This is a genomic window from Nocardia sp. NPDC058176 (assembly GCF_042883805.1).
Classification (GTDB): Bacteria; Actinomycetota; Actinomycetes; order Mycobacteriales; family Mycobacteriaceae; genus Nocardia.
In genome coordinates this window covers 2,158,667-2,214,918 of the sequence record NZ_JBHVVA010000001.1, presented here as the reverse complement: position 1 = coordinate 2,214,918, position 56,252 = coordinate 2,158,667, and the positions used below count along the sequence as shown (strand labels likewise).

Annotated in this window: 55 protein-coding genes (2 of these 55 running past the window's edge); 23 read left to right on the top strand and 32 right to left on the bottom strand. The window is 68.6% G+C overall.

The window, feature by feature from the left end:
- Positions 1-648 carry the 3' portion of an alpha/beta fold hydrolase gene (locus ACFVVM_RS10345; RefSeq protein ID WP_387615744.1) on the top strand. The gene continues 240 nt to the left of window position 1, outside the view, so 648 of the gene's 888 nt are visible here — the last part of the coding sequence; the start codon falls outside the window, past its left edge; it ends in the stop codon at positions 646-648.
- Positions 649-918: 270 nt separating this feature from the next.
- Entirely contained in the window at positions 919-2,343 is a 1,425-nt protein-coding gene (gene rox / locus ACFVVM_RS10340) for a rifampin monooxygenase (protein WP_387615741.1), read from the top strand.
- On the opposite strand, the gene ACFVVM_RS10335 is transcribed toward rox, so the two are convergent.
- Positions 2,289-3,101: a metal-dependent hydrolase gene (locus ACFVVM_RS10335; RefSeq protein ID WP_387615738.1), complete on the bottom strand. Its 813-nt coding sequence runs from the start codon at positions 3,099-3,101 to the stop codon at positions 2,289-2,291. The two genes, rox and ACFVVM_RS10335, sit on opposite strands and share 55 nt — an antisense overlap.
- 123 nt (positions 3,102-3,224) lie before the next feature.
- Between ACFVVM_RS10335 and ACFVVM_RS10330 the strand changes: the two genes are divergently transcribed.
- Together ACFVVM_RS10330 and ACFVVM_RS10325 are read left to right on the top strand one after the other, a co-directional pair.
- Entirely contained in the window at positions 3,225-3,635 is a 411-nt protein-coding gene (locus tag ACFVVM_RS10330) for a nitroreductase family deazaflavin-dependent oxidoreductase (RefSeq protein WP_387615735.1), read from the top strand.
- A gap of 57 nt (positions 3,636-3,692) precedes the next feature.
- Positions 3,693-4,157 (top strand): SRPBCC family protein, encoded by a 465-nt coding sequence (locus ACFVVM_RS10325; protein ID WP_387615732.1) that lies wholly within the window; start codon positions 3,693-3,695, stop codon positions 4,155-4,157.
- 79 nt (positions 4,158-4,236) lie between these two features.
- Here the strand turns inward: ACFVVM_RS10325 and katG are convergent, their stop codons facing one another.
- Positions 4,237-6,465: a catalase/peroxidase HPI gene (gene katG / locus ACFVVM_RS10320; protein WP_387615729.1), complete on the bottom strand. Its 2,229-nt coding sequence runs from the start codon at positions 6,463-6,465 to the stop codon at positions 4,237-4,239.
- Between the two features lie 11 nt (positions 6,466-6,476).
- Positions 6,477-6,911 carry a Fur family transcriptional regulator gene (locus ACFVVM_RS10315; protein ID WP_387615726.1) on the bottom strand — a complete coding sequence of 145 codons (435 nt, stop codon included), beginning with the start codon at positions 6,909-6,911 and terminating at the stop codon, positions 6,477-6,479.
- A 124-nt stretch (positions 6,912-7,035) separates the two neighbouring features.
- On the opposite strand from ACFVVM_RS10315, the gene ACFVVM_RS10310 reads away from it, so the two are divergent.
- Entirely contained in the window at positions 7,036-8,082 is a 1,047-nt protein-coding gene (locus ACFVVM_RS10310; protein WP_387615723.1) for a fused (3R)-hydroxyacyl-ACP dehydratase subunits HadA/HadB, read from the top strand.
- A gap of 6 nt (positions 8,083-8,088) precedes the next feature.
- Here the strand turns inward: ACFVVM_RS10310 and ACFVVM_RS10305 are convergent, their stop codons facing one another.
- Entirely contained in the window at positions 8,089-9,090 is a 1,002-nt protein-coding gene (locus ACFVVM_RS10305; protein WP_387615720.1) for a saccharopine dehydrogenase, read from the bottom strand.
- A gap of 64 nt (positions 9,091-9,154) precedes the next feature.
- On the opposite strand from ACFVVM_RS10305, the gene ACFVVM_RS10300 reads away from it, so the two are divergent.
- Positions 9,155-9,757, top strand: a complete 603-nt coding sequence (locus tag ACFVVM_RS10300; RefSeq protein ID WP_387615717.1) for a TetR/AcrR family transcriptional regulator — start codon at positions 9,155-9,157, stop codon at positions 9,755-9,757.
- Positions 9,754-10,131 (top strand): hypothetical protein, encoded by a 378-nt coding sequence (locus ACFVVM_RS10295; RefSeq protein WP_387615714.1) that lies wholly within the window; start codon positions 9,754-9,756, stop codon positions 10,129-10,131. The genes ACFVVM_RS10300 and ACFVVM_RS10295 overlap by 4 nt, the downstream gene beginning before the upstream one ends.
- Here the strand turns inward: ACFVVM_RS10295 and ACFVVM_RS10290 are convergent.
- Complete coding sequence (locus ACFVVM_RS10290; RefSeq protein ID WP_387615711.1) at positions 10,104-13,391, bottom strand: hypothetical protein; 3,288 nt, start codon at positions 13,389-13,391, stop codon at positions 10,104-10,106. The genes ACFVVM_RS10295 and ACFVVM_RS10290 overlap by 28 nt on opposite strands.
- Positions 13,392-13,441: 50 nt before the next feature.
- Here ACFVVM_RS10290 and ACFVVM_RS10285 point away from each other — a divergent pair, with 50 nt between their 5' ends.
- Positions 13,442-13,843 carry a PaaI family thioesterase gene (locus tag ACFVVM_RS10285; RefSeq protein WP_387615709.1) on the top strand — a complete coding sequence of 134 codons (402 nt, stop codon included), beginning with the start codon at positions 13,442-13,444 and terminating at the stop codon, positions 13,841-13,843.
- 4 nt (positions 13,844-13,847) lie between these two features.
- Here ACFVVM_RS10285 and ACFVVM_RS10280 read toward each other — a convergent pair whose 3' ends face one another.
- The 17 genes from ACFVVM_RS10280 to ACFVVM_RS10200 all read right to left on the bottom strand — a co-directional run bounded on the left by ACFVVM_RS10280 (position 13,848) and on the right by ACFVVM_RS10200 (position 35,046).
- Positions 13,848-16,043, bottom strand: a complete 2,196-nt coding sequence (locus tag ACFVVM_RS10280) for a molybdopterin oxidoreductase family protein (protein WP_387615706.1) — start codon at positions 16,041-16,043, stop codon at positions 13,848-13,850.
- Positions 16,044-16,156: 113 nt separating this feature from the next.
- Positions 16,157-17,779 carry an NADH-quinone oxidoreductase subunit NuoN gene (nuoN, locus tag ACFVVM_RS10275; RefSeq protein ID WP_387615703.1) on the bottom strand — a complete coding sequence of 541 codons (1,623 nt, stop codon included), beginning with the start codon at positions 17,777-17,779 and terminating at the stop codon, positions 16,157-16,159.
- The gene (locus ACFVVM_RS10270; protein WP_387615700.1) at positions 17,776-19,398 is read right to left on the bottom strand and encodes an NADH-quinone oxidoreductase subunit M; all 1,623 of its coding nucleotides are present in this window, start codon (positions 19,396-19,398) and stop codon (positions 17,776-17,778) included. Before ACFVVM_RS10270 ends, nuoN begins: the two co-directional genes overlap by 4 nt.
- Positions 19,395-21,281: an NADH-quinone oxidoreductase subunit L gene (nuoL, locus tag ACFVVM_RS10265; protein WP_387615697.1), complete on the bottom strand. Its 1,887-nt coding sequence runs from the start codon at positions 21,279-21,281 to the stop codon at positions 19,395-19,397. Before nuoL ends, ACFVVM_RS10270 begins: the two co-directional genes overlap by 4 nt.
- Position 21,282: 1 nt before the next feature.
- Complete coding sequence (nuoK, locus tag ACFVVM_RS10260; protein WP_387615694.1) at positions 21,283-21,582, bottom strand: NADH-quinone oxidoreductase subunit NuoK; 300 nt, start codon at positions 21,580-21,582, stop codon at positions 21,283-21,285.
- Positions 21,579-22,394, bottom strand: a complete 816-nt coding sequence (locus tag ACFVVM_RS10255) for an NADH-quinone oxidoreductase subunit J (RefSeq protein ID WP_387615691.1) — start codon at positions 22,392-22,394, stop codon at positions 21,579-21,581. Before ACFVVM_RS10255 ends, nuoK begins: the two co-directional genes overlap by 4 nt.
- Positions 22,391-24,175, bottom strand: a complete 1,785-nt coding sequence (nuoH, locus tag ACFVVM_RS10250; RefSeq protein WP_387615688.1) for an NADH-quinone oxidoreductase subunit NuoH — start codon at positions 24,173-24,175, stop codon at positions 22,391-22,393. The genes ACFVVM_RS10255 and nuoH overlap by 4 nt, the downstream gene beginning before the upstream one ends.
- A complete protein-coding gene (locus tag ACFVVM_RS10245; RefSeq protein WP_387615685.1) occupies positions 24,168-26,627 on the bottom strand; it encodes an NADH-quinone oxidoreductase subunit G in 2,460 nt (819 codons plus the stop codon). The genes nuoH and ACFVVM_RS10245 overlap by 8 nt, the downstream gene beginning before the upstream one ends.
- On the bottom strand, positions 26,624-27,949 hold the full coding sequence (gene nuoF / locus ACFVVM_RS10240; protein ID WP_387615682.1) for an NADH-quinone oxidoreductase subunit NuoF: 1,326 nt from the start codon (positions 27,947-27,949) through the stop codon (positions 26,624-26,626). Before nuoF ends, ACFVVM_RS10245 begins: the two co-directional genes overlap by 4 nt.
- The gene (nuoE, locus tag ACFVVM_RS10235; RefSeq protein WP_387615679.1) at positions 27,949-28,674 is read right to left on the bottom strand and encodes an NADH-quinone oxidoreductase subunit NuoE; all 726 of its coding nucleotides are present in this window, start codon (positions 28,672-28,674) and stop codon (positions 27,949-27,951) included. Before nuoE ends, nuoF begins: the two co-directional genes overlap by 1 nt.
- A complete protein-coding gene (nuoD, locus tag ACFVVM_RS10230) occupies positions 28,671-29,984 on the bottom strand; it encodes an NADH dehydrogenase (quinone) subunit D (protein WP_387615677.1) in 1,314 nt (437 codons plus the stop codon). The genes nuoE and nuoD overlap by 4 nt, the downstream gene beginning before the upstream one ends.
- Positions 29,984-30,739, bottom strand: coding sequence for an NADH-quinone oxidoreductase subunit C (locus ACFVVM_RS10225; protein ID WP_387615674.1), 756 nt, complete (start codon positions 30,737-30,739; stop codon positions 29,984-29,986). Before ACFVVM_RS10225 ends, nuoD begins: the two co-directional genes overlap by 1 nt.
- Positions 30,736-31,290 carry a NuoB/complex I 20 kDa subunit family protein gene (locus ACFVVM_RS10220; protein ID WP_387615671.1) on the bottom strand — a complete coding sequence of 185 codons (555 nt, stop codon included), beginning with the start codon at positions 31,288-31,290 and terminating at the stop codon, positions 30,736-30,738. Before ACFVVM_RS10220 ends, ACFVVM_RS10225 begins: the two co-directional genes overlap by 4 nt.
- 10 nt (positions 31,291-31,300) lie before the next feature.
- Positions 31,301-31,681 carry an NADH-quinone oxidoreductase subunit A gene (locus ACFVVM_RS10215; protein WP_387615668.1) on the bottom strand — a complete coding sequence of 127 codons (381 nt, stop codon included), beginning with the start codon at positions 31,679-31,681 and terminating at the stop codon, positions 31,301-31,303.
- A gap of 371 nt (positions 31,682-32,052) precedes the next feature.
- Positions 32,053-32,454 (bottom strand): hypothetical protein, encoded by a 402-nt coding sequence (locus ACFVVM_RS10210; RefSeq protein WP_379229424.1) that lies wholly within the window; start codon positions 32,452-32,454, stop codon positions 32,053-32,055.
- Positions 32,455-32,676: 222 nt separating this feature from the next.
- The gene (locus tag ACFVVM_RS10205; RefSeq protein WP_387615665.1) at positions 32,677-33,795 is read right to left on the bottom strand and encodes a hypothetical protein; all 1,119 of its coding nucleotides are present in this window, start codon (positions 33,793-33,795) and stop codon (positions 32,677-32,679) included.
- A gap of 108 nt (positions 33,796-33,903) precedes the next feature.
- A complete protein-coding gene (locus tag ACFVVM_RS10200; RefSeq protein ID WP_387615662.1) occupies positions 33,904-35,046 on the bottom strand; it encodes an acyl-CoA dehydrogenase family protein in 1,143 nt (380 codons plus the stop codon).
- 523 nt (positions 35,047-35,569) lie between these two features.
- On the opposite strand from ACFVVM_RS10200, the gene ACFVVM_RS10195 reads away from it, so the two are divergent.
- Positions 35,570-36,244: a hypothetical protein gene (locus tag ACFVVM_RS10195; RefSeq protein WP_387615659.1), complete on the top strand. Its 675-nt coding sequence runs from the start codon at positions 35,570-35,572 to the stop codon at positions 36,242-36,244.
- A 106-nt stretch (positions 36,245-36,350) separates the two neighbouring features.
- Positions 36,351-37,145, top strand: coding sequence for a TIGR02452 family protein (locus ACFVVM_RS10190; RefSeq protein WP_387615656.1), 795 nt, complete (start codon positions 36,351-36,353; stop codon positions 37,143-37,145).
- A 27-nt stretch (positions 37,146-37,172) separates the two neighbouring features.
- On the opposite strand, the gene ACFVVM_RS10185 is transcribed toward ACFVVM_RS10190, so the two are convergent.
- The gene (locus tag ACFVVM_RS10185; protein WP_387615653.1) at positions 37,173-38,051 is read right to left on the bottom strand and encodes a LysR family transcriptional regulator; all 879 of its coding nucleotides are present in this window, start codon (positions 38,049-38,051) and stop codon (positions 37,173-37,175) included.
- A gap of 124 nt (positions 38,052-38,175) precedes the next feature.
- On the opposite strand from ACFVVM_RS10185, the gene ACFVVM_RS10180 reads away from it, so the two are divergent.
- The 5 genes from ACFVVM_RS10180 to ACFVVM_RS10160 are packed head-to-tail and all read left to right on the top strand — an operon-like array spanning position 38,176 to position 43,013.
- Entirely contained in the window at positions 38,176-39,618 is a 1,443-nt protein-coding gene (locus tag ACFVVM_RS10180; protein ID WP_387615650.1) for a form I ribulose bisphosphate carboxylase large subunit, read from the top strand.
- A gap of 9 nt (positions 39,619-39,627) precedes the next feature.
- Positions 39,628-40,050: a ribulose bisphosphate carboxylase small subunit gene (locus tag ACFVVM_RS10175; RefSeq protein ID WP_387615647.1), complete on the top strand. Its 423-nt coding sequence runs from the start codon at positions 39,628-39,630 to the stop codon at positions 40,048-40,050.
- A complete protein-coding gene (locus ACFVVM_RS10170; RefSeq protein ID WP_387615644.1) occupies positions 40,040-41,053 on the top strand; it encodes an AAA family ATPase in 1,014 nt (337 codons plus the stop codon). Before ACFVVM_RS10175 ends, ACFVVM_RS10170 begins: the two co-directional genes overlap by 11 nt.
- The gene (locus ACFVVM_RS10165; RefSeq protein ID WP_387615641.1) at positions 41,038-42,126 is read left to right on the top strand and encodes a class 1 fructose-bisphosphatase; all 1,089 of its coding nucleotides are present in this window, start codon (positions 41,038-41,040) and stop codon (positions 42,124-42,126) included. The genes ACFVVM_RS10170 and ACFVVM_RS10165 overlap by 16 nt, the downstream gene beginning before the upstream one ends.
- An 8-nt stretch (positions 42,127-42,134) precedes the next feature.
- Positions 42,135-43,013 (top strand): phosphoribulokinase, encoded by an 879-nt coding sequence (locus ACFVVM_RS10160; RefSeq protein WP_387615638.1) that lies wholly within the window; start codon positions 42,135-42,137, stop codon positions 43,011-43,013.
- On the opposite strand, the gene ACFVVM_RS10155 is transcribed toward ACFVVM_RS10160, so the two are convergent.
- Complete coding sequence (locus ACFVVM_RS10155; RefSeq protein WP_387615635.1) at positions 43,014-43,367, bottom strand: PLD nuclease N-terminal domain-containing protein; 354 nt, start codon at positions 43,365-43,367, stop codon at positions 43,014-43,016.
- A 32-nt stretch (positions 43,368-43,399) separates the two neighbouring features.
- The gene (locus ACFVVM_RS10150) at positions 43,400-44,437 is read right to left on the bottom strand and encodes a hypothetical protein (RefSeq protein ID WP_387615632.1); all 1,038 of its coding nucleotides are present in this window, start codon (positions 44,435-44,437) and stop codon (positions 43,400-43,402) included.
- A 124-nt stretch (positions 44,438-44,561) separates the two neighbouring features.
- On the opposite strand from ACFVVM_RS10150, the gene ACFVVM_RS10145 reads away from it, so the two are divergent.
- Positions 44,562-45,197, top strand: coding sequence for a TetR/AcrR family transcriptional regulator (locus tag ACFVVM_RS10145; RefSeq protein ID WP_387615629.1), 636 nt, complete (start codon positions 44,562-44,564; stop codon positions 45,195-45,197).
- Here the strand turns inward: ACFVVM_RS10145 and dinB are convergent.
- The 3 genes from dinB to ACFVVM_RS10130 form a co-directional block, all read right to left on the bottom strand.
- The gene (dinB, locus tag ACFVVM_RS10140; protein WP_387615626.1) at positions 45,154-46,389 is read right to left on the bottom strand and encodes a DNA polymerase IV; all 1,236 of its coding nucleotides are present in this window, start codon (positions 46,387-46,389) and stop codon (positions 45,154-45,156) included. The genes ACFVVM_RS10145 and dinB overlap by 44 nt on opposite strands.
- A gap of 33 nt (positions 46,390-46,422) precedes the next feature.
- Positions 46,423-46,896 (bottom strand): flavodoxin family protein, encoded by a 474-nt coding sequence (locus tag ACFVVM_RS10135; RefSeq protein ID WP_387615623.1) that lies wholly within the window; start codon positions 46,894-46,896, stop codon positions 46,423-46,425.
- Positions 46,897-46,987: 91 nt separating this feature from the next.
- Positions 46,988-47,896: an RNA polymerase sigma-70 factor gene (locus ACFVVM_RS10130; RefSeq protein WP_387615620.1), complete on the bottom strand. Its 909-nt coding sequence runs from the start codon at positions 47,894-47,896 to the stop codon at positions 46,988-46,990.
- A gap of 119 nt (positions 47,897-48,015) precedes the next feature.
- On the opposite strand from ACFVVM_RS10130, the gene ACFVVM_RS10125 reads away from it, so the two are divergent.
- Genes ACFVVM_RS10125 through ACFVVM_RS10100 form a run of 6 tightly spaced genes read left to right on the top strand, consistent with a single transcriptional unit; the run spans position 48,016 to position 52,078 of the window.
- Complete coding sequence (locus ACFVVM_RS10125) at positions 48,016-48,411, top strand: BlaI/MecI/CopY family transcriptional regulator (RefSeq protein ID WP_071931423.1); 396 nt, start codon at positions 48,016-48,018, stop codon at positions 48,409-48,411.
- Positions 48,412-48,420: 9 nt separating this feature from the next.
- The gene (locus ACFVVM_RS10120) at positions 48,421-49,533 is read left to right on the top strand and encodes a winged helix DNA-binding domain-containing protein (RefSeq protein WP_387615617.1); all 1,113 of its coding nucleotides are present in this window, start codon (positions 48,421-48,423) and stop codon (positions 49,531-49,533) included.
- A gap of 60 nt (positions 49,534-49,593) precedes the next feature.
- A complete protein-coding gene (locus ACFVVM_RS10115) occupies positions 49,594-50,673 on the top strand; it encodes a dihydrodipicolinate reductase (protein ID WP_387615614.1) in 1,080 nt (359 codons plus the stop codon).
- A complete protein-coding gene (locus ACFVVM_RS10110; protein WP_387615611.1) occupies positions 50,670-51,149 on the top strand; it encodes a carboxymuconolactone decarboxylase family protein in 480 nt (159 codons plus the stop codon). Before ACFVVM_RS10115 ends, ACFVVM_RS10110 begins: the two co-directional genes overlap by 4 nt.
- A 21-nt stretch (positions 51,150-51,170) precedes the next feature.
- Positions 51,171-51,584 (top strand): NUDIX domain-containing protein, encoded by a 414-nt coding sequence (locus ACFVVM_RS10105; protein WP_387615608.1) that lies wholly within the window; start codon positions 51,171-51,173, stop codon positions 51,582-51,584.
- Positions 51,581-52,078 (top strand): hypothetical protein, encoded by a 498-nt coding sequence (locus tag ACFVVM_RS10100; RefSeq protein ID WP_387615605.1) that lies wholly within the window; start codon positions 51,581-51,583, stop codon positions 52,076-52,078. Before ACFVVM_RS10105 ends, ACFVVM_RS10100 begins: the two co-directional genes overlap by 4 nt.
- A gap of 528 nt (positions 52,079-52,606) precedes the next feature.
- Here ACFVVM_RS10100 and ACFVVM_RS10095 read toward each other — a convergent pair.
- Genes ACFVVM_RS10095 through ACFVVM_RS10085 form a run of 3 tightly spaced genes read right to left on the bottom strand, consistent with a single transcriptional unit; the run spans position 52,607 to position 54,718 of the window.
- Positions 52,607-54,094, bottom strand: a complete 1,488-nt coding sequence (locus tag ACFVVM_RS10095; protein ID WP_387615602.1) for a hypothetical protein — start codon at positions 54,092-54,094, stop codon at positions 52,607-52,609.
- Positions 54,095-54,122: 28 nt separating this feature from the next.
- A complete protein-coding gene (locus tag ACFVVM_RS10090; protein WP_387615599.1) occupies positions 54,123-54,422 on the bottom strand; it encodes a WXG100 family type VII secretion target in 300 nt (99 codons plus the stop codon).
- Positions 54,419-54,718: a WXG100 family type VII secretion target gene (locus ACFVVM_RS10085; protein ID WP_387615596.1), complete on the bottom strand. Its 300-nt coding sequence runs from the start codon at positions 54,716-54,718 to the stop codon at positions 54,419-54,421. Before ACFVVM_RS10085 ends, ACFVVM_RS10090 begins: the two co-directional genes overlap by 4 nt.
- A gap of 296 nt (positions 54,719-55,014) precedes the next feature.
- Here ACFVVM_RS10085 and ACFVVM_RS10080 point away from each other — a divergent pair, with 296 nt between their 5' ends.
- Positions 55,015-55,521, top strand: a complete 507-nt coding sequence (locus tag ACFVVM_RS10080) for a hypothetical protein (RefSeq protein ID WP_387615594.1) — start codon at positions 55,015-55,017, stop codon at positions 55,519-55,521.
- A 32-nt stretch (positions 55,522-55,553) separates the two neighbouring features.
- On the opposite strand, the gene ACFVVM_RS10075 is transcribed toward ACFVVM_RS10080, so the two are convergent.
- A protein-coding gene (locus tag ACFVVM_RS10075; protein WP_387615591.1) for an aminoglycoside adenylyltransferase domain-containing protein crosses the window boundary here: on the bottom strand, positions 55,554-56,252 show its 3' portion. 84 nt of this gene lie beyond the right edge of the window; 699 of the gene's 783 nt are visible here — the last part of the coding sequence; its start codon lies beyond the right edge, outside the window — the gene reads right to left on this strand; the stop codon is at positions 55,554-55,556.

The following is a 56,252-nucleotide window of genomic DNA, read 5'->3' as shown; positions in this document are numbered from 1 at the left end:
ACGCCGAAACCCGGCTACCGGTACCTGCCCGAGGAACACGCGGACGTCGTCACCGGGTTCGTCGACGCCCTCGGCCTCGACGGCGTGACGCTGGTCGGGCAGGACTGGGGCGGCATGATCGGGATCGCGGTCACGCAGCGGCGGCCGGATGTCTTCGATCGGCTGGTCCTCGCCAACACCTGGGCATGGCCGGTGAATGGCGTCTTCCACTTCGAGTGGTTCGGGCGCGTCATCGGCGGGCCGCCGTTCCGGTTCCTGGTCCGGCGGTTCAACGTCCTCGTCAACTGGTTCCTGCCCGCGTGCCACCGCAGGCGGAAGGTGACCGCGGCCGAGATGGCCCACTACCGCCGGGCGCTGGACACCCCGGAGCGGCGCCAGGCCTCCGCCGTGTTTCCCGGCCGGGTCCTCGCCAGCCGGGACTTCTTCGCCGAGGTCGAGGCCGGACTGGCCGACATCGCCCACCTGCCGACGCTGATCATCTGGGGCGACGCCGACATCGCCTTCCGTCCCGAGGAGCGCGAGCGCCTGGAAGCGACTTTCCCCGACCACACGACCGTGGTCGTCGAGGGAGCGGGCACCTACGTCGAATCCGACGCCCCTGAGGAGTTCGTTGCCGCGCTCCGTGAGTGGGCGGCGGTGCAGCGCTGAGTCGTGCGGTCCGGTCGCACTATGCAGAATTCCATCCAGATACCGCGATATGCGCATCAACACATGTTGGTGCGATGCTAAGACCCGGAAGTGGTCGGCTACGCCGACCGAAGCTGGGGAAGGAAGGGCGGTAACAACAAAGGCAAGGAGTTCGCGAACTCCTTGCCTCTTTCAACATATAGCGCACCCCGGGGCTTGCGGCAAGGCCCGGGTGATGGCGCACAATCATCGGCCGAACCCTGGTACCTGCGGAAACAGTGGAGTCTGCTCATGATTGATGTGATCGTCGCCGGTGCCGGACCCACCGGCCTGATGCTCGCCGCCGAATTGCGGTTGCACGGTGTGCGGGTGGTGGTGCTGGAGAAGGAGGCCGAGCCGACCGAGGTCGTGCGCGCACTGGGATTGCACGCGCGCAGCATCGAGATCATGGACCAGCGCGGTCTGCTCGAACAGTTCCTCGCGCTGGGCACGCAGCACCCGGTCGGCGGGTTCTTCGCCGCCATTCCGAAATCCGCGCCCACCCTCGACACCGCGCACGGCTACGTGCTCGGCATCCCGCAGCCCGTCACCGATCGGCTGCTGACCGAGCACGCCCTCGAACTCGGCGCCGAGATCCGGCGCGGCACCGCGGTGGCCGGGCTGAGCCAGGACGACGACGAGGTGCGTGTCGACCTGGCCGACGGCACCCGGTTGCGTGCGCGCTACCTCGTCGGCGCCGACGGCGGCCGCAGCACCGTGCGCAAGCTGCTCGGCGTCGACTTCCCCGGCGAGCCGGCCACCGTGGAGACGCTGCTGGGCGAGGTGGAACTGACCGCGTCCCCGGAGACGCTGGCCGCCGTGACGGCCGAGGTCCGCAAGACGCACCTGCGCTTCGGCGCGATGCCCCTCGCGAGCGGTGCCTACCGCGTCATCGTGCCGGCCGCCGGGGTGGCCGAGGACCGCGCGGTCGCGCCGACCCTGGACGAGCTGAAGCGGCAACTGATCGCGGTCGGCGGCACGGACTTCGGCGTGCACTCCCCGCGCTGGCTGTCGCGGTTCGGTGACGCGACCCGCCAGGCCGAGCGGTACCGGGTCGGGCGGGTGTTCCTGGCGGGCGATGCCGCCCACATCCACCCGCCGACCGGCGGTCAGGGCCTGAACCTCGGCATCCAGGACGCCTTCAACCTGGGTTGGAAGCTGGCCGCCGCGATCGACGGCTGGGCCCCGGCGGCGCTGCTCGACAGCTACCAGGCCGAGCGGCACCCGGTGGCGGCCGATGTCCTGGTCAACACCCGCGCCCAGATGTCGCTCATGGTACTGGATCCGGGAGCTCGGGCCGTGCGCGCGCTGCTCGCCGAACTCATGGACTTCGACGAGGTGAACCGCCATCTCACCGAGAAGATCACCGCGACGGCGATCCGCTACGACTTCGGTGTCGGACACGAACTGGTCGGCACCCGGTTGCGCGACGTAATGCTGAAGCGGGGCCGCCTCTATGAGCTGACGCGCAAGGGCCGCGGACTCCTGCTCGATGAGACCGGTCTGCTCGCGGCGACCGGCTGGGCCGATCGGGTCGACCACGTCGTCGACGTGAGCGAGGACCTGGACGTGCCCGCCGTCCTGCTGCGACCGGACGGGCACATCGCCTGGGCCGGTGACGATCAGCGGGAGCTGTCGGCCGCGCTGTCGAGGTGGTTCGGTGCGCCGGTGAGTTGAGCCGAGGCCACTCCCGCCATCGGGGCGGGCGGGTTCGCGCCCACCTGCTGCTGGGTGATCGCGTACCAGAGCGCGGCCATCGCGCCGAGCACGAACAGCGGCGCGATCACCCAGGTCTCCACCTTGTTCCCGGTTCGCTCGATCACCGGCAGCCTGGTCCGGAACGGGAGCGGCCAGAACAGGCGGCAGCCGCGGTCGGTGAGGCAGTCGCCGAGCAGATGCGCCAGGCAGCCGAGTCCCACGCAGATCGGCAGCCAGGCAGGCCGGTCGACGATCCACTGGTGCACGGCGAAGGTGCCCGCCGAGGCCAGCACGATCACGGTGCCGTAGCTGCGGGCGTTCTTGCCGGGCGGGCACAGGTGCAGTGCGCGGATCGCGAGGGCCAGCAGGAAGAACACCACCGCGAGGGTGAAGGGCCGGCCGAGATAGTGCTCCCCGGCCCAGGTCGCCGCGACCGCGACGACGACGAACAGCAGCGAGTGGGTGCCCTTGCGGTGCCCGCCCGACAGGTGCGAGATCAAGCGGCACAGGTGATGACTGACCGGGCCGAGCACGTGCGAGATGGTCCCGTTGGGGTGATCCGCGTCCGGCAGCAGCGCGGCGCCCGCGGTGAGCAGGGTGCCCATGATGAGCTCGGCGACGCCGAATCGCGTTGTCTCGCTGTCGAACAGGGGAAAGGCGGCGACCGTGAGCGGCATGGCCGCGGCGGTGGCCGCCCAGGCCAGCGCGCCACTGGCCGCATGTGAATGTCCTAGCACCCCTGGACGTTAGCGGACGTCACCATCGCGACGCATATGCCGAGGAAGGGCTGCCTACCGGATGGAATGTTCGGTGCGCGGTGATCGTTGGCGAAGGAAGACCGCCACTGCGAAAGGACGACGATGAGCGCATTCAACGACCAGGTGATCGCCGAGTTCCGGGCCAACGGTGGCCGGGTCGGCGGCATGTTCGAGGGCCGCGACAACATGGTGATCATCACCACGACCGGCGCGAAGTCGGGGCGCGCGATCACCAACCCGCTGGTTTTCCTGCCCGACGGCGACCGGATCGTGCTGATCGCCTCCAACGGCGGCGCCGACAAGCATCCGGCCTGGTACCACAATCTGGTCGCGAATCCGGCGCTCACCGTGGAGGTTCCGGGCGAAACCTATACCGCGAAGGCCGAACTCGTCGACGATCCCGAGCGCACCGCGCTGTTCGACCGGATGGCGGAACTGCTGCCCGGCTTCGCCGAGTACCGCGAGAAGACCAGCCGCGAGATCCCCGTCTTCGCGGTGTACCGCGCGAGTTAGTCGCGGGCTCGAGCGGAATGGTTGCCGGGGTGGGTGAGCTGCTGGTTTCATCGCCCGGTGACCGAAACCATCGACGCGCCCCGCATCGTCCACGCTTCCCGCGACATCGCGGCGAGTGCCGCCGCGATCTTCGAACTGATCGCCGATCCCGCGCAGCAGCCGCGCTGGGACGGCAACGACAATCTCGCGCAGGCGATTCCGGGCCAGCGGGTCAAGGCCGTCGGTGACGTGTTCACCACCACCCTGACCAACGGCGCCGACCGCGACAACCACATCGTCGAGTTCGAAGAGGGCCGCCGCATCGCGTGGAACCCCTCCGAGCGCGACAAGACCCCGCCCGGACACCTGTGGCGCTGGGAGCTCGAGCCGATCGACGACACCCACACCCGGGTGACCCACACCTACGACTGGACCGAACTGCACGACGAGCTGCGCCAGGTGCGCGCCAAGGCCACCACCGCCGACAAGCTGCAGGCTTCGGTGGACCGGCTGGCCGTGCTCGCGGAGTCCGGCCAGGACTGAGCTGTCCCTGAGGGGGGTCAGCGAAACACCCTGCGACTCATGACGAGTCGCAGGGTGTTTCGTTTCACGGCAGGGGAGATCAGGACAGGTCGAACCGGTCCAGGTTGCTCACCTTGGTCCACGCGGCGACGAAGTCGTGCACGAACTTCTCCTTCGCGTCGTCGGTCGCGTAGGCCTCGGCGACCGCCCGCAGCTGGGAGTTCGACCCGAACACCAGGTCGACCCGGCTACCGGTCCACTTGACCGCCCCGGTGGCGCGATCCTTGCCCTCGTAGGTGTTGTCGTCGGCGGCCGAGGGCGCCCACTCGGTGCCCATGTCGAGCAGGTTGACGAAGTAGTCGTTCGTCAGCGCGCCCGGCGTCTCGGTGAACACCCCCAGCGGGGACTGCTGGTAGTTCGCGCCGAGCACCCGCAGACCGCCGACCAGCACGGTCATCTCCGGCGCGCTCAGGGTGAGCAGGTTCGCCTTGTCGACGAGCAGGTACTCCGCCGGGACCTGGGCGTCCTTGGCGAGGTAGTTGCGGAACCCGTCGGCGGGGGTCTCGAGCGCCGAGAAGGACTCGATGTCGGTCTGTTCCTGGGTGGCATCGGTGCGACCCGGGGTGAACGGGACCGTCACCGGGACACCGGCGGCCTGCGCGGCCTGTTCGACACCGACCGCGCCGGCCAGGACGACCAGATCGGCGAAGGACACCGTGGCGCCGCCCGCCGCGTTGAAGGTGTCCTGGATGCCCTCGAGCACCCGCACGACCTGTGCGAGCTCATCGGGCTGGTTGACCTCCCAGCCCGCCTGCGGCTGCAGGCGGATGCGGCCGCCGTTGGCGCCGCCGCGCTTGTCGCTGCCGCGGAACGACGAGGTCGCCGCCCACGTCGTCGTCACCAGCTGGGCGACGGTCAGGCCCGCGGCCTGGATCTGGCCCTTGAGCGCCGCGATGTCGTTGTCGTCGATCAGCTTTCCGGTGCGCGCGGGGACCGGGTCCTGCCACAGCAGTTCCTCGGACGGGACGAGCGGACCGAGATAGCGCGAGACGGGCCCCATGTCGCGGTGGGTGAGCTTGTACCAGGCGCGGGCGAACGCGTCGGCGAGCTCGGCCGGGTTCTCCAGCCAGCGGCGGGTGATCGGCTCGTAGATCGGGTCGAAGCGCAGCGACAGGTCGGTGGTGAGCATGACCGGGGTGCGCTTCTTGTTCGGATCGAACGGGTCGGGCACGGTGTCGGCACCCGCGCCGTCCTTCGGGATCCACTGGTGGGCGCCCGCGGGGCTCTTGCTGAGCTCCCACTCGTAGCCGTAGAGGGTCTCGAGGAAGTTGTTGTCCCAGGTGATCGGGGTGCTGTTCCAGATACCCTCCAGGCCGCTGGTGATCGCGTCCGCGCCCACGCCGGTACCGAAGGAGCTCTTCCAGCCCAGGCCCTGCTCCTCGAGCGGGGCGGCCTCGGGCTCGGGGCCGACCATGTCGGCCGGACCGGCACCGTGGGTCTTGCCGAAGGTGTGCCCGCCCACGATCAGCGCGGCGGTCTCCTCGTCGTTCATCGCCATCCGGGCGAAGGTCTCGCGGATGTCGATGGCGGCGGCGATCGGATCCGGATTGCCGTTGGGGCCTTCGGGATTCACATAGATCAGGCCCATCTGGACCGCGGCCAGCGGGCGCTCGAGGTTGCGCTCACCGGTGTAGCGCTCGTCGCCGAGCCAGGTGCGCTCGGGACCCCAGTACACGTCGTCCTCGGGCTCCCAGCCGTCCACGCGGCCGCCGCCGAAGCCGAAGGTCTCGAAGCCCATCGACTCGAGCGCGACATTGCCGGTGTAGACCAGCAGGTCGGCCCACGACAGCTTGCGGCCGTACTTCTTCTTCACCGGCCACAGCAGGCGGCGCGCCTTGTCCAGGCTGGCATTGTCGGGCCAGCTGTTGAGCGGTGCGAACCGCTGCAGACCGGCGCCCGCGCCGCCACGACCGTCACCGACGCGGTAGGTGCCCGCCGAGTGCCAGGCCATCCGGATGAACAGCGGGCCGTAGTGCCCGAAATCGGCAGGCCACCAGGGCTGGGAGGTGGTCATGATCTGCTCGATGTCGCGCTTGACCTCGGCGAGATCGAGGGTGGCGAACTCGGCCGCGTAGTCGAAGTCCGCGCCGTAGGGATTGGCGACGGGCTGGTTCTTCTGCAGGATGTTCAGATTGATCTGGTTCGGCCACCAGTCGCGGTTGCTGCCCCTGGCGTCCGCGGACGCGTAGGGACGATGCGAGATGACGGGGCAACCATTCTCACCGGGTTCCGTGTTGGCTTCCGCGATAGGTGGGTGTTCCTCGGGCACGGTGAATCCTTTCAGGAGGGAGGTGGTGTCATCGAGCAGTCCGGGCAGTGGCCCCAGTAGATGACCTCGGCTTCGTCGACGACGAAACCGTGGTCGTCCATGGCGGTCAGACAGGGCGCCTCGCCGACAGCGCAGTCGACATCGACGATCAGCCCACAGGATCGGCACACCAGGTGATGATGGTTGTCACCGACACGGCTCTCGTATCGAGCGACGGTGCCCATCGGCTGGATCCGCCGGAGCAGTCCGGCGGCGGTGAGCGCACGCAGGACGTCGTAGACGGCCTGATGACTCACCGCGCCGAGGGTTCCCCTGACTCGGCTCAGAATGGTGTCGGTATCGGCGTGCGGATGCTCGTGCACGGCGGTCAGCACCGCGAGACGCGGTGCGGTGACGCGCAGTGAGGCTTCACGGAGCATCCGTTCGAAATCCGCCGAAGTTGACACATTCAAGATTATGACTCATTCAAGTTAAGAGTGGAAGCGTTTTCGCGAAGAAGATCTGGCGCGTCGCCTCGGGGAGTCGACTACCCTGCCGGGTGTCCGTTCCCCGAACCGAAGGTGATCAAAAGTGACTTCCGTTGTCGATGCCCCCGATGTCGCGTCGAAGGTAGGGCACTACTACCGGGTCGAGGACGTCTACGAGGTCGGCCGCGAGAAGGTTCGTGAGTACGCGCGCGCGGTGCAGGACTTCCACCCCGCGCACTGGGACACCGATGCCGCGGCCGCGCTCGGCTACTCGGGCCTGGTCGCCCCGCTGACCTTCGTTTCCATCCCGGCCATGGCGGCCAATCGCACGCTGTTCGAATCGGTCGTGGTCGGCTACGACATGTTCGTGCAGACCGAGCAGGTCTTCGAGCAGCACAAGCCGATCGTGGCGGGTGACCGGCTCGTGGTCGACGTCGAGCTGTCCTCGGTGCGCCGGATCGCGGGCAAGGACCTGATCACCGTCACCAACACCTTCGCCGACCAGACGGGGGAGACGGTGCACATCATGCACACCACCGTGGTCGGCATCACCGGGGACGACGGGATCGACCCGGAGATCACCCGCGCGGTGGAGAACGTGATGGTGCACGGGGTGAAGGTGTTCGGTGGTCGCGATGCCGACGAGGCTCCGGCCGAGGCCGGCGAGCTGCCGCGTCGCCCGGAAGGCGAGATCCAGCTCTCCGCCGAAGGCGCGGCGCGCGTCCCCGGCACGACGCTGTCGTTCGACGAGCTGACCGTCGGTGACGAGCTCCCGCTGCGTGACGCGCGACTGTCGCGCGGCGATCTGGTCAACTACGCGGGCGTCTCCGGTGACGGCAATCCGATCCACTGGGACGAGAGCATCGCGAAGCTGGCCGACCTGCCCGACATCATCGCCCACGGCATGCTCACCATGGGCCTCGGCGCCGGTTTCCTGTCCGCGTGGTCGGGCGACCCCGGCGCGGTCACCCGCTACGGCGTGCGCCTGTCGGCCCCCACCGTGGTCGGGCGCACCGGCGGGCAGGTCGAGTACACCGGGCGCGTGAAGTCCCTCGACCCGGAGACCCGCACCGCGGTGATCGCCATCGTGGCCAAGTCCGGCGGCCGCAAGATCTACGGCCTCGCCACCGCGAACCTGCGCTTCCGCTGATCCCGGTCAGGCCGGGACGATGAGCGTCCCGGCCTCGGCCATCCGTTCGGCCGCGTATGCGGGATCGACCAGGGACTCCGGGGTGTGGATGCCCGGCGCGGGCCGATTCCCGCGCAGACCGAGCAGGCGTTCGGCACCCAGTGCGATGCCGAGGGCGGTCAGGGGCCGCTGTCCGGCGGGGTGGACTAGGTAGCGGCTCGTGCTGAGGGGCTCGCCCGCCGAGTCCGTTCCGGTGAGATCGATCCTGATCTCGATCGAGGCGGGTTCGCCGCGCCGCCTGCTCGGGGTCTCGCCGACCGCGAAGTCGAAGCGCACATTCGGCGCGCCGGTGGCCAGGGCCACGCTGGGCACGTCCGGAATCGGAATGCTCTGACCGGGGAAGACGGTTCCGTCGATCGCGGATATCGGTGCCTGGGCGTCGGCTTCGGCGAGCCAGGTGAACACGCCGTCGCGGCGGATCAGGCCCGCGGCGGTGACCGTCGACCACCGTTCGAGATCGGCGATCCCCGCGGGTCCGCCGGTATCGGTCTCGTCCAGAAGTGCCCCGACGCCGATGGTGTCGATGTGTTCGAACTCCCGCGCCGCGTCCAGAATCGCCAGCACGGCAAGTCCGGCCACGAAGTGACTGGCTACCAGAACTGGTGCGGCACTTGACCGTTGGGCTGCGGCGACCACCTCTGGGCCGATGTCGAGCAGTCCGCTGGAGATGCTGAGATACGGCACGCCGTGATCCTGTGCGTAGTGCAGCCCGTTGAGGCGATTGTCCCAGAGGGTGGTGATCACGGCCGAGTGGGCTGCGTCGGCGGGGAGTCCCAGGTCGCGTCGGGTCAGGTCGATCGACACGGCCGTCGCGTTGCCGAGGTCGTCGGCGACCCGCTGCGCGCGGTCGAGATCGCGGCCCGCGATCGTCAACGGCAGTGTCGGATGCCATCGGCGCAGCAGGGCCGCCGTGTCCGTCCCCGCCTGCCCTGAGCCGCCCAACATCAGTACGGATGTCTCGTTCGCCATGGGATTTCCCTTCACGCCACTAAGCTACATTTTGTAACCTACTCTTTGTAGCTAAACTGGGACCATGACGCAAGGGAGGACGATGCCGCCCCGATCGAGGATGTCGAAGGCCGCGCGCCGCGAACAGCTGCTCGACACCGCGCTGGCGATGGTGCGCGAAAACGGCACCGACGGACTGACTCTGGTCACCCTCGCCGAGGCCGCGGGCGTGAGCAGACCGATCGTCTACGACCACTTCGGCACCCGCCCCGACCTCCTGCTGGCCCTGTACCGCCGCCTCGACGAACGCCACCGCCTTGCCACCCGCCAGGCGGTCCACGACGCCGCGCCCACCATCGACGACATCGCCCGCGTCATGAGCGCCGCCTACTTCGCCTGCGCCACCGACATCCCCGAATTCGACGAGATCTCAGCCGCACTCAAAGGCAACCCGCAGGTCCAGCGCATCCAACAGGACATGCTCGACACCTACCGCGACTGGATGGCCGACGCCCTCCAGCCCTACTCGACCCTGCCCACCGCCGCCTTGCGGTTGCGCTGCGTCGGCATCCTCGGCGCCGCCGAGACCTTGGCCGCAGAACTCCATCGCGGAGCGAGCTCGGCCGGGGAAGCGACCGCGGCCCTGACCGACCTGATCGTCGGCAGCGTCGGCGTGGTGAGCCGTTGACCCTGGCCGCCGGGTGCTGGTCCGCGGCAGGTGAGCACACTGTGCGCGCCGCCGAGGCACGTGCCGCCGCGTTCGATCGCGGAGCGAGCTCGGTCAGGGATGCGACCGCAACCCTGACCGACATGATCGTCGGCGTGTGGTGGCCATTGACCCCAGCCGCCGGGCACTACTGCGCGGTGAACACCGGCGCTGACGGGGTACTCGCTGCCGAGGTCCATCGCGGAGCTGGGATCAGGGCGCGGGGCGCGACCCCGTTCCTGGACGCGGTGAGCGCGTTCGCGGCACCGACGGACCTGATCGTCGGCAGCGTCGGCACTGACGACAGCGGCTCCAGGTCTTCGACGTACTACTCCGCAGTGGTGAACACCGTGTAGGCGCTGCGACGGACATCGACATCCGGGTGGGTGCGCAGGCTGATCAGGAGATCGGTCCAGGGCGGTGTCCAGCCGAACGTTCGCCCGCCGTGGGTGACGAGGGTCAGTGCGGCCAGGGCGGTCGACGCCGTGGGTCGGGCCGTGAGTTCCGTGGCGGTGGCGTGCAACGGGTCGGGCGCTGCGGTGTCGAGATCGCGCGTCAGCCGCTGGGTGAGCTGCTGTGCGGGCCGGGTGACCAGCGCCCCGGTCGCGTACCGCGCCGCCCGGTCGATCGCCGCGACCGCCTCGGCGGAGTCGTGCCAGCGCACGGTGGCGAGGGTGAGGTCGATGACCTGCTCGTGGCGAAGGGGATCGTCGGCGAGCAGTGCGGCGACGGGCACGGCGACAGACAGGGCCTCGTCGTGATCGCGAACAGTGGCGGTCAGCTGCGCCAGCAGAGTGGAAAGACGTTGCTGCGCAGGAAGATCGCGGCCCACCGTGCCGAACTCGTCACCGCGCAATCGGTCCACGGCGCTGAGCAGTCCCGCGGGGTCGGCGCCCGCCTCGACCCCGGACAACAGGGCGCGCACGGCACTGCGCCACAGTCCGACGACGGTGAGGTCGGTCAGCCGGTCGACAATCACTTCATCGGTACCCGGGGCGGCCCAACGCCGCCACCTGGCCAGTGCGTCGAGCGCCGGTCCCGCCAGGCGCGGGTCGGGCTGTGCGGCCAGATCACGCACCAGGGCCGCGAATCGCCGCCGCTGTGGAATCGGCAGCAGGGCCGGGCCGATGTCGAGGATCGCGCTCGCGACTTCGGGGTCGGCGGCGGCCTCGGCGAGCAGGCTCCACGCCTCGTCGTGCTCGAGCAGATACCGGGTCGCGAAGACGGCCGCTCGCCGGACGTCGCGATGCGCGTCCGTTCGGGTGGCCAGCTCGCCGATGATCGGCACCGCGTCGGGTGCGTGGAGCGCGGCGAGCACCCGGATGCCCTCCTTGACCGCGGTGACCTTGCGCGAATTCAGCAGTGGCGCAAGGACGGTCGACAACCGCTCCGGCGGGATGGACCGGGCGCACCGGGCGATGCCGTCGACCGCCACGCGCGCCCGGTCGTCATCGACCCGGCGGCTGAGGACGGTGATCGCCCGCTCGGGCTCGTCGCTGCCGCCGAGCGCGGTGAGCGCGGCTTCGCGGACGACGAACTCACCGTTGTCGGCGAACCACGTCAGCCGGGCGAGACTGCCCGGCAACCTGCCGAGCTGGCGGACCGCGGTCAGCTGCTCGTACCCCGGTGTCTCCCGGCCACGGGCATGGTCGTCGAGCAGTCGGGCGTACCGGTCGAGGTGGTGTGCTGACCAGCGCGCGAACCCGCTGAGGAACATCGGCACGAACACCACGTCCGGCGACTGGAACCGGCCCGGCGTTCTGGTGTCCAGCAGGCCGTCGAGCAGGTCGGTCCGGCGGAGGCTGATCAGCTCCTGCACCAACGGCAGGGTGCTGAGCGAGCGGTCCTCGGCGAGGAGTTCGTCGAGGTGGGCGTCGCGGGTCGCCGGCGCGGCCAGTGCCAGCTCCACCGCGTGCCGGACGGTCGAGTCCGAGGACGCGGCGCAGGCGCGCACGAGCAGCCGTTGCAACTCGGGGATGTCGTAGGCGCGGTGTTCGAGGCCGGTGGCCAGACTCAGGCACAGGTCCCACCGATCACGAGCGGCATCCGCGGCGAGCCGGGGAGCGAGCGCCGCGAACAGGCGGTGTTCGGCGCCGGGCGGCAGGTCACGGTGCAGCCCGTACAGCGACGGTGCGCGCGACAGGTCGGTGAGGTGGGTGAAGATCCGCAGGGCGGTCTCGGTGAAGGCGGGTTCGACCGACCGGCCCGCGCACACGAACAGCGTGTGGGCGAGGGTGACGACGGCGCTGCTGGTCGTCCACGAGCGGTCCCGGGCCTGCAAGGCGTCGCTCGTCAGCTGCTCGAGCCCGGGCAGGTGCTCCGTGCGCCACAGTGACATCGGGATCGCGGCGACCGCGCGCAGGACCGGATTGCGCACCGGATCCCGTTCGTTGCGCACGCCGGCCAGCAGACCGAGCAGCTCGGTGACGACTCGCGGATCGCGGCTGCCGACAGCCGCGGTGACCAGCAGCGGATAGGCGACGGCACGCTCGTCGGCGGTGGGACGCCGGATCGACACGGCGAGTGCCGGTTTCGCTTCCGGCCACGGCAGCCGCGCGGTCAGCCGATCGGCCACTTCGGGTACCTCGGCACCCGGGCGGGCGAGCAGCTCGCGGGCCAGCGCGTATCGCGCGGGGCCCGGCAGTTCGTCGAGCACGCCGACATCGACGGCGGCCGGGGAGATCCCGGGGCGCACCAGGTCGGCGGCGGCGAGCGCGGCCCGGCGCGACGGCGGGAAGACGCGCAGGAACCGGCGTCTGTCCTGTCCTCGGCAGGCGAGATAGAGCTCGCGCAGTTCCTCGTCGGGCAGCGCGCGCAGTGCCTGCCACAACGCCTTGCCCGCCAGGTTCCGTCCGTGACCGCTGGGGTGCAGGATCAAGCGGGCCACCGCGCGTGGATCGTGTCGAGCCAGCGCGCCGACCACCGGGTTCAAGGACTCGATCGAGACCTGTTCGACCGCGGCCGCGGCCAGGGCGAGCAGCCGGTCCGCGTCGAATTCGGCCGCCGCGTGCGGCTGGGCGGTCAGCCACGACCACAGTTCCCGCCACTCGGCGCGGCTCGCGGTCGGCGCGCGACTCGTCACGAACTCGAAGACGACACCGATCTGCCTGCGGCACAGGGTTGTCCAGCTCGGCACCGCGTAGGCGAGGTCGGGCAGCCACGCGGCGATCACCGCCGCCGAACACGAGGGCAGCACCCGCGCTGCCTCGCCGTCCCCGAATCGCGCTCGCACCACCGGGAGCAGCGCGTCGGCGAGCTGAGCGTGTCCACCGGCACCGAGCGCTCGGTAGACGCTCTGTCGCGTGCTGCGCGCGGCGACCGGTATGCGGTCGAGGACCGCCGCGGGTTCGATGCCGAGCCGAATGGATGCCGTCAGCGCCCAGCCCGCGGTCGCCGGATCCGGCGAATCCAGGTGCGAGCGCGGATAGTCGGGCGCGCCGCTGATCATGGCCAGGTAGATGGCGGTCCGGCGGCCGTATCGCCCGTCCTCGGCGATCTGGGCGAGCAGCCGGTCCAGTTCCGGTGTCCCGGCCAGTTGTCGGGCCGTCAGCGCCAGCTTCCGCATCCGCTGCGGTATCGACAGCGTCGCGACGTCCTCGAGCAATGTTCTCCCCACGCCGCCCACCGTAGTCGCCCCGTGTCACAGGGGGCTGGCATGCTCGATTCATGACCGATACCGAGGGCACGCAACTGTTTCACACGACCATGCCGTTCACCGCGAAACTCGGTGTCGAGGTGCTCGAACACGGCCCGGAACTGGTCCGTAGCAGACTGGCGTGGGACGAGAGCCTGTGCACACTGGGCGGAGCCCTGCACGGCGGCGTGCTGATGTCGCTGGCCGACGCGACCGGCGCGGTCTGCGCGTTCCTGAACCTGCCCGAGGGCAAACAGGGCACCACCACGGTCGAATCCAAGACGAACTTCCTGCGGGCCGTGCGCTCGGGCTACGCGGTGGCCACTGCCCGCCCGCTGCACGCGGGCCGCAGCTTCATCGTGGTGGAGACCGAGATCCGCGACGACGCCGACAAACTCGTCGCCAAGGTCACCCAGACGCAGGCGGTGCTGTAGGCGGTCACCGTGGCGCGGTGACGGCCTCGGATCGTGTTGTCGTGTCCGAGGTTTCGGTCGGCGCGGGGCTCACCCGCACCCACGTGTTGTTCACCGCGGACGCGCCCGAGAGCGGGTCGGTGAGGGCGGGGTCGTGCAGCAGGTTCACGTTGACGCCCGGCTGCGCGGCCGCCACGGTCCAGCCGACGCCGGGTTCGGCGTGTCCCCAGCCGTGCGGGATCGCGACGACGCCGGGGCGGATGTCGTCGCTGATCTCCACGGGCACCACGATCGACCCGACCGCGGAACCGACCGTTGCCCGGTCGCCGTCGGTGAGGCCGCGGGTGGCCGCGTCGTCGGGGTGCATGAGGACGGTGCAGCGGTCGCGGCCCTTCACCATCGACGGGATGTTGTGCAGCCAGGAGTTGTTGCTGCGCAGGTGACGTCGGCCGATGAGCTGGAGATCATAGCCGGGGGTGGGTCCGGCGGTCGGGTCGTCGATGACGGCGCGGATCGCGTCGAGGAAGTCGGTGGGCGCCAGGTGCGCTTTGCGGTCGGCGGTGCCGATCAATTCGGGGAGTCGCGGCCGCAGCGGCCCGAGGTCGATGCCGCCCACGGCCTCGCGAATCTTGCCCAGCGTCAACCCTTTCCGGCCGCGGCGCAGCACGCCGTACGGGCCGGTGGCGACCGCGGCCGCCGTCAATCGCATCGGACTGAACTGCTCGAACACGCCGGTGAGTGCGCGTCCGGTGAACCGGCGGGCGGGCAGCGGCACCAGTTCGGTGATCAGGCGCGCCAGGATCTGCCAGTCCTCGAGCCCGTCGGCGGGCGGCTCGAAGACCCTGGCGTCGTAGCGGGCGTTGTTGCGGACACTGAAGATCGGGAACAGCAGGCTCAGTTCCTCCCGTTCCAGCGAGGAGATCGGCGGCAGGATGATGTCGGCGTGCCGGGTGGTCTCGGTGACGTACATGTCCACGGCCACATAGAAATCCAGCGAGGCCAGCGCGTCGTCGAGCCGCCCGGCCTGCGGAGTGGAGAGCACCGGATTGCCCGCGTAGGTGATCATCGCCCTGATCTGGCCGGGGCCGGGGGTGAGGATGTCCTCGGCCAGCACCGCGACCGGCAGTTCGGTGCGGAAGGACTTGTGCTCCCCGGATCGGTCGGTCCACGCCCCGTGCCCCATCGGCAGATACTTCGCGTACCGGGCGGCATCGACGACCGGGCTGGCGAACATCTGCCCGCCCGCGCGATCGAGATTGCCGGTGACCGCGTTGATCGTGTTCACCAGCCAGTGCGTGAGCGTGCCGGTCACCTGCTGGCACACACCGATGCGCGCGTAGAGCACCGCCGACGGCGCGGCCGCGTGGTCCCTGGCCAGGCGCGCGATGGTCTCGGCGTCGACCCCGGCCAGCGGCGCCATGCGCTGCGGCGTCGTGGTGAGGACCAGCTCGCGCAATTCGTCGAGACCCGCGCACTGCGCGCGGACTGCCCGCTCGTCGGACAGGCCCTCGGTGAGCAGCACGTGCAACATGCCCAGCAGCAGATACACGTCCCCGCCGGGCCGCACCGCCACGTGCTCGTCGGCCAGCCGGGCGGTTTCGGTGCGGCGCGGATCGATCACCACGACCGTGCCACCCCGCTTGCGCACCTCCCGAATGCGCTGCTTCGCACCGGGCATGGTGGTGATCGAGCCGTTGGACACCGCGGGATTGGCGCCGAGCACCACCAGCCGGTCGGTGCGGTCGATATCGGTCACCGGCATGAGCACGTTGGAACCGAACATCCGCCAGGCGACGAATTCCTGCGGGAACTGATCGATCGAGGATGCGGTGAAGAAGTTGCGGGTCAGCAGCGCCGCGCGCAACAGCGCCCCGTACATCACCGAGGAACTGTGCGCGGCCGGGTTCCCCATGTACATCCCGATGGCGCTGGGACCGTGCGCGGCGCGTACCGCCCGCAAGCGCTGTCCGATCTCGCGGAACGCCTCGTCCCAGCCGATCGGCTCGAAGCTGTCGCCGACGCGTCGCACCGGCGTCCGCAGCCGGTCCGGGTCGTGGTGCAGGCCGCCCATCGCGGTCGCCTTCGGACAGATGTAACCCTTCGACAGCACGTCGTCGGGATTGCCCTCGATCCGGGTGACCCGCAGGTCCTCCACTGTCACCAGGATCCCGCAATGCGCTTCACACAGCGAGCACTGCCGCGCGATCGTCGTACCGTCCACCGTCTTCTCCCCACCTCAGGCAACGCTGCCGTTCTCACGCTAGCCCGCCGAGCCCACCCCGCAGATCCGCCTACGGTCGGATCTTTTCCGCCCAGGACCGGCGGCGCGAGCGGTCAGCGGGTGAACAGGGCCGCGCGTTCGGCCAGATCGAGTACCGGCTGGGGGAACAGGCCGAGCAGGAGTGTGGCGCCCGCGGTGAACGCGACCACCAGCGTGGTGGCGAAAGGTGCGGTGACGATGGGCGCGTCGGTTGGGGGATCGGTGAAGAACATCAGCACGATCACCCGGACGTAGAAGAACGCGGCGATCGCGCTGCAGATCACGCCGATGATCACCAGCGAGGTGTAGCCCGCACCCGACGCCGCCGCGAAAACCGCGAACTTGCTGACGAAACCACTGGTGAGTGGCAGGCCGGCGAAGGACAGCAGCAGCAGCGCGAACACCGAGGCCAGCCAGGGTGACGTGCGCCCGAGGCCCGCCCACTGGGACAGGGCGGTCGCCTCGTCGCCGGAGGCGTCGCGCACCAGGCTCACCACCGCGAACGCGCCGACCGTGCCGAGCCCGTAGGCGAGCAGATAGAACAGGACCGCCGCGACCCCGGCACTGTCGGCCGCGACCACACCGACGAGCAGGAAGCCCGCGTGCGCGATCGAGGAGTACGCCAGCATGCGCTTGACGTCGGTCTGCGTGATCGCCAGAACCGCGCCCACCACCATCGTCGCGACGGCCACCGCGGCCAGTACCGGACGCCAATCATTCTGCAGCGGACCGACACCCACCATCAGCACGCGCATGGTCGCGCCGACCGCCGCGATCTTGGTCGCGGCCGCCATGAACGCGGTGATCGGGGTCGGCGCACCCTGGTACACATCGGGAACCCACGCCTGGAACGGCACCGCGCCGATCTTGAACAGCAGGCCGACGGCGAGCATGCCGATCCCGAGCAGGGCCAGCGTCGCGTTCTCGGACTGTTCCGCGAGCGCCGCGCCGATGCCGGGCAGCGAGACGGTGCCGGTCTGTCCGTAGAGCAGGGCGACGCCGTAGAGGAAGAACGCCGAGGAGAACGCACCGAGCAGGAAGTACTTGAGCGCCGCCTCCTGGGAGAGCAACCGCCTGCGCCGGGCCAGCCCGCACAGCAGATACAGCGGCAGCGAGAGCACCTCGAGCGCGACGAACATCGTCAGCAGGTCGTTCGACGCGGGGAACAGCAGCAGACCGCCCACCGCGATCATGGTCAGCGGGAACACCTCGGTGGTCGAGCCGCCCGCCCGCACCGCGGCCAGTTCGTGCGCGCTGCCCGGCACCGCGGAGGCCTGCGGGGTGAACGCGTCGACCCCGCGGTCGAGAACCGCCGCGGCCCTGCTCCACGTACCGGGACCGCTACGCGCCCGGGGCACCGCGCCACGCTCGGCGATCAACAACAGTCCGAGCAGCGCGACCACCAGAATCGTGCCCTGCAGGAACAGCGTGACCCCGTCGACGGCGACCGCACCGGCCACCGCGGTCCCGGAGGACCCGGCGAGCAGCACGACCGACACGAGCGCGCCGAGCACACCGGCAATCCCGAGCACCAGGTGCGTCGGATACCGGTACAGACGTGGGACGAAGGCCTCGACCAGCACACCGACCACGCCGACCGCGAACACGATCAACATCGGTGCGAGCAGGTGATATTCGATGCTCGGTGCAGGTAGCGTGGCCGCGAGCTGGGTGATGGTCACGGAGTCCGTCCTCATTTGTGGCCGCCTGCGGGTGTGGTGGCCGCACCGGCATCGGGGGAGGGCACGGTCGGCGCGGGATCCTGCTTACCGATCGTCGAAAGAGTCTGTCCCACTGCCGGATTAACCAGGTCGAGCACCGGTTTCGGGTACAGGCCGAGTACCAGCAGCGCGACCAGCAGCGGCACCACCACGGCGAGTTCGCGGGGGACCAGATCACGCAGGTGCTCGTTGCCCTTCTTCAGCGGGCCGGTCATCAACCGCTGGTACAGCCACAGGATGTAGATCGCGGCCAGCACCAGCGCGAAGGTGGCGAACACCGCCGCGACCTTGTACTTGCTGAAGGTGCCGACCAGGACGAGGAATTCGCTGACGAACGGCGCGAGCCCCGGGAGCGACAGGGTGGCCAGGCCCGCGATGAAGAACGTGCCCGCCAGTACCGGCGCGACCTTCTGCACCCCGCCGAAGTCGGCGATGAGCCTGGTGCCGCGCCGCGAGACCAGGAACCCGGCGATGAGGAACAGTGCGGCCGTGGACAATCCGTGATTGACCATGTACAGCGCCGCACCGGACTGCGCCTGGGAGGTCATGGCGAAGATGCCGAGGATGATGAACCCGAAGTGCGAGATCGAGGTGTAGGCGATCAGGCGCATCACATCGGTCTGGCCGATGGCGAGCAGCGCGCCGTAGAGCACGCCGATCACGGCCAGGGTGATCACCAGCGGCGCGAAGGTGTCCGAGGCCAGCGGGAACAGCAGCAGGCAGTAGCGCAGCATGCCGAAGGTGCCGACCTTGTCGACCACCGCCATCATCAGCACCGCGCTCGACGGGGTGGCCGAGACGGCCGCGTCGGGCAGCCAGGTGTGCAGCGGCCACAGCGGCGCCTTCACCGCGAAGGCGAACATGAATCCGAGGAACAGCGCGTTGAGCACCGCGGTGCTGCCGCCGAGTTCGCCGTTGTTGGCCGCGGCGACCACGATCCGCAGGTCGAAGGTGCCCGCCGAGCCCTCGCCCAGTCCCGCCTGCGCGGTGAGCACGTAGAGCCCGATCACCGCGGCGAGCATGATCAGGCCGCCGAACAGGTTGTACAGCAGGAACTTCACCGCCGCCCGCGAGCGCTGGGCGCGCACGGCGAGATCGGCGGTGCGGGAACCGAAGCCGCCGATGAGGAAGTACATCGGGATGAGCATGGCTTCGAAGAAGATGTAGAACAGCAGGATGTCGAGGGACAGGAACGAGATCAGCACCATCGACTCGACCAGCAGCATCAACGCCATGTAGATCTGGGTGGTCTTGCGGCCGTCGCCGGTCGCGGTGTCGTCGTTCCAGCCCGCCAGGATCAGCAGCGGCATCAGCACGGCCGTGAGCAGGACGAGCGCGGTGGCGATGCCGTCCAGGCCGAGGGTGTAGCCCACGCCGAACGCCGGAATCCATTCGTGCGCTTCGACGAACTGATACTGCTCGCCACCGGGCTGGAACCGGAGGGTGAGCGAGACGGCCAGCGCGAGCACCCCGATCGAGACCGCGAAAGCCAGGCCACGGGCCAGGTTTCGACGGCCGGGGGGAACGGCGAGCACCAGGCCCGCCCCGATCGCGGGGGCCAGCCACAGTGTCGTCAGCCAGGGAAACGAGTTCACCAGAACCTCACCGCCAGCAGGGCAGCGGCCACCAGGGCCGCGCCGGTGAACATGGACAGGGCGTAGGAGCGCACGAAACCGGTCTGCACGCGCCGGATCCGGGCCGAGAGCCCGCCGATCCCGGCGGCCGTCCCGTTGACGACGCCGTCGACACCGCGCGCGTCGAGGAACACCAGCGCCCGGGTGAGATGACGGCCGGGACGTTCGAACACGCCCTCGTTGACCGCGTCACCGTAGAGATCCTTGCGGGCGGCCTTGGTCAGCACGGTCACCTGCTCCGGCGCGACCTCGGGAACGCGGGTCTCGGCGTACTTGCGGTAGGCCACGGCGACACCGATCACGACCGCGGTCAACGCCATCCCGGTGACCACAACGGGGGGAATCACGGGCTCGCCGTGATGGGAGCCGACGACGGGAGCGAGCCAGTTCTGCAGCGAGGAACCCCAGACGAAGAGGCCGCCCGCGAACACCGAACCGAACGCCAGCAGGATCATCGGTCCCGTCATCACCGCCGGTGCCTCGTGCGGATGGGTGTCGGGTTTCCAGCGGCGCTCGCCGAAGAAGGTCATCAGCATGACGCGGGTCATGTAGAAGGCAGTGAGGCCCGCGCCGAGGAGGGTGACCCCGCCGAGCAGGATTCCGGTGGCGCCGCCGTAGTCGAAGGCCGCCTCGATGATCTTGTCCTTGGAGAAGAACCCGGACAGCGGCGGCACCCCGATGATGGCCAGATAGCCCAGACCGAAGGTGATGAACGTGATCGGCATGAGCGTGCGCAGACCGCCGTAGCGGCGCATGTCGGTCTCGTCGTTCATCGCGTGCATCACCGAGCCCGCGCCGAGGAACAGGCCCGCCTTGAAGAAGCCGTGGGTGAGCAGATGCATGATCGCCACCACGTACCCGGCCGGGCCGAGGCCGACGGCCAGGATCATGTAGCCGATCTGGCTCATGGTCGAGGCCGCCAGCGCCTTCTTGATGTCGTCCTTGGCGCAGCCGATGATCGCGCCGAACAGCAGCGTCACCGCGCCGACGGCCAGCACCGCGGCCCTGGCATTGGGGGCGAGGTCGTAGATCGGATTCGCGCGGGCGATCAGGTACACGCCCGCGGTGACCATGGTGGCGGCGTGGATGAGGGCCGAGACCGGGGTCGGGCCCTCCATCGCGTCACCGAGCCAGGACTGCAGTGGCACCTGCGCGGACTTGCCGCAGGCGGCCAGCAACAGCAGCAGCCCGATCGCGGTGAGGGTGCCGTTGTCGGCGCCGGGCGCCGCGGCGAACACCGTGCGGAAGTCGAAGGAGCCGAAGGCCGCGAACATCGTCATCATCGCGATGGCCAGGCCCATGTCGCCGACCCGGTTGACGATGAACGCCTTCTTGGCCGCTGTCGCCGCCGAGGGCTTGGTGTACCAGAACCCGATCAGCAGGTAGGACGCCAGGCCCACGCCTTCCCAGCCCAGGTAGAGCACCAGGAAGTTGTCGGCCAGGACCAGCACGAGCATGGCGGCCAGGAACAGGTTGAGGTAGCCGAAGAATCGGCGCCGGTCCGGGTCGTCGCGCATGTAGCCGAGCGAGTAGACGTGGATCAGCGAGCCGACGCCGGTGATGAGCAGGGCGAAGCAGATCGAGAGCTGATCCAGCTGCAGGCCGAACCCGACCGCCATTCCGTCGACCGGGACCCACTGGAACAGTTCCTCGTGTACGGCGCGGGTGGCGTCGGGACGACCGAGCATGTCGACGAACGCGACCACGGCGACGGCGAAGGCCCCCACCGCGGCCGCCGTGCCCAGATACGGTCCCCAGCGGTCGGCGAGGCGACCCAGCAGCAGCAGGACGATCGCGCCGGCGAGCGGGAAGGCGGGCAGCAGCCACAACGTTGCGCTACCCATGTCAGAACTTCAGCAGACTGGCGGCGTCGACCGAGGTCGAGCGGCGGGCACGGAAGATCGTCATGATGATGGCCAGGCCGACGACGACCTCGGCCGCGGCGACCACCATGGTGAAGAACGCGATGACCTGACCGTCGAGATTGCTGTGCAGCCGGGCGAAGGTGACGAACGCCAGATTCACCGCGTTGAGCATCAGCTCGATGCACATGAACATCACGATGGCGTTGCGCCGCAACAGGACTCCCGCGGCGCCGATGGTGAACAGCAGTGCGGACAGGAACAGGTAGTTCTCGGGGTTCACCGGTTGCCTTCCTCGTCGGCCGTCGAAGTGTCGTCCTCGCCTCGACCGACCGAGAGCACCGCGGCTTCGGTGTGGGCGCGGTTGCGGCGGTGGCGCAGGATCGTGCTCACCGACTGTTCGGCGAAGGAGCCGTCGGGGAGTTGGGCGGGACTGTCCACGGCGTTGTGGCGGGCGTAGACGCCGGGCGTCGGTAGGGGAGTGGCGCGTTCGCCCGCGGTACGGAAGCGATCACGCGACATCTCCCGCTGCCCGCGCTTGGGGGTGAACTGATCGCGATGGGCCAGCACCATCGCGCCGATGGTGGCGGTGATCAGCAGCGCGCCGGTGAGTTCGAAGGCCCACACGTAGCGCAGGAAGATCAGTTCGGCGAGTTCGGCGATCACGTCACGGCCCCCGAAACCGGTTCCGGGGAAGGCGATTCCGCTGTCGCGCAGGGCCGCGCCGATGCCGCCGATGAACAGCAGCCCGAAGCCGAGCCCGACGATCGCGGCGGCGATCCGCTGCCCGCGCAACGTCTCTCGCAGCGATTCGGGCGAATCCACGCCGACGAGCATCAGCACGAACAGGAACAGCATCATCACCGCGCCGGTGTAGACCACGATCTGCACGACGCCGAGGAACAGCGCGCCCTGGGCGATGTAGAACACGGCCAGCGCGATCATGGTGGCGGCCAGGCACAGTGCCGAGTGCACGGCCTTGGCCGCCGCCACCATGCCCAGTGCGCCGAGGACGGCGATCGGGGCGAGTACCCAGAACAGCACGGCCTCGCCGGTGGCGGTGTTCGCTATCTCGGCGGCCAGCAGGGCGGTCATCGCAGCACCTCTTCCGACGGGGCGGCCCCGACGCGGCCCAGGTAGTAGTCGGCGTCGTCGGTGCCCGGCGCCATGGCGTGCGGCGGGGCGGCCATGCCCGGCTGCAGTGGGGCCAGCAGCTGGTCCTTCTCGTAGATCAGATCGGCGCGGTTGTCGTCGGTCATCTCGTACTCGTTGGTCATCGTCAGCGCGCGGGTGGGGCACGCCTCGATGCACAGACCGCAGCCGATGCAGCGCAGGTAGTTGATCTGATACACCCGGCCGTACCGCTCACCGGGGGAGAAACGCTCCTCCTCGGTGTTGTCGGCGCCCTCGACGAAGATGGCGTCGGCCGGGCAGGCCCAGGCGCACAGCTCGCACCCGATGCACTTCTCCAGGCCGTCGTCGTAGCGGTTGAGCTGGTGGCGGCCGTGATAGCGCGGCGCGGTCGGCACCTTCTGCTCGGGATAGGACTCGGTGTTGGGCTTCTTGAACATCGTGGCCGCGGTGACCGCGAAACCGGCCAGCGGATCGAACAGGCCGATCTCGGCCTTGTCGCCCGCGGGCCGCGGTGGCATCGGCGGCACCGGGAACCCGAGGAACACCGGTGATGTCGCGGGCTCCTCCGGCAGTGGCGGCAGTCCCTCCGACCGTCCGGCGCGCAGGAACATGCCGATCATCGCGGCGGTGATGACCAGGCCGACACCGACCAGGATCGGGGTCTGGCCGGGGATGCCCTCGATGTCGAGCACCCGGGCGCCCGCCACGATCATCACCCACACCAGCGAGGTCGGGATGAGCAGCTTCCAGCCCAGATTCATGAACTGGTCGTAGCGCAGGCGGGGCAGGGTGCCACGCAGCCAGACGAAGACGAACAGGAACGTCCAGACCTTGAGGGTGAACCACAGCAGCGGCCACCAGCCGGAGTTCGCGCCCTCCCACAGGCTGATCGGGAACGGTGCCCGCCAGCCGCCGAGGAACAGCGTCGTCGCCAGCGCCGAGACCGTCGCCATGTTGACGTACTCAGCCAGCATGAACATCGCGAACTTGAGCGAGGAGTACTCGGTGTGGAAGCCACCGACCAGCTCACCCTCGGCCTCGGGCAGGTCGAACGGGGCGCGGTTGGTCTCGCCGACCATCGCCACGCAGTAGATGAGGAACGAGGGCAGCAGCAGGAAGACGTACCAGGTGCCGTCCTGCGCGCCCACGATCTGCGAGGTGGCCATGCTGCCCGAGAGCAGGAACACGGTGGCGAAGGTGAGCGCCATGGCGATCTCGTAGGAGATCACCTGCGCGGTCGAGCGCAGGCCGCCCAGCAGCGGATAGGTCGAGCCGGAGGACCACCCGGCCAGCACGATGCCGTAGACGCCGATGGAGGTGATGGCGAGGATGTAGAGCACGGCGACGGGCATGTCGGTGAGCTGCAGTGCCGTCTGGTGCCCGAAGATCGACACCTCGGGCCCGAACGGGATCACCGCGAACGCCATGAACGCCGGGATCACCGAGATGATCGGGGCGAGCACGAAGATCGGCTTGTCCACGATCGCCGGGATGATGTCTTCCTTGAGCGCCATCTTCACGCCGTCGGCGATCGACTGGAACATGCCCTTGGGGCCGATCCGGTTGGGGCCGACGCGCATCTGCATCCAGGCGACGACCTTGCGCTCGGCGTACACCGCGATCAACGGCACCATCATCAGGTAGATGAAAACGCCGAGTGCCTTGACGACCACCAGCCACATCGGGTCGGTGCCGAAGACCGTTCCGCCCTCGGCCGCGACGTACAGCACACGATCACTCATGACGGTGTTCCTTCATCCTGTCGTCGGCGCGGCGCAGGCGCACGACGGCGCCGGGCGTGACCCCGAGTTCGGCGGCGACCGTCGAGCCGGGGGAGTGCAGCGGCAGCCACACCACCCGGTCGGGCAGGTCGGTGATCATCAGCGGCACCGTGATCTCGCCGCGGTCGGTGTAGACGATGACGTGATCGGCCTCGGAGGCCTCGATCTCGGCGGCGGTGGCGGCGGACAGGCGGGCCACCGGCGGGCGGGCGACCCCGGCGAGATGGGGTTCGCCGTCCTGCATGCGGCCCGCGTCGAGCAGCATCCGCCAGCCCGCGAGCACGGCGTCGCCCGGGCCGGGGGCGGGCAGGGTCTGACCGGACAGCTGCGGCGCGTCGACCGGTGCGCCGTTCCAGACGCCGAGTGTGTCGAGTTCGGCACGGGCGGCCGCGGCGTCGGGCAGGCCGATCGGGACACCCATCTCGGCGGCCAGTGAGTGCAATACCCGCAGGTCGGCGAGTGGGGCGGCGACGCGGCGGGTGGTGTCCAGCGGCGCGCGGCTGAACGGGCGTGGCCTGCCCTCCCAGGTGCGGAAGGTGCCGGACTTCTCGATCACGGTGGCCACCGGGAACACCACGTCGGCGCGTTCGGTGACCGCGCTGTGGCGCTGTTCGATACTGACGACGAACCGGGCGTCGTCGATGGCGGCGAGCGCGGCGGCGGGATCGGGGAGATCGGCGGGGTCGACACCGCCGATCACCAGCGCGCCGAGTCCGGCGGCGCCGGACAGGATCGCGGTGGTGTCGCGGCCGAGGGTGACGGGCAGTTCGTCGGACTGCCAGACATGCCGAACCTGTTGGCGCGCCGCGGGATCCACCACCGGCCTGCCGCCGGGCAGCAGACCCGGCAGTGCGCCCGCCTCGAGCGCGCCGCGCTCACCCGCCCGCCGCGGGACCCAGGCGAGCCGGGCGCCGGTGGCGTCGGACAGGCGCAGCGCGGCCGAGAGCGCGCCCACGCTGCCCGCGAGCCGCTCGCCGACCATGATCACCGCGTCCGGTGCCCGCAGCAGCGCGCGCAGCTCGACGGCGGCATCCGAGGCATCGGCCCGGATCGCGTCGAGCACATCGGCCTCACCGCCGGGCGGGGTCTGCAACAGCGTGCCCGACATCCGTTCCAGCCCGCGGGAAGCGAACGGCGCCAACGACACCACCCGCAGCCCCTTGGTGCGTGCGGCCTTGCGCAGCCGCAGGTAGACGATGGGCGATTCCTCCTCCGGCTCGAACCCGGCCAGCAGGACGATCGGGGCGCGTTCGAGACCGGCGAAGTCGACCTCGACGCCGTGCCCGGCGATGCGGGCACCGAGGAACCTGGCCTCTTCGTCGGAGTGGACCCGGCTGCGGAAGTCGATGTCGTTGGAGGCCAGCACCATTCGGGCGAACTTGCTGTAGGCGTAGGCGTCTTCCTCGGTGACCCGGCCGCCGACGAGCACGCCGGCGTTGCCGATCGCGGCCCGCAGACCGGCGGCCGCGGCGGCGAGCGCCTCGGGCCAGGACGCGGGGGCAAGGACGCCGTCCCAGCCGCGCACCATCGGGGTGGTGAGGCGGTCGCGTTCGGTGGCGTAGGCGAAGGCCCAGCGGCCCTTGTCGCAGTTCCATTCCTCGTTGACCTGCGGATCGTCACCGGCCAAGCGGCGCAACACTTTCCCGCGTCGATGGTCGGTGCGTTGCGCGCAGCCCGAGGCGCAGTGCTCGCACACGCTCGGCGTGGACACCAGGTCGAAGGGGCGGGCCCGGAACCGGTAGGAGGTGCCGGTGAGCGCGCCGACCGGGCAGATCTGCACGGTGTTGCCGGAGAAATAGGAGTCGAGCGGTTCGGCCTGGGCGGTGCCGACCTGTTGCAGCGCACCGCGATCCATCAACTCGATGAACGGATCGCCCGCCACCTGCTGGGAGAACCGGGTGCACCGCGCGCACAGCACACACCGTTCCCGGTCCAGCAGCACCGCAGTGGACAGCGGGATCGGCTTCGGATAGGTGCGCTTCTCCCCGTCGAAGCGGGACTCGGCGCTGCCGGTCGACATCGCCTGGTTCTGCAGCGGGCATTCCCCGCCCTTGTCGCAGACCGGACAGTCCAGCGGATGGTTGATCAGCAGCAGCTCCATCACCCCGCGCTGCGCCTTCTCGGCCACCGGGGAACTGAGCTGGGTGCGCACGATCATCCCGTCGGTGACCGGAATCGTGCAGGAGGCGACCGGCTTTCGCTGCCCCTCGACCTCGACGAGGCACTGTCGGCACGCGCCGACCGGGTCGAGCAGCGGATGGTCGCAGAAGCGGGGGATCTGTACGCCGATCAGTTCGGCGGCGCGGATGAGCAGGGTGCCGACCGGCACCTGGATGGTGGTGTCGTCGATGGTGACGCTCACCAGATCGGCGGGTACTGTGTCCCTGCTGTTGCCGGGCGCGATGGCTGTCATCGGATCCCTTCCTCTGCCGAGGCCCACACCGTGGCGCGGGCCGGGTCGAACGGGCAGCCGCCGCGGCGCTGATGCTCGAGGTATTCCTCGCGGAAGTACTTCAGCGAGGAGAAGATCGGGCTGGCCGCGCCGTCGCCGAGCGCGCAGAACGATTTGCCGTTGATGTTGTCGGCGATGTCGGCGAGTTTGTCGAGGTCGGCCTCGGTGCCCTGCCCCGCTTCGAGTCTGCGCAGCAGCTGAACCAGCCAGTAGGTGCCCTCGCGGCACGGCGTGCACTTGCCGCAGGACTCGTGGGCGTAGAACTCCGTCCAGCGCAGGACCGCGCGCACCACACAGGTGGTGTCGTCGAAGATCTGCAATGCCTTGGTGCCCAGCATCGACCCCGCGGCGGCGACGCCTTCATAGTCGAGGGCGACATCGAGGTGCTCGGCGGTGAACAGCGGCGTCGACGACCCGCCGGGCGTCCAGAACTTCAGCGTGTGCCCGGCCCGCACGCCCCCGGCGTACCCGAGCAGTTCCCGCAGGGTGATGCCCAGCGGCGCCTCGTACTGGCCCGGCCGGGCGACGTGACCCGACAGCGAGTACAGGGTGAATCCCGGTGACTTCTCGCTGCCCATCGACCGGAACCAGTCGGTGCCGTTGCGCAGGATCAGCGGCACGCTGGCAATGGATTCGACATTGTTGACCACCGTCGGGCAGGCATAGAGCCCGGCCACGGCGGGGAACGGTGGCCGCAACCGGGGCTGGCCGCGCCTGCCCTCGAGGGAATCCAGCAGCGCGGTCTCCTCGCCGCAGATGTAGGCGCCCGCGCCCGCGTGCACGATCAGTTCCAGATCGAATCCGGAACCGAGGATGTCGCGACCCAGAAAGCCCGCCTCGTACGCGTCGGCGACGGCGGCCTGCAACCTGCGCAGGACCGGAACCACTTCACCGCGCACATAGATGAACGCGGTCGCCGCGCGGATCGCGTAGGCCGCGATCACCACCCCTTCGATCAGGGTGTGCGGGGTGGCCAGCATGAGCGGAATGTCTTTGCAGGTACCGGGTTCGGACTCGTCGGCGTTGACGACGAGATAGTGCGGTTTCGTCGTGCCGTCGGGACCGGGGCCCTGTGGAATGAACGACCACTTCATCCCGGTCGGGAAGCCCGCGCCGCCGCGTCCGCGCAGACCGGCGTCCTTGACCGTCTGGATCACTTCGTCGGGGGCGAGGCCGAGGGCGACGCGCAATCCCTCGTAGCCGCCGTTCGCGCGGTAGCTGTCGATGGTCCAGGATCGCGGACTGTCCCAGTGCTGACTGAGAACGGGAGTGAGGGTCGTCATCATGCCCCCTGTCCGGCGGAATCGTCCTCGGCGGCAATGCTTTCGGCGGTGTGCAGGCCGGCCAGGGTCGCCGCGCCGGGCGCGCCCTCGTTGGCGCCGGGACGCTCGTCGGGGAAGCCCGCGAGGATGCGCGCGGTCTCCCGGAAGGTGCACAGCGGTGCGCCCCGGCTCGGGCGCACCTGATGCCCGGCCCGCAGGGCGTCGGTGATCGCGCGGGCCGATTCCGGGGTCTGGTTGTCGAAGAACTCCCAGTTCACCATCATCACCGGCGCGTAATCGCAGGCGGCGTTGCACTCGACGTGCTCGAGGGTGATCGCGCCGTCGGGGGTGGTCTCGCCGTGCCCGACACCCAGATGTCGCTGCAGCGCTTCATAGATCGCGTCGCCGCCGAGTACCGCGCACAGCGTGTTCGTGCAGACCCCGACGTGGTAGTCGCCGGTGGGGGTGCGCCGGTACATCGAGTAGAAGGTGGCGACGGCGGTCACCTCGGCCCCGGTGAGGCCGAGATGTTCGGCGCAGAAGTCGATCCCGGTGCCGGTGACGTAGCCCTCCTCGGCCTGGACCAGGTGCAGCAGCGGCAGCAGGGACGAGCGCGGCTGCGGGTAGCGGGCGATGATCTCCTTCGCGTCCAGCTCGAGCCGCTGGCGCACGTGTGGCGGATACGGTTCGGGCCGGGTGGTGAGTTTGAGCAGAATTGCTGTGCTGGAGGGCTGTTCGGTCGTCATCGGTCCACTCCGCCCATCACGGGGTCGATGCTGGCGACGGAGGCGATGACGTCGGCGACCATGCCGCCCTCGCACATCGCGGCCACCGCCTGCAGATTGGTGAACGAGGGGTCGCGGTAGTGCACCCGGTACGGGCGGGTGCTGCCGTCGCTGACCATGTGCACGCCCAGCTCGCCGCGCGGGGACTCCACCGCCGTGTAGACCTGCCCCGCGGGGACCCGGATGCCTTCGGTGACGAGCTTGAAATGGTGGATCAGCGATTCCATGGAGGTGCCCATGATCTTGCCGATGTGCTTGGGCGAGTTGCCGAGTCCGTCGGGACCCAGTTCCAGATCGGCGGGCCAGGCGATCTTCTTGTCGTCGATCATCACCGGGCCCGGCCGCAACCGGTCGAGGCACTGTTCGACGATCTTGATCGACTCGCCCATCTCGGCGACCCGGATGAGATAGCGGCCGTAACAGTCACAGCCGGTGGTGGTCGGCACGTCGAATTCGTAGTTCTCGTACCCGCAGTAGGGCGCAGACTTGCGCAGATCCAGCGGCAGCCCGGTGGCGCGCAGGACCGGGCCGGTGATCCCGAGCGCCATACAGCCGGTGAGGTCGAGATAGCCGATGTCCTGGGTGCGCTTCTTCCAGATCGGATTGGCGCTGAGCAGGTTCTCCATGTCGCGTAGGCGGCCCGGCAGGATGTCGAGGAGCTCCCTGACCTTGGTGACGCCGTCCTCGGGCAGATCCTGGGCGATACCGCCGGGCCGGATGAACGCGTGGTTCATCCGCAGTCCGGTGATGGTCTCGAACACGTCGAGGATGAGTTCGCGTTCCCGGAAACCGAACAGCATCGGGGTGAGCGCGCCCAGCTCCATGCCGCCGGTGGCCAGCGCCACCAGATGCGAGGAGATGCGGTTGAGCTCCATCAGGAGGACCCGGATGACGGTGGCGCGTTCGGGGATCTGCTCGGTGATGTCGAGCAGTTTCTCCACGCCGAGGCAGTACGCGGTCTCGTTGAAGAAGGGCGAGAGGTAGTCCATCCGGGTCACGAAGGTGACGCCCTGGGTCCAGTTGCGGAACTCCAGGTTCTTCTCGATGCCGGTGTGCAGATAGCCGATGCCGCAGCGGGCCTCGGTGACGGTCTCGCCCTCGATCTCGAGGATCAGCCGCAGCACACCGTGCGTGGACGGGTGCTGCGGACCCATGTTGACGACGATGCGTTCCTCACCCGCACCCTCGATCACCTCGCTGACCTGGTCCCAGTCCTGGCCTGCGACGGTGACGACGGGGGGCTCGTCGCGGCGGAAATCGGTGTCGGTCATCAGCTGTAGGTCCTCCGCTCGTCGGGCGGCGGTATCCGCGCGCCCTTGTACTCCACCGGGATCCCGCCGAGCGGGTAGTCCTTGCGTTGCGGGTGCCCGCGCCAGTCGTCGGGCATGGTGATGCGGGTGAGGGAGGGGTGACCGTCGAAGACGATGCCGAAGAAGTCGTAGGTCTCGCGTTCGTGCCAGTCGGTGGTCGGATACACCGAGAACAGCGACGGGATGTGCGGATCGGCATCGGGCGCGGACACTTCCACCCGGATCCGGCGGCTGTGCGTGATCGACATCAGGTGATAGACCGCGTGCAGTTCGCGGCCCTCGTCGTCGGGGTAGTGCACGCCGTTCACCCCGAGGCACAGTTCGAACCGCAGGGAGCTCTCGTCGCGCAGGGCGCTCGCGACCGCCACGAGATGCTCGCGCCGCACGTGCAGGGTGAGTTCGTCGCGGAAGACGACGATCTTCTCGATCACGGTGTCGAAGGCGATGATCCGGTGGATCAGCGCGGCGCGCAGGGCGCCGACGAACCCGTCGAACCAGCCGCCATAGGGCGGCGGGGTGCCGCCGGGGAGCGCGACCGGCTTGACCAGACCGCCGTAACCCGAGGTGTCGCCGGTACCGCTGACACCGAACATGCCGCGGCGGGTGCCGATCAGCTCGTCCTCGGGCGGACGCGACGGCTGCGGAGTGCCCGAAGTCTCCTCCGGAATGTCCTGTCCCGCACTGTCATCGGTGCTGTCGGGAGAGTCGAAGGTCATCGCAGCAGGCCTTCCATCCGGATGGTCGGCGTGCTGGCGAGCGCGGCCTGCTCGGCGGCGCGGATCGCCTCCTCGCGGTTGACGCCCATCGGCATCTCGCCGATCTTCGCGTGCAGCGCCAGGATGGCGTTGAGCAGCATCTCCGGGCGCGGCGGGCAGCCGGGCAGGTAGATGTCGACCGGGACCACGTGGTCGACGCCCTGCACGATGGCGTAGTTGTTGAACATCCCGCCCGAGGACGCGCAGACGCCCATGGCCAGTACCCATTTCGGCTCGGTCATCTGGTCGTAGACCTGACGCAGCACCGGGGCCATCTTCTGGCTCACCCGGCCCGCCACGATCATCAGATCGGCCTGGCGCGGGGAGGCGCGGAAGGCTTCCATGCCGAAGCGGGCGATGTCGAATCGTCCGGCGCCGGTGGCCATCATCTCGATCGCGCAGCAGGCCAAGCCGAACGTGGCGGGCCACAGTGAGCCCTTACGCAGGTAGCCGGCGAAATCCTCGACCGTGCTCAGCAGGAACCCGCTGGGCAGTTTCTCTTCGAGACCCATAATTTCCCACTCATTCCCAGCTGAGGCCGCCGCGGCGCCATTCATAGGCGTAGGCGACCGACACATTGACGATGAACAGCGCCATCGCGGCGAAACCGAAGAGACCGAGCGCGTCGAAATGCACTGCCCAGGGGTAGAGGAACACGATCTCGATGTCGAAGATGATGAACAGCATCGCCGTCAGGTAGTACTTGACCGGAAAGCGTTGCCCCCCTGCGTTTCCCGGACCTCCGGCGATGGCGTGCGGGGTCGGTTCGATACCGCATTCGTAGGGTTCGAGTTTGGCCCGGTTGTAGCGCTTCGGGCCGACCAGCGCCGCCATGGCGACGGAGAACACCGCGAACGCCGCGGCGATGGCGCCGAGTACGAGTGCGGGCACCTCGGTATTCACGACTGCACTTCCCCTCCTCGCTGGAGCAGGCCGAGCCGTGTGGCCCGGCCGCGGACGGCAGCTTGGCGAGACGGGGCCGACAACGTTGTCCGCCGAATCCGGGCTCGCGCAGGGCTGGTGCAGCGATGACGGAGCGTTATGCGAAGTCCCGTGCTCGTGTGAGCTAGAGCACAGACTACCGCCGTCGCGGGGGTCCGCCGCACGTTTCCGAGCCGGGATTTGATCGATATCGGTACCGCGATTCATGAGCGATACGGGGGTAATCGTGCTCGGGCATGCCGACAGCAACCCCTGGTGTCACCAGTGGTGATGGGCGTGCGGAAGTGACGCGGACTATCCGCGGGTTCGGGACGATGCTCGGGTGGCCGCGATCAGCGGGCGAGCAGGACGCCTGCCACGGCGTTGGTGAGCTGCATGGGGTCGATCGGGTGCGAGACAGCGGCCTCGGCGCGTGACCAGTTGGCCAGCCAGGCGTCGTCGGGGCGGCCGGTGAGCACGACCACCGGCGGGCACTGCTCGATCTCGTCCTTGAGTTGCTTGGCGATGCCGAGGCCACCCGTCGGCGCGGATTCGCCGTCGAGGATCGCCAGATCGATCCCCCCGGCATCCATCTGCTCGATGACCACCGGCGCGGTGGCCACTTCGAAGAAGTCGAGTTCGGGGAGATCGGCGCGCGGCCTGCGGCCCAGCGCGAGGATCACCTGTTGCCTGGTGTCGGCATCGTTGCTGTAGACCAGCACACGCAGCGGGGTGGAACCATTCGATTCGGCCACGTTCGGATCGTACGTCCGTGGGGGTCCGCACCGTGGCAGGTTCGCTCGATCAGCCGGTTACGCTGCGGGACAGGATGGTCCGGCATGCCGGGAGCGCCGCGAGTACCGCGGTGTTCTGATGGGTGGACCGCGCGATGGTGCAGCGGGCTGCGGTCGGCTGTTCGCGACCGGCGACCCGGGTGGGCACCCCTGCCTGGCCGGACGCGGGTGCCCACGGCGGGATTACCAGTCGCCGTCCTTGATTGCCTTGTGGCCCAACGGGATCACCGGGAGCGGGTCGTCGATGGGTGGGTTCGGTTGTTCGTCGGCGAGCCAGTCGCCGGTGGGCCGCACGGCGGCGAGTTCGTCCGAGGGCGGCAGGTCCTCGGCGTCGGCGGCGTAATAGTCGAACCAGGGCAGGCCGTGCTGGGTGTAGGCCTGCGCGGTGATCGGCGTGGGTGGTGCGGGTTCGCCGGTGATCTGCTGCCATTCGGCGGCCGAGGCGAGGTGCACGAAGACGCGGCCGTCGGCGTCGCGGTGGTAGTCCTCGATCGGGCGGCGGTCGGCGTAGATCTCCTGGCGCATGGTGCCGCCCGCGCCCATGCCCATCGATCGGGCGGTGGAGCTGCCCCGGCTCTTGCGGGCCGCGCCGGTGGGAGCGGCGCCAGGTGCCGGGGGAGCGCCCGCGACCGACGCGAACGGCCCGGCACCCGAGGGCGCACCCCACGGTGGTGCGCCGGCCGCCATCGGCGCACCAGCGATAACGTCCTCGGGGACGGCGTAACCGACCGGGTTGGCGGCGGGACGCAGACTGCGCCGCAGCGCTTCCTGCTCGCGGTCCCACGCCGCACGGGCGTCCTCGGTGAGTCCGTGCACGGCCAGCTGCACCCCACCCCATTGCTCGGACCCGGTCACCTGACCTTCGACCGTCGCGCCCAATCCGAGTGGCACCGCGACGAACTGGCGCACCGTCCCGTCCCCGGAGTTGATCCCATCCAGCCACGGCTGATCCGGCAGCGCCAGATAGTTCTGCGGTTCCTTGCCGAGCACGTCACTCCACGGCTTCCCCGACACCGCGCACACCTTCCCCACGGCGACCTTCAGCGCGGCCGGCGTCGTCGCCGAGAACCGCAACCACATCGCCTCCCGCTGATACACCGGCAGCATCACGCCCCCACGCCTGCGCCACTCCTCGGGCACGGTATCGGCGAAATCGGCAACCCGCCGCAACGGAAACGACCCCAACCCCGGCGGCAACGGATAGGTCCCGGTCTCGGCCAGCCGCAGCGTCCGCACAAACGTCACCCGCACCCCACCCGGCAGTACGAGCGCATCCCCCGACAGCGTCACTTCAGTTGCCATACCCCACCCCTAGATCTCGTTTTCCCACATGCCGACGACGGTCCCGCCCTTACCGACGACCGTACTCACGGTCACCGACAGCGTCCACACTCGGAACCGTGGGCGTGGTCAAACGAATTGCGTTGTCTCCGCGTCCCGGTGTGGCCGCTGAGTGTCCTGTCCCGCCAGCTGGTCGAAACGGGCGTCGCGGACCCGCGGGGACAGGCCGCGGACCTGGAGGAACAGGGCGGCGCGGGCACGGACCTGGGCGATGTGATCGGTGAGCAGGCCGGCGCCGCCACCCGCGACGAGGGCGGCCGAGGTGGCGCGCACGGCGATGTCGTCGAGCTGGGTGCGCCAGAAGGGCTCGGGGCGCGGGGTGCCGGCCGCGGTCTCGAGTTCGGTGCGCAGCCGCAGGAGCGGCTCGTGGCCGGGGAACGCCGCGAGGGCATCGGTGAGGGCGGCGCGGGCCAGACCGATCGCGCCGATGGAGGGCACCTGCGGTGCTGCAGTGGCGGTGCCGCGGGCGTTGGGATGGATCGTGCCGTCGAGCGCCTTCCACTCCTCGATGTCGACGACCTCGGTGACGAATTCCTCGGGCAGGAAGTACCGCGACAGCGTCAGCGTCACCGTGCGGGACCCGGCGACGGCGGCCAGCGCCAGCGCAGTGGCGGTGATCCCGGGCGCGGTCAGGTCGGCGACCCCGAACACGTAGGTGCCGTGCTGCTCGTCGACCGCGCCGAGCCAGGCGGTGTCGACCAGTCCCCACCCCGACAGCCAGCGCACCACGCCGTCGACGCGGTAACCGCCCTCGACCTTGGTCGCGATCGTGCTGCGGCCGTGCGGCCAGTGCCTGATCTGGGCGAATCCGGCGCCCCCGATGCGCTCGCCCGCCGCCAGCGCGGGCAACAGCGCCAGACCCGCGGGGGTGCGCGATCGCAGGATCTGCCCGATCGGTCCGGCGTGCTGGGTCAGCGCCAGCGCGGTCGACGGGTCGGCGCCGAAGAGCAGATTGTCCGCGGCGTTCTTCACCTCGGCCGGAACCGGGGTCCCGCCGTGTTCGGCGGGCACCGGCCAGGAGAAGTACCCCACCTCGCGCAGCGCCTCGACATGCGATCGCGGCACCTCCGTGACATCGACCTCGACGGCCCGCGGCGCGATGATCTCGGCGACCACTTCGGCGAAAGCCACATACGCTGGATGCTCGGTGGCGAGGGCGACCCCGGACTCCCTCGGCGCCGCCTCGGTGACGACATCGTCGGTGACAGACATGGCTCCCCTTCCGGGTGGTCGAGCATTTCGTCGCCCTGATCGCGATCGTCCCCGGTCAAGGGGTGTTCGCAAATCTAATGCGGGGTGAATTCGATTGCACGAATTACGTTCCGGCCAAACTTAATTCCGGGTGGTTCGCCGCCGAATTCGCAGCAGAACGTCATTCCGGCACATTGCCCCGCGTTTCGCCTACGCCGCCGGCACAGCGCCATCGACGGTCCGCTACGTTGGATGGAAATCGCTGCGCTGGAGCGCGGTGTGCGGTAAGGGGCACGGGGGGATCGTCGGTGAGTGTGCTGCCCGCTGTGGTTCCGGGTGTCGTTCGTCCTGAGAGCACCCGGAACTACAGCGGAGGTGGGTGCGGACGAAACCGATCCTCGCTGTGGCCTTCCTCCTGATTCCCGCGGTCCTTGTCGCAGGATGCGCGCTCGTCGTTGCCCCTGCGGCAGATTCATCCGATGCGCGCGCTCTCGCAGTCGGTCTCGCGGGTGCCACCGGCGCTGCCGTGCCTGCCGTTCTCGGTGTGATCTGGCTGCGTCGGCGCGGCATCCAGGACTGGTCCCGGTGGATGCTGCCTGCGTTGGGATTCGGCCTCTTGGCGGTGACTTCCGGTCTCGCCACGGGATTTGCCACCAGTACCGCTCTCGCCGATGATCCGTCCGAGCTGTCGAGTGCGGCGGCGGCAGTGGTCCCTGTACCCCTGCTCGTACTGGGCGGTGCCGGGCTACCACTGGCGGCCGCAGTCACCGCGGCCTTCGCGACCCGACGGATGCAACGGCCACTCGTCGCGGATTTCGGTGCGATCGATCAGGAAGTCCTGCTCGCCAGGGTGACGGACTCGGCTCTCACCGGGCTCGCCCGTGGTGGCCGCACCCGCCGAGTCGACCTCACCGCGATGCCCGATCGCGTCCGGCTCCAGCATGTCGATGGCAACGCGAACAGTGACCTGACCGCCGATACCGTGTTCTACACCGAGATCGCGTCCGTCCACGCCATCACCTTGACCGACGAGCACCGCCGCGAGCCGTGGTTCATCTCCACAGGTGGCTACGCCTGGTATCCCACCGGTGACCGAGCTGTCCGGATCAACACCGGACGGCGCGAGACCAACCTGCTGATCCCCACCGCCGACGCCGAGATCGTGGCCGAAATCCTCAGTGTCCGTGTCCACCGCGCGAAGCGATCGCGCCGCGTCTGACGCTCACAGGGGCTGTTCTTGTCTAGATGACAAAAACATCTGGCGTGGCGGGGAGCGGTCGTTTACGGTCGGGCGGGTGAGCGACAGATTGCAGCAGGTGGCCGTGGTGAACGAACAGATCGTTGCGCGGGGGAGCTATCGGACCGGGGCCGGTGTGACGGTCGAGATCGGGGGACAGGTGCGGGCGGCGCAGGCGGGGACGGTGTCGTATTCGCCTGCGCAGCTGGGTGAAATCGTGGGTGGGCGGGTGCCCGGGGCCGGGGCGCCTGTGGTTCAGGTGACAGGGGAGGGCAGTGTCGAGGCGGCGCGGCGGTTGCATGATTCCCGGGAGAGCGGGCGTGTGGGGGTCCTCAACTTTGCGTCGGCGCGGAGTCCCGGTGGTGGGTATCTGCGCGGTGCCCGGGCGCAGGAGGAGGATCTGTGTCGCACTGCGTTGCTGTACACCTGCTTGGTGGAGGCGACGGATTATTATGCCGCACACCGGAATTCCTCGGATCTGCGATACAGCCACCGGGTGGTCGTGTCGCCTGATGTGCCGGTGATCCGTGACGGCCGCGGGGAGCTCGCCCCGCCCTTTCCGGTGACGTTCCTGACCTCGCCCGCGCCGAACGCGGGACAGCTGGCGCGCCGGTCGGCGACCGTGGATGTGCGCGAGGTGCTGGCGCAGCGGGCGGAGCGAGTGCTCGCGGCCGCCGCACGGCACGAGGTGCGCGACCTGGTGCTGGGGGCCTGGGGCTGCGGGGTCTTCGCGAACGACCCGGCCGAGGTCGCCGATGCCTTCGGTGTCGCGCTGGATCGGTGGGGTGCGGCGTTCGAGCGGGTGGTGTTCGCGGTGTGGGATCGCAATCCGGTCTCGGTCAACCGAGCGGCGTTCCGGGCTCGCTTTCCGTCGAACCAGTGAGGGTCCGCGGCGAAGTCGATGGGTTGCTCACGGTCCGATGGCGGCGTGGAAGGCGTCGGGGCCGGTTTCGGCGGGGTCGATGAGGTGGGCGAGGAAGAGGCGGGTGGCGGGGGTCGGGGCGGGGGTGGTGACGGCGTGCCAGGCTCGGTCGAGGGGGGTGCCGGGGACGTCGATGGTGTGCAGGGCGCCGGATTCGAGGTGTTCGCCGACGGCGTCGGAGTGGATGAGGGTGACGCCGAGGCCCTCGCGGGCGGCGGCGATGACGGCGCCGTGGGAGCCCAGGGTCAGGGTGGGTGGATCGATCTGGAGGCGGTCGAGCAGGGCGAGGGTGGCTTCGCGGGTGCCCGAGCCGGTGCCGCGCAGGAGCCAGGTGGTCCGGTGGGGGTCGGGCGAGCCGGTGCCGACGACGATCAGGGTGCTGGGGCGGCGGGCCTGGATGACGAGCTTCGCGTCGTGCGGTGGGCGGCCTGCGATGACGAGATCGGTTTCGTGGTGCTGCAATTCGGCGAAGAGTACGTCGCGGGGCTGGATCGACAGGCTCAACTCCACGGCGGGATAGCGGCGGCGGAACGAGGCCAGCGGTCGCAGCACCACCGATTCGCCCGCCGTGGCGACGACCCCGATCCGTAGTCGGCCGGCGTCGGCCTGGCGCACCGCGGCGTGCGCCTCCTTCATCAGACCGAGGATCCCGCGACAGTATTCGGCGTAGACCCGGCCCGCCTCGGTGAGCGCGATCCCGCGCCCGGATCGCGCGATCAGCTTGGCGCCCAACTGCTTTTCGACATGGCCCACCGCCGCGGACACCGCCGCCTCGGTGACGTGCAACCGCGCCGCCGCACCCCGAATACTGCCCACCCGGGCCACGGCGAGGAAGGTTTCCATCCGCCCCGCACTCACCCTGCCCATTACCCGACGGTAGCAAACTCAACGTTTCGGTTGAGCGTTCCCAGAAACATTCACATTGTTTGCGGACCCGGCGGCCCTCATCCTGGAATTCGCAAGGCGTTCACCGGATTCCACAGGAGGAACCATGACGGAAGAAACCGAACGGGATCGTTGGGATCCGGGTGTTCAGTCGTATGCGTCGATGGGATATTACGCACCCGACTACGTGCCGTCGGATACCGATGTCCTCGCGGTGTTCCGGGTGACTCCGCAGCAGGGCGTCGATCCGATCGAGGCCGCCGCGGCCGTGGCGGGCGAATCCTCCACCGCGACATGGACAGTCGTGTGGACCGACCGGCTCACCGCGCACTCCAAGTACCAGGCCAAGTGTTACCGGGTCGACGAGGTACCGGGCAGGCCGGGGGAGTACTTCGCCTACATCGCCTACGATCTCGATCTTTTCGAAGAGGGGTCGATCACCAACCTCACCTCCTCGATCATCGGTAATGTCTTCGGTTTCAAACCGCTGCTCGCCCTGCGGCTCGAGGACATGCGTATTCCGGTGGCCTATGTCAAGACCTTCCAGGGCCCGCCGCACGGCACGGTGATGGAACGCGAATATCTCAACAAATACGGTCGCCCGCTGCTGGGCGCGACGGTGAAACCGAAACTCGGTTTGTCGGCACGCAATTACGGCCGGGTGATCTACGAAGCCTGCAAGGGCGGTCTCGACTTCACCAAGGACGACGAGAACATCAACTCCCAGCCGTTCATGCGCTGGCGCGACCGGTACCTGTTCGCGATGGAGGGCGTGAACCGGGCGATGGCCGAGACCGGCGAGATCAAGGGCCACTACCTCAATGTGACCGCCGCGTCCATGGAGGACATGTACGAGCGGGCCGAATTCGCCAAGGAAATCGGTTCCGTGGTGATCATGATGGACCTCACCGTCGGCTACACCGCGATGCAGTCGATGTCGAAGTGGGCGCGGCGCAACGGCGTCCTGCTGCACCTGCACCGGGCCGGGCACTCGACGTTCACCCGGCAGAAGACGCACGGCGTGAGTTTCCGGGTGCTGGCCAAGTGGTGCAGGCTGATCGGGGTCGATCATCTGCACGCGGGCACCGTGGTGGGCAAATTGGAAGGCGATCCAGCGACCACCCGCGGCTTCTACGACACCCTGCGCGAGAACGTGATTCCCGCCGATCTGGGCAACGGCATCTTCTTCGATCAGGAATGGGCGAGCCTGCCCGGCGTGATGCCGGTGGCCTCCGGCGGTATCCACGCGGGTCAGATGCATCAACTGCTCGACCTGTTCGGCGACGACGTGATCCTGCAGTTCGGCGGTGGCACGATCGGTCACCCGCTCGGCATCGCCGCGGGCGCCGAGGCCAACCGGGTGGCGCTCGAAGCGGTGGTGAAGGCCCGCAACGAGGGCCGTGACCTGCTCAAAGAGGGGCCGGATGTCCTGCGCACGGCCGCCTCGACCTGCCGTTCGCTCGAGGTCGCGCTCTCGACCTGGGGCGATGTCACCTTCGATTACACATCCACCGACGCACCCGACGCGGTGCCGACGCCGAGCCGGTAGGGGATCATCATGTATCTGCGACAGGGGACGTTCTCGTACCTGGCCGAACTCACCGACGACGAGATCGCGGCCCAGGTGCGCTATGCCCTGCTCAACAACTGGCCGGTGTCGATCGAATACACCGACGATCCGCACCCGCGCAACACCTACTGGGAGATGTGGGGCCTGCCGCTGTTCGACCTCGACGAACCCGACGGGGTGCTGGCCGAGATCAACGCCTGCCGGGCGACCTTCCCCCGGCACTACGTGCGGGTCACCGCCTACGACGCGACCTACACCAAACAGACCACGGCACTGAGCTTCCTGGTCCAGCGCCCGGTCGAGGAACCCGGATTCGAACTGACCAGGGCCGAGGGTCCGGATCGCCGCCAGATCTACAGCGTGCGGTCCTACGCCACCGAACGTCCGCAGGGACAGCGGTATGGCGGCTGAGGGATCCGCCAACGGATTCCGGTTGGCACGGCCGGGCGTCAGCGACGCCCGGCCGTCGCCGCCGTCGGGCGACCCGGCGCCCGAGGAACCGTTGAGCGAGGACGCGCTGCTTGACCTGTCCCTCGATCTGGCCGGACACGACGTGGCCGAGACCCTGGCCGCGCTCGACGCCGAACTGATCGGCCTGGCGAATGTGAAGGTGCGGGTCCGCGAGATCGCCGCGCTGCTGATGATCGACCGGGCCCGGCGCCGGTTCGGGCTGGCCTCGTCGCGGCCCACCATGCACATGAGCTTCACCGGCGGACCCGGCACCGGCAAGACCACGGTGGCGCTGCGGATGGCGCAGATGCTGCACGCCCTGGGCTACATCCGGAAACCCAAGGTGCACACCGTGACCCGCGACGATCTGGTCGGCCAGTTCATCGGCCACACCGCGCCCAAAACCAAGGAGGCCATCGCCAAGGCCGCGGGCGGGGTGCTGTTCATCGACGAGGCCTACTACCTGTTCCGGCCCGAGAACGAGCGCGACTACGGGCAGGAGGTGATCGAGATCCTGCTGCAGGAGATGGAGAACGAGCGCGCGAACCTGGTGGTGATCTTCGCCGGCTATCCCGACCGGATGGACCGGTTCTTCTCCGCCAATCCCGGACTGTCCTCGCGGGTGGCCCATCACCTGGAGTTCGCCGACTACACCCACGACGAACTGATGGGCATCGCCGAATTGATGGTGGCGGGGGAGAACTTCCGCTTCGACGAGGGCGCGCACACCGCGTTCGACGAGTACCTGACGGTGCGGATGACCCGGCCGCGCTTCTCCAACGCGCGCAGCGTGCGCAACGCGATCGACCGCTGCCGGCTGCGCCAGGCCAAACGGCTCGTCGAGGCGGGCCGACCGCTCTCGCGCACCGATCTGATCACGCTGACCGAACGAGATGTCTACGGCAGCAGCGTGTTCGACGACCTCGACCAGGAGGTGGGCGCGACGTCATGCCGGACGGATTGAAGACCCTCACCCGCTACACGATCGAGGAGGAACACCGCCATCCCGGCTCCTCGGGCGAGTTCTCCGCGCTGGTCAACGTGGTCGCCACGGCGACGAAGATCATCGCGAACCAGGTGACGCGCGGGGCGATCATCGGCTCGCGCGGCCCGGTCGAGGACGAGCCGCTGTCGGTGAGCAGGCGCCTGGACGCGCTCACCGACGAGATCATGGTCGGCCAGACGCAGTGGACCGGGCACCTGTCGGGGCTGCTGTCCGAGCAACGCGCCATCGCCATCCCCGGCACGCAGCGACGCGGGAAATATCTGCTGGCCTACGACGCGCTGGACGGGTCGAGCAATATCGACGTGAACCTGCCCGTCGGTTCGATCTTCAGCATCCTGCGCGCCCCGCCGGAAGTCCTCGACGGCACCGCCGAGCCCACCGACACCGATTTCCTGCAACCCGGCGTGCGGCAGGTGTGCGCCGGATTCACCCTCTACGGTCCGGCCACCATGCTGGTGCTCACCACCGGTAGCGGCGTCGACGGCTTCACCCTCGATCGCGAGATCGGCGCGTTCGTGCTGACCCATCCGCGGATGCGGATTCCCGACGACACCGCCGGTTTCGCGATCAACGCCGCCAACGAGCGGTTCTGGGAGCGGCCGGTGCGCCGCTATGTGCACGAGTGTCTGGAAGGCGTCGACGGGCCGCGCGGGCGCGATTTCAACATGCGCTGGGTGGCCTCGCTGGTGGCCGACACCTTCCACATCCTGACCAGGGGCGGGATGTACCTGTATCCGCGCGACACCCGCAATCCGGCACGGCCGGGGCGGGTTTCGCTGCTCTACGGCGCGAATCCGATCGCGTTCATCGTCGAGCAGGCCGGTGGGGCGGCGACCACCGGGCACGATCGGGTGATGCTCGTGCCCCCGGCCGAGGTGCATCAGCGGGTGCCGTTCATCTTCGGTTCCCGCAACGAGGTGCTGCGCGTCGAGGGCTATCACAGCGAGCCGGACGCGGGCCCCAGCTTCGACAGTTCGCTGTTCGGCAGCCGATCGTTGCTGCGGCCCGCCAAGCACGACCAGCGCAAGTAGGAGGCGAAATGTCGGTCAAGCATCCCGTGGTCGCGATCACCGGATCCTCCGGTGCCGGAACGACCAGCGTCACGCGGACCTTCGAGGAGATCTTCCGGCGCGAGGGGATCAACGCGGTGGTGGTGGAGGGCGATTCGTTCCACCGCTACGACCGCACGGAGATGAAACTGGCGATGGCCGAGGCCGAACAGCAGCGCGATACGACGTTCTCGCACTTCGGCGAGGACGCGAACCTGCTGCCCGAACTCGAGTCGCTGTTCCGCGAGTACGGCGAGTCCGGCGTGGGGCAGGTGCGCCGGTATCTGCACGACGACGAGGAGGCCAAACCCTTCGGCCAGCCCGCCGGAACCTTCACCGCCTGGGAGGATCTCGCGCCCGGCAGCGACCTGCTGTTCTACGAGGGGCTGCACGGCGCCGCGGTGACCGATGCGGTGAATGTCGCCCGGTACACCGATCTGCTGGTGGGGGTGGTGCCGATCATCAATCTGGAGTGGATCCAGAAGGTGTACCGGGACAAGACCCATCGCGGATATTCCAGTGAGGCGGTGATCGATACGATCCTGCGTCGCATGCCGGACTACGTGAAATACATCTGTCCGCAGTTCTCGCGAACCTATGTGAATTTCCAGCGGGTCCCGACGGTCGACACCTCGAATCCCTTCACCGCGCGCAGCGTGCCCACCGCCGACGAGAGCTTCGTGGTGATCCGCTTCGCCGACCCGAAGGTGATCGACTTCCCGTATCTGCTGTCGATGCTGCACGACTCGTTCATGTCGCGACCCAACTGCATCGTGGTGCCGGGCGGGAAGATGGAACTGGCCATGCAGCTGATCTTCACACCGCTGATCCTGCGCCTGATGGACAAGCGCCCCAAACGATTCGTGTGATCAGGCGTCGTCCTGCTCGCGCTGTTCCTGCTGCCTGCGGGCCTCGCGCCGCTGCTGCTCCGCGCGTTCGCGCAGGCCGCGCAGGAAGGCCTCGTCGTCATCGGGATTGGTCGCCACCCGACGGCCCGGCCGGTCGTATTCGCTGAACCGGGTGGTCGAGGCGGGGCGCCCGGCCTCGACCGGCCTGCCCGCGAACAGCCACAGCAGCGCGCCGATGGTCGGTACCAGCACCACGACGAACACCCAGCCCATCTTGGGCAGGTGCCGGATCCCCTCCTCGGGGCTGGTGACGATGTCGACCAGGCAGTACACCCACAGGGCCAGGGTCAGAAAGCCGATGACGGCGTAGGGCATGCGGGTGCTCCTCCTCGGTGCTCGTGCGCAGACTATCCCACGCCACGGGCCCTTTCGCGTAGTCGGTAGTGGTCGGCGACCGTGCCGAACGCCACCTTCGGTTCCCAGGCCATGCCCGGGTAGGTGTGGCCGTGGCCGTCTTCGAGGACGCGCACGATGCCGTAGCTGGCCAGGTCGAGGTCGGCAGTGGGGTCGCCATCGGGGCGGTACGGCATGTCGTAGAGGGCGAAGAGGAACACGAAAGCGCTGTCGACGCCGGCATTGTCGAAGATCTCCAGCAGTTCGCGCAGGTAAGTGGCCTGGCCGTCCTCGTCGCGGAAGTACTCGCCGGTCAGGCGCACGGGGCTGGGGTCGTACTCCACGATCTCGAGCCCGCGGGCGCCGACATCGCCCGCACCGCGGAAGCTCGCGGAACCGAATTCGGTGATGGCGACGGGTTTTCCCTGTGCGACCACATCGCGGATGCCGTCGGTGAACTGGTCGGCGATCTCGGCGGATCGGTAGAGGTCGAGCGAGACGATGTCGAACGGCGTCCAGTCCACCCGCTCCAGCGGGACGGCGGCATAGGTGAGCCGGCCGCCGAATTCCGTGCGTACCAGCGGGACCACCGTCGCGAAGAAGTCGTTGATCCGGGTGGCGACCTTGCCGATCAGATCCGGCAGTGCACCGGGGACGGCCAGTGCGGCGACGCGTTCGGTGAGGTCGTCGCCGGGCAGGAATCCGATGGTCATCAGGCTCAGTTCCGCGCCGGTGACGAAGACGACCTCGGCGCCGCCCTGCCGCAGCCGCTCGGCCCGGCGGGCGCAGTCCACGAACAGGTCCCGCATCTCATCGGTGGTGAGTTCGAGTGGATACGGCGAGAACCACACCTCCAGGCCGAGGTCGACGGCGTGGGCCGCGGCGAGCTCGAGCCGGTCGGGATCGCCGCCGACGAGACGGACGGCGGTGCAGTGCAGGTCGTCGCGAATGATTCGCAGCTCTTCCCGGACCACCGCCGGGTCGAAGGATTCGCGGGAGGAGACACCGGTGCGGAGAAAGCCGGTGTCGTAGGTGATGCCTTTAGCGCGCATGGGAGCTGTCCTGCCCTGGAGTTGATAAGGTACTAGACGTACCTTAAATGGAAGTTGAGCTCCCGACAAGCCGGTTTTCGAAAGGTACGATCTGGTGGCAGTAGTGACCAGAGCGGAGGATCCGATGACGTCCGAGCCCGGTAGGACACGCCGACGCGGCACCGAACTCGAAGACGCGATCCTGCGCGCGGCGGCCGAGGAGCTCACCGCCGGTGGCTACGCCGGGCTGACCATGGACAAGGTCGCCCAGCGCGCGGGCACGAACAAGAACGCCCTCTATCGGCGCTGGCCGAATCGTCTCGCGCTCGGGATCGCCGCGTATCGACAGCTGGCTGTCGCCGTCGAGCCGCCCGATACCGGCGACCTGCGTGCGGATGCGCTCGAGCTGCTGCGGAGGGCCAATCGGCACTGGAGTTCGGCGCTCGGTGCGATTCTGCGCGAACTGCTCGCCGCGGCGGGTGGCGCCGCCGAACTGCTGGCCCAGCTGCCCGATCAGTCGGCGGACGCCACCGCGGCCACCTGGTTTACCGTGCTGGGCCGGGCGGTGGCGCGGGGTGAAGCGGCGCCGGAGTGTCTGCATCCTCGGGTCTCGACCGTGGCGATCGTGCTGCTGCGCAACGAGTTCGTGGTGCGTGGGGTGCCGACCGCCCCGGACGACGTGCTGGTCGAGATCGTCGACGAGGTGTATCTGCCGCTGGTGCGGCAACGCGGAACGCTCAATCCGGGAGGAGCGGCACCGACAGGCCCTCGCCGCGGTTGAGCAGGGCCGCGCGGGTGACGGCGGCGGAGCCGAAGCGGCGGCGCAGGTCGTCGAGGGTGGCGTCGAGGGTGTTCTCGGCGCGGGGTTCCAAGGGGAGGGTGAGCTGCATGGTGTCGGCATCGTCGAGGTTGGTCAGGGACAGGCCGATCAGGGTGATGCCGCGTTCGGTGATCAGGGGTTGGGCGGTGTCGAGCAGGAGGTGGGCCGCGTGGCGGATCGCGGCGGTGGCGTCGGTGGCCTCGACCAGGGTGTGCGAGCGGGTCGCGCGGGTGAAGTCGTCGAAGCGCAGGCGCAGGATCACCGTGCGGCACACGCGGTCCGCGGCGCGCAGGCGGCGGCCGAGGCGGTCGGTGAGGCCGTCGAGGTAGGTGGCGATCTCCTCGGGTTCGCGAGGGTGGCGGCCGAGGGCGCGCTGGGCGCCGATCGAGCGGCGGCGCTTGCCCGTCTCCACCCGGCGCGGATCACGCGCCCACGACAGCGCGAACAGATGCCGGGCCGCGGCCGGGCCGAGGATCGCGCGCAGGTGCGTCTCGCCGAGTTCGGCCAGCTGACCGACCCGGGTGATGCCGTTGGCGTGCAGGGTCGCGGCGGTGACCGCGCCGACGCCCCATAATCGTTCCACCGGCAGCGGATGCAGGAAGTCGAGTTCGCGGCCGGGCTCCACCACCCGCAGTCCGTCGGGCTTGGCCACCGCGGAGGCGACCTTGGCCAGGAACTTGTTGCGCGCCACCCCGACCGAGATCGGCAGCCCGACCTCGCCACTCACCCTGGCGCGCAGGGCGCGAGCGATCTCGACCGGCTCCCCGCTGATCCGGCGCAGCCCGCCGACATCGAGGAACGCCTCGTCGATCGAGATCCCCTCCACCACCGGTGTGGTGTCGTGGAAGACCGCGAACACCGCCTTGCTCGCCTCGGCGTAGGCCGCCATGCGCGGCGGCACGACGACCGCGTGTGGACACAACCGCAGGGCCTGGCCCGCGTTCATCGGGGTGCGGATACCGAAGGACTTGGCCTCATAGCTCGCCGCGAGCACGACCCCGCCGCCGACGAGCACCGGCTTGCCCCGCAACCAGGGCTGATCCCGCTGTTCGACCGAGGCGTAGAACGAATCCAGGTCGGCGTGCAGGATCGAGGCCTCGGCGCGGGTCTGGATGCGCGGGCGACGGGGGACGGCGGAATCGGACACGAACACATGTTCGCATCGGGGTCCGACGAGAACGGGCCGTCAGGACGTGCTCGTGGTCCTGGCCTGCAGTTTCTCGGCGAACGCGCGGGCCGCGGCGAGGTCGGCGGCATCGGGATGTCCCTTGCGGATGCCGCCGATGACCCGCAGCGGCAGCCAGGTGTCGAACCCGCGGCACCCGAAGATGTCGACGACCTCGAAGCCCTTGCCCTCGATCCGCCGCGCCAGGTCGTGGGCATAGCGGCGCAGCGGCGGTTCCGGAAATCCGCTGCTGGAGAACACGAACGCCCGGCCCCGCTGCTGCCCGGGCAGCGCGGCGACGAACTTCCGGAGATCGCGGTGGAAGTTCATGTTGTAGATCCCCGACCCGAAGCCGACCAGGTCGTAGTCGGCGAGTTCCCCGGGCCGGACCTGGTCCGGCGTGACGATGCGGGCGTCGAGAACACCCGCCATGGCCTCGGCGACTCGCTGGGTGTTGCCGTGCGACACCGACTTGCACACGATGACGACCTTCATGGTGACGGCCCTTTCGGTCTGTGGAAATGATCCGGTCGACCAGGTGACACCGCTGCGCCGCCGACCGTGACAGCACGGTCGGTGACGTGGCTCACTCCGTGGTGATCGTCAGTGGGCGAACCAGGTCGACCGAACCCAGCTTGTCCGGATTGCGGATCGCGTACAGGCCGGTCACGAGGTCGTCGATCACCTCGACCAGCAGCACGGAGTCGAGCCGGCCGTCGACGTCCCTGGCCAGCACCGCGGGTGCGGCGTTGAACGTGCCGAACTCGACGGACATCCCCGCCATCGGCCCCCGCACGAGCCCGACGAGGAACCGGGCGACCTGCTCGGCGCCGGTGATCGGGCGCCGCGCCGCGCTGACCCGTCCACCACCGTCGGAGATCTGGACGACATCCGGCGCCAGGACCGCCAGCAGGGCTTCGACATCGCCGGTGCGCGCGGCCAGCAGGAACCGGGCGATCACCGCGCGACTGGTCTCGGAATCGGGCTGGAAGCGCTGCCGGCGCGACCGGACGTGCGCGCGGGCGCGATGCGCGATCTGGCGCACGGCGGTATCGGACTTGCCGATCAGCTCGGCGATCTCGACGAGGCTGTGCCCGAACACCTCCGACAGCACGAACACCGCCCGCTCGGTCGGCCCGAGCGTTTCCAGCACCAGCAGCATGGCCATCGACACCGACTCGGCCAGCAGCACATCGTGACCGGCCTCGGGCGTGGTCCGGATCGGTTCGGGCAGCCAGGTGCCCACATAGTCCTCGCGGCGCCTGCGCACGGTCCGCAGGTGGTTGATCGACTGTCGCGTCACGACCTGCACCAGGTAGGCGCGTGGATGCTCCACCTCGGTCCGGGGGACCTCGCGCCAGCGAAGATAGCTGTCCTGCAACACATCCTCGGCGTCGGCGGCACTGCCCAGGATCTCGTAGGCGATGGTGAACAGCAGCGGCCGGAAGGTGTCGAACGCGTCGGGCGCGTGGGTCGGCGGCGCTCCACTGGTCATCCGCCGATGATCCGTGACGCCGTGGGGTGGCGCAACCGGCCCCGGTGAAGGTTGCCGCGCGGTAGCCCCTCACCGGTGCCGGAGCGGTACTGTGAAGCCGGTTTGTCTGGTATGCGGTGATGAGGAGTCGGTCGGCGGTGCGTGGGTTCGGGGATCTCGAGGCGGTGCTGATGGATCGGATCTGGGATCGCGACGTCGACACGACCACGGTTCGCGAACTGTTCGACGAGCTCGCCGCCGAACGCGAGATCGCCTACACGACGGTCATGTCGACGATGGACAATCTGCATCGCAAGGGCTGGCTGGCCAGGGAGCGCGAAGGGCGCGCCTATCGCTACTGGCCGACGGTGACCCGCGAGGAACACAGCGCCCGGCTCATGCACGAGGCACTCGGCGTGGGCGGACGCTCCGATCTGGTGCTGAGTCACTTCGTCGACCGGATCAGCGCGGACGAGTTCGCGGGCCTGCGCGCGGCACTGCGCCGGGTGGCCACGCGGCGCAGCGAGGAGAACTAGGGGAGTGCGGTGCTGAAGGTCGGCTGGGACCAGGTCTTCGCCTGGCGGTTGGGCAGGCAGTTCGTCTCGGCGCCGAGCGCGGCCGGGGTGGTATCGATCGCGGATCGGCTCGCGGGCGTGCAGGCCCAGGTGGCCTCGGCCGCGGAAACGGCTGTCGCGGTGCGCAGCCGGGAGGCGACGGCCGACGCGGTGTCCGAGGCGCTGACGGCGGGCACGCTGGTGAAGACCTGGGCGATGCGCGGCACCCTGCACGCGATGGTGCCCGAGCAGGCCGCCGCGGCCCTGTCGCTGATCGGCTCGGCCCGGACCTGGGAGAAACCGTCCTGGCAGAAGACCTTCGGCGCGACGCCGGATCAGGTGTCCGCGCTGGTGGAGGTCGTGTCGGGGATCCTGGCCGAACGGGTGCTGACCCGCGACGAGCTGGTCGAGGCGGTCCTCGCCGAACCCGGCTTCGCTCATCTGGCCGAGCAGCTGCGCTCGGGCTGGGGCGCGGTGCTCAAGCCGCTGGCCTGGCAGGGCGCGCTGTGCCACGGACCCGTACGTGGCACCAAGGTCACCTTCGCCGGGCCCGCGCAGGTGGTGCCCGGCTGGACCGGCATTCCCGAACCGGATGCGGCGGCGCCGACGCTGATCCGCGCCTACCTCGGCGCCTACGGCCCGGCCGCGCCGGAGGTCTTCGACGCCTGGCTCAGCCGCAACAGCCTGCGCAAGACCGTCGTGCGCGGGTGGTTCGCGGCGCTGGGTGACGAGCTGACCGAGGTCTCCGTCGACGGCCGGCCGGGCTGGCTCCCGGCCGAGTTCGCCGACGACCTCGCCGCGGCGACCCTCGACGGCGCGATCCACCTGCTCGGTCCGTTCGACCAGTACGTCCTCGGACCCGGCACCGCCGACACCGCCCTGCTGCCCGCCGAACACCGGGCGAAGGTGAGCCGCGCGGCCGGGTGGATCTCCCCGCTCGTCCTCGTCGACGGCCGGATCGCGGGCACCTGGGAGCGCGTCGAGGACGAGGTCGTCGTGTCGATGTTCGCGACGGGACGATTCCCGAAACGCGACCTGGCCGCAGCGGCGAATCGGCTGGCAGAGGCCCTCGGTGCGAGCGGTCTGACCGTGCGCGCGGGCTGATCCACCACGGTATTTCGGCTATTTCCGGACACCTGACCAAGCACTTGTTAGGCTCGGCCGATGATCCCCACGATCGTCTGGGGCACCGGCAATGTAGGCCGTGCGGCCATCCGTGCCGTGGCTGCCCATCCGGCGCTGGAACTGACGGGTGTACTGGTCCACAATCCCGACAAGGTAGGTCGGGACGCGGGCGCGCTCGCCGGTCTCGACATCGACCTCGGCGTGGCCGCCACCGACGACACCGACGCGCTGCTGGCCACCCGTCCGCGCGCGGTTGTCTACGCGGCCTCCGGTGAGATCCGCCCCGACGAGGCGCTCGCCGACATCGTGCGTGCCATCGCCGTCGGCGCCGTCGTCGTCACCCCGGCCATCTACGCGCTCTACGACGCGAGCAACGCCCCCGCCGAGATGCGCGATCCGGTACTCAAGGCCATCGCCGAGGGTGGCGGATCGCTGTTCGTCTCCGGCGTCGATCCCGGCTGGGGCAACGATGTGCTGCCGCTGTTGATCAGCGGCCTCGGCGGCACCATCGACGTGGTCCGCTGCCAGGAGATCTTCGACTACTCCACCTACGACCAGCCCGACTCGGTGCGGTACCTGGTCGGCATGGGCCAGCCGATGGACTACCAACCGCCGATGCTGCTGCCCTCGGTGCCGACCATGGTGTGGGGCGGGCAGATTCGCCTCATCGCCAAGGGTCTCGAAGTGGAACTCGACGAGATCCGCGAGACCGTGGACCGGCGGGCACTCGATGCGACCGTGCAGACGGTGCAGATGGGCGAGTTCGAGGCCGGCACGCAGGGTGCGGTGCGCTTCGAGGTCCAGGGCATCGTCGACGGTGAGCCGCGCATCGTGATCGAGCACGTCACCCGGATCCACCCCGACTGCGCGCCGGACTGGCCGACGCCGCCCGACGGTGTCGGCGCGCACCGGGTGATCATCGAGGGCAGGCCGCACATCGAGGTGAGCGTGGAGTCCACCGACGAGGGCGGCAACCGCTCCGCGGGCGGAAACGCCACGGCCGTAGGTCGATTGGTCAACGCCATCGACTGGCTGACCGAGGCCGAGCCCGGACTCTACGACGCACTCGATGTCCCGCTGCGTGCCGCGGTCGGCAAACTCGGAAGGAAACAACCATGATCATCGACATTCCCGAGGGCAAGGACCCGATCGGCTACGTGTGGGGCGAGATGGTGCCCGGCATCGGCGTGGCCGCCGCGGCGTTCTCGCTGTCGGTCTACGAGCACTCCACTCTCGGCCTGCGCGAGTTCGAGGCGGCGCGGCTGCGGATCGCCCAGATCAACGGGTGCCTGTTCTGTCAGGACTGGCGCACCGAGCGTGACGGTCAGAAGGTCGAGGCGGAATTCCCCGACGCCGTGACGAACTGGCGTACCACCGACGTGTTCGACGAGCGCGCTCGCCTCGCCGCCGAATACGCCGAACGCTACGCCACCGATCACCACGGCCTCGACGACGAGTTCTGGAGCCGGATGTTCGAGCACTACTCGCAGGCCGAGGTGGTCGAGCTGAGCATGAGCATCGGGTCCTGGCTGGCGTTCGGGCGCCTCAACCGGGTGCTCGGCCTCGACACCGTCTGCGTGCTGCCGGGTCACTGACCGCGCGCTAGGCTGCGGGCCGTGGGTGACTCTTCGGTGCGACAGCTGATCGACACGGTGGCCTGGGTGCTGATCGAGAACGGGCGCATCCTGTGCGCCCGGCCCCGGGGCAAGGACGCCTTCTTCATTCCGGGTGGCAAACGCGAAGGAACGGAGACCGATGTGCAGACGCTGGTGCGTGAGGTCGCCGAGGAGTTGACCGTCGAACTCGCCGCCGACAGCGCGGTGCACGTCGGCACCTATGAGGCCCCGGTCGCCGATGGCCACGACACGCTCGTGCGGATGGCCTGCTACACCGCCGATTACCGTGGTGTGCTCACCGCGAGCAGTGAGATCGAGGCGCTGGCGTGGTTCGGACTCGGCGAGCGCGATCTGGTGCCGCCGGTGGATCGATTGCTCTTCGACGATCTGGCCGCGGCCGGGTCACTGCGGTGAGCGGCGCGCGCGGCGGGGTCAGGCGCTCGATCGCCTTCGCCCTGCTCGCGCTGCCGCTGGCCTTCGCCCGCGTCCGCACCCGGTTGCGGGTGCCGCGCCGACTCCTGCGCGCACCCGTCACCGCCCACGATGTGTCGCTGCCGCGCTGCCTGATCCATTCGGTGCTCTCGGCGGGCGTCGGCCTGCTCTGCTGGTTCCTCGTGCTGCTCAGCGCGCTCGTCCTGGTACGCGGACTGGCCTATCCGCTGGGCTCCGGCGGCTACGAGAATGCCTGGGGCGGACCGACACTGGCCGGAGCGTGGGCCGTTCACGCCGTTCTCGGCCTGCTGATCGCGCCCGCGTTCCTCGGGCTGGTCGCCTTGTTCGGACGACTCCAGCTGCACCTGACCAGAGCGGTCCTCGGTCGCGACGGATCGTGGTGGCCGGTGCCGGTCGCGGTGGTCTTCGCGGCGCTGGGCGCGGTCTTCTTCGCGGCCTGGACGCACCAGATCTGACACCTGCTTCGCGCCGTTTTTCCGATGTCACGTGATGAGCTAGCCTTCACCGCAGACGAACCCCAGCCTTACGGCAGTGGCGCCCCCTGCGCGGAGCTTCCGTTCGCTGTCAGCGTCGATATCCCATTTCGTCGTGTCCTTCGAGCTCGGATCGAGCGGTCGGGCGGTCATGCCGCAACCATCGCCGTAATTCCCTCTAACACCCCAGTTGTATGGTTCTGGGCCATTCAGGGTGAAGCGTCCACTCATGGACAAACCGGGGCCAGAAATCTTCTGAACCCAGTCATCATCAGGATCTACCAGGTAAAATGCCTCATACGAGCACCCGGTGTTGCCGCACAGTGAGTCGAAATGAACACGTTCGTAGCCAGCGAGCGTCGTTTCCTCGGCGTGTCGAAGAGTCGTACGGCCAGGAGATGGTCGAGCGTAATAGTAGGGCGTCGCGGCGACGGCCACAACAACGAACAACAAGAGCGCGAACCACCTACCGGTACTGCGTCTTTTTCCTACTTGCATGTGTACGCACCATCAATCATGTCCGAGGCTATCTGGCGCGAGATGTCCAATCGGTTGATATAATCTTTGGCCGCACTGCCGAACTCGCCATTTGTCATGGTCCGCTATGAGAGCCCATTGCTTGCCTTCGAATTCTTCGGGATACTTTTCTCGGACTTTGTTGTAGGTTTTCTCTTTCATATTGGTTATCCCGAGAGAGTTTCCATAGCCATCCGTCATCTCGCGAGGCCTTGTCGTGATATATCGAAAAGCATCATAACCCCAGCTCGCGCTCTCCTGGAGGGCGCTCTCGGCCCGGTCTCCTCCTTCTTGATACACGATCGCCAGCACTACTCGAGGGTCCACGCCCGCCTCGTTTCCGTATCGCACCGCGTCGTCGATCCATTCTTTCATGTTGGCGTTTGCTTTGCCGTAATCGCGTTGCCCCTCGGGATTGAGAGTGCACTTTATTGCTCCGGACTTCCAGCTTCCGCGATTCGCTATTTCATCGACAGGGGAGTTCGCGATCTCCTCCAAGGTAGCCTTGATACTGGATAGCTGTTCGGTGTCGGGAAATATGGGTCGTTGACCGAGTTCATACAGGCGGTGTCCTGCGATCGAGTTGGAGAGTGTAGTCGCAGCGCTTTTGATCTCCGAAGCGTCGAAGTCAACCGACGAAATGATGTTCACTGCATCGGAAGAAACGGTGGCCCTGGCTGGGGCAACCGACATCCCGTCCAAGGTGTCAGGGAACGCCCCGGGTGTTGTCGATGCCAACTTTGAACGGAAATCGGTGACGGTGCTCGCAAAGTCGGCAACTCCGGAGGAAAATCCATAAGCGGCGGATCGTATGCCGACGATCCCGGCCTTGATAGTGTCCAGAATCTCTACTGCATCTTGTGTTTCCGGTGCTTGGAGTGATCCTATATGGTCCGTCAATTGTTGAAGTTCTCCTGGCGCATCAACGCAAGCGGAGTGCTCGGCGAAAGCACGCCACGCAGCCGCTGATTTTTGAAGTGCATCTGTATCGGCGTCTGTAACATCCGTACCTGCACTGCGAAAGACGGCGAGAATTTCGTCTCGGAGTTCGACTGGCGTACTGATTAGTCCCCGGTTAGGTGTCGTGAAGGGCTCCGGGAGTGAGTCGGGAATTTTAATCTTGTCTCGTGTCCACCCGGAGTCGGATGGAGAATTGTCCATCGCCGGCCGTTCACCTGTCCGCGAGTTGACATCGGCGTCGTAGTTGGAGACTTGCCAGTTGAACCCAGCGAGGTACATCATCCTGCTCGCGGTGTGCAGCGCCCGACCATATGCAACAACTGCGTCAGTGAAGGATTCTGCCATACTGTAATATTTGGTATTCCAGGCGGTCGACACCTGGTCGTTTCCCCCCATGCCCCCGGTGTTTGCCATCTGTGGGTTGAGGACATCGGAAACGCCCCTTTGTAGTTCCGTCAATCCGGCGGCTAGGGATTTTGCCGCATCGTAGTAGATCTGCGGGTCCACCCTGATCGGTGTCATGGTTCAACTCTTCGGTCGTGTTCGACGATTATGCTCGTCGCTGGAACATTCGGGTGTTGGTATCGGCGGCATCGGAGTAACTGTCATGGGCGGATCTGGCGGCTTTCTCCAAATCGGTCAAGGCGGTGCCGATATCTGATACTGCGGTACCCCAATCGCGGTGCGCTTCGGCGAATGCCGCCGCTGCCAGACCCTCCCACGATGAGTTGAGGTCGCCGATTCTCTGCTGTAGTTCGGCGAGTGCATCGGTCAGATAGTCCTGGTATCCACGGATGCGGGCTGTGACCTCATCTAGGTCGTCGAGATCGACGCTGAATGATTCGCTCATGCGAAGTCTGGAAGATCGAGGGAAGAAATATGGCCCGCATTCGTCATGTCGGTCGTCTGAAAGTTCTCGGCCGCAACTCCCCATTTCTCCGCGAGCTCGAAAAGTTCGTCCCAGACACGGCGAGAGCCGGTCTGCATCTCTCCCCATGCGCGCTGGTACGACTCGGCGGCAGTACCGGTCCATGAGGCGAGTAGCCAGGGATAGGATGCCGACCGAGCCGGATAGTACCATTCGAACCCAACCCGGCCAGCCCTCTCGATCCGTCCATCCTGGCCGCCGAAGCCGTGCAGAGGCATCGAATCAGCTTGCCGGACTGCATGTTCCGTCAGGTGGAGGATGCTGGGGTCGGCGACGTAGTTCTCGCAGATCTTCGCGACTCCGGTGGATGTGGTTGGAGCGGGGGTCGAGGGTGCGATTCTGTTTCAGGCATCAGGCCAGGCCGAGAGTTGAGTGGTCTCTCCGACGAGATCGACCCGACGGGTCCGTTTGTCCCCCCGCATCGGATCTGACCGAACCCGGCCACTCCTATACGTAGGCGTATGTTAGAGCTACCCTTGATATACGCAACCGTATATCAGGAGGATTCGGAACGATGGACGATCGGCAGCAAGTCAGCGCGGAGCAGGCGGCGGGATTGGTCGTGATCCAGGTCGACGAGATTCCGCAGGAGATCGCGGAGCTCACGATGGCCGATCCCGACCACGTCGACTGTCAGCGACTTCTGACGGATCAGGCGGCGAGCTGCCCGCCGGAGCGTTGGGCGCGTGTCGCGTTGGACGACATCGGTGGTGCGCAGGGGCAATTCATCTGGCGGGCGGTCCTGGGCCTCCGTCTCGCTTCGCGCAGCGCGCCCGGTCATGTGGCCGGGTGGCGGATCGCCGAACAGACGCCGACCTGGATCCGCCTGGAAGCCGCCGGATGGTTGATCGCCGGCGAGATTCTCGTGCACCTCGACGACGAACACCTGTCGCTGGTCACCGCCCTGCGCTACCGTCGCCGGCTCGCCGCGTACGTCTGGGGTGCGCTGCAGGGCTTCCACGGCAGGGTGGCTCCGAGTCTCCTCCGCGAAACCTATGTCGCCATCGGTCCGGCCGCCTGAGTGGATTCCTCCGGGACGCCGATCGTGCACGTTCACGTGAACGGCCGCTGACGCCGGGCGCGCACGGTGAGCTCGTGGACGAGCGCGCGCACCCGGTCGCTCATGCCGCTCCAGTCCTCGCCGGTCCGCTCGAGATAGCCGCGCCGCGCCCGTTCGAGCAGCCATCGCCCGGACTCGTCCAGTGTCGGCGCGATCAACTCCGCGGCCCTGTCCTTGGACACGATCTCGCCGGTCGTCAGCGTCACCAGCATGCGCGCCGAGGTCAGGAGCGCGTTGCGTTCGTCGCCGTCGATCCCGGCCAGGATCTCCGGGATCGACGCCAGCACGGCATCGTGCAGCATCGGTGCCGGAATCGCCCCGACCACCTCGGCCAGCGGCGGCCCACGCAACACCTGGTGTGCCGCATGCGCGGTGGCGATCAACGTGACCACGTCGGGACTGTTGCCCGGGCGCAGGACGAGGCCGTCGACGATGTCTTCGCGCAGCCACTCGCCGAACTGGAAGTCGTAGCGCCACTCCCGCAGCCAGGTCCGGTCCGCATCGACCACGACGCAGGTCACCTCGACCGGCCGCCGCTCCGACACTTCGGGAAACCGCTCCCGGTGCCCGTGCCACCCCGACACTTCCAGCAGCAGCGCGGTCAACTCGGCCCGCTCACCGGTGGTCAGCGAACGGCCGAGCAGCACCAGCAGATCGATGTCACTCGACGGCCGCAGCCTGGTCGTCACGGC

Coding starts and splice junctions, on each gene's coding strand:
- ACFVVM_RS10125 (WP_071931423.1), top strand. CDS start 48,016: ATGAGGAGTCGGTCGGCGGTGCGTGGGTTCGGGGATCTCGAGGCGGTG.
- ACFVVM_RS10205 (WP_387615665.1), bottom strand. CDS start 33,795: ATGGCAACTGAAGTGACGCTGTCGGGGGATGCGCTCGTACTGCCGGGT.
- ACFVVM_RS10165 (WP_387615641.1), top strand. CDS start 41,038: ATGCCGGACGGATTGAAGACCCTCACCCGCTACACGATCGAGGAGGAA.
- nuoL (WP_387615697.1), bottom strand. CDS start 21,281: ATGGGTAGCGCAACGTTGTGGCTGCTGCCCGCCTTCCCGCTCGCCGGC.
- ACFVVM_RS10155 (WP_387615635.1), bottom strand. CDS start 43,367: ATGCCCTACGCCGTCATCGGCTTTCTGACCCTGGCCCTGTGGGTGTAC.
- ACFVVM_RS10145 (WP_387615629.1), top strand. CDS start 44,562: ATGACGTCCGAGCCCGGTAGGACACGCCGACGCGGCACCGAACTCGAA.
- nuoH (WP_387615688.1), bottom strand. CDS start 24,175: ATGAGTGATCGTGTGCTGTACGTCGCGGCCGAGGGCGGAACGGTCTTC.
- ACFVVM_RS10150 (WP_387615632.1), bottom strand. CDS start 44,437: ATGCGCGCTAAAGGCATCACCTACGACACCGGCTTTCTCCGCACCGGT.
- ACFVVM_RS10180 (WP_387615650.1), top strand. CDS start 38,176: ATGACGGAAGAAACCGAACGGGATCGTTGGGATCCGGGTGTTCAGTCG.
- ACFVVM_RS10130 (WP_387615620.1), bottom strand. CDS start 47,896: ATGACCAGTGGAGCGCCGCCGACCCACGCGCCCGACGCGTTCGACACC.
- ACFVVM_RS10090 (WP_387615599.1), bottom strand. CDS start 54,422: ATGAGCGAATCATTCAGCGTCGATCTCGACGACCTAGATGAGGTCACA.
- ACFVVM_RS10170 (WP_387615644.1), top strand. CDS start 40,040: ATGGCGGCTGAGGGATCCGCCAACGGATTCCGGTTGGCACGGCCGGGC.
- ACFVVM_RS10255 (WP_387615691.1), bottom strand. CDS start 22,394: ATGACCGCCCTGCTGGCCGCCGAGATAGCGAACACCGCCACCGGCGAG.
- ACFVVM_RS10175 (WP_387615647.1), top strand. CDS start 39,628: ATGTATCTGCGACAGGGGACGTTCTCGTACCTGGCCGAACTCACCGAC.
- nuoD (WP_387615677.1), bottom strand. CDS start 29,984: ATGACCGACACCGATTTCCGCCGCGACGAGCCCCCCGTCGTCACCGTC.
- ACFVVM_RS10135 (WP_387615623.1), bottom strand. CDS start 46,896: ATGAAGGTCGTCATCGTGTGCAAGTCGGTGTCGCACGGCAACACCCAG.
- ACFVVM_RS10330 (WP_387615735.1), top strand. CDS start 3,225: ATGAGCGCATTCAACGACCAGGTGATCGCCGAGTTCCGGGCCAACGGT.
- ACFVVM_RS10160 (WP_387615638.1), top strand. CDS start 42,135: ATGTCGGTCAAGCATCCCGTGGTCGCGATCACCGGATCCTCCGGTGCC.
- ACFVVM_RS10110 (WP_387615611.1), top strand. CDS start 50,670: ATGATCATCGACATTCCCGAGGGCAAGGACCCGATCGGCTACGTGTGG.
- ACFVVM_RS10200 (WP_387615662.1), bottom strand. CDS start 35,046: ATGTCTGTCACCGACGATGTCGTCACCGAGGCGGCGCCGAGGGAGTCC.
- rox (WP_387615741.1), top strand. CDS start 919: ATGATTGATGTGATCGTCGCCGGTGCCGGACCCACCGGCCTGATGCTC.
- ACFVVM_RS10245 (WP_387615685.1), bottom strand. CDS start 26,627: ATGACAGCCATCGCGCCCGGCAACAGCAGGGACACAGTACCCGCCGAT.
- ACFVVM_RS10085 (WP_387615596.1), bottom strand. CDS start 54,718: ATGCCTCTGCACGGCTTCGGCGGCCAGGATGGACGGATCGAGAGGGCT.
- ACFVVM_RS10095 (WP_387615602.1), bottom strand. CDS start 54,094: ATGACACCGATCAGGGTGGACCCGCAGATCTACTACGATGCGGCAAAA.
- nuoF (WP_387615682.1), bottom strand. CDS start 27,949: ATGACGACCCTCACTCCCGTTCTCAGTCAGCACTGGGACAGTCCGCGA.
- ACFVVM_RS10115 (WP_387615614.1), top strand. CDS start 49,594: ATGATCCCCACGATCGTCTGGGGCACCGGCAATGTAGGCCGTGCGGCC.
- ACFVVM_RS10220 (WP_387615671.1), bottom strand. CDS start 31,290: ATGGGTCTCGAAGAGAAACTGCCCAGCGGGTTCCTGCTGAGCACGGTC.
- ACFVVM_RS10285 (WP_387615709.1), top strand. CDS start 13,442: ATGACCGATACCGAGGGCACGCAACTGTTTCACACGACCATGCCGTTC.
- nuoE (WP_387615679.1), bottom strand. CDS start 28,674: ATGACGACCGAACAGCCCTCCAGCACAGCAATTCTGCTCAAACTCACC.
- ACFVVM_RS10080 (WP_387615594.1), top strand. CDS start 55,015: ATGGACGATCGGCAGCAAGTCAGCGCGGAGCAGGCGGCGGGATTGGTC.
- ACFVVM_RS10305 (WP_387615720.1), bottom strand. CDS start 9,090: ATGGCGAACGAGACATCCGTACTGATGTTGGGCGGCTCAGGGCAGGCG.
- nuoN (WP_387615703.1), bottom strand. CDS start 17,779: ATGAGGACGGACTCCGTGACCATCACCCAGCTCGCGGCCACGCTACCT.
- ACFVVM_RS10225 (WP_387615674.1), bottom strand. CDS start 30,739: ATGACCTTCGACTCTCCCGACAGCACCGATGACAGTGCGGGACAGGAC.
- ACFVVM_RS10185 (WP_387615653.1), bottom strand. CDS start 38,051: ATGGGCAGGGTGAGTGCGGGGCGGATGGAAACCTTCCTCGCCGTGGCC.
- ACFVVM_RS10300 (WP_387615717.1), top strand. CDS start 9,155: ATGACGCAAGGGAGGACGATGCCGCCCCGATCGAGGATGTCGAAGGCC.